This is a genomic window from Paraburkholderia sp. JHI2823 (assembly GCF_038900695.1).
Classification (GTDB): domain Bacteria; phylum Pseudomonadota; class Gammaproteobacteria; order Burkholderiales; family Burkholderiaceae; genus Paraburkholderia; species Paraburkholderia mimosarum.
Genome location: NZ_JAYMRY010000013.1, coordinates 112,878 through 169,927, shown reverse-complemented (window position 1 = coordinate 169,927; position 57,050 = coordinate 112,878). Strand labels below are relative to the sequence as shown.

Annotated in this window: 50 protein-coding genes and 1 tRNA gene (2 of these 51 cut by a window edge); 30 read left to right on the top strand and 21 right to left on the bottom strand. The window is 66.7% G+C overall.

The window, feature by feature from the left end; genetic code table 11:
* A protein-coding gene (locus tag VSR34_RS17010) for an ATP-binding cassette domain-containing protein (RefSeq protein ID WP_342962997.1) crosses the window boundary here: on the bottom strand, positions 1–963 show its 5' end (the start). 966 nt of this gene lie to the left of the window's left edge; 963 of the gene's 1,929 nt are visible here — the first part of the coding sequence; its start codon is at positions 961–963; its stop codon lies off the left edge, out of view.
* Between the two features lie 481 nt (positions 964–1,444).
* Between VSR34_RS17010 and VSR34_RS17005 the strand changes: the two genes are divergently transcribed.
* The 9 genes from VSR34_RS17005 (at position 1,445) to VSR34_RS16965 (ending at position 7,709) form a co-directional block, all read left to right on the top strand.
* Complete coding sequence (locus VSR34_RS17005) at positions 1,445–1,627, top strand: rubredoxin (protein WP_028210499.1); 183 nt, start codon at positions 1,445–1,447, stop codon at positions 1,625–1,627.
* A 236-nt stretch (positions 1,628–1,863) separates the two neighbouring features.
* A tRNA-Arg gene (locus VSR34_RS17000) sits at positions 1,864–1,938 on the top strand.
* Between the two features lie 86 nt (positions 1,939–2,024).
* Positions 2,025–2,297 (top strand): hypothetical protein, encoded by a 273-nt coding sequence (locus VSR34_RS16995; protein ID WP_028210500.1) that lies wholly within the window; start codon positions 2,025–2,027, stop codon positions 2,295–2,297.
* A gap of 90 nt (positions 2,298–2,387) precedes the next feature.
* Positions 2,388–2,687 (top strand): hypothetical protein, encoded by a 300-nt coding sequence (locus tag VSR34_RS16990; protein WP_238327653.1) that lies wholly within the window; start codon positions 2,388–2,390, stop codon positions 2,685–2,687.
* A gap of 118 nt (positions 2,688–2,805) precedes the next feature.
* A complete protein-coding gene (gene dcm, locus VSR34_RS16985; protein WP_342962996.1) occupies positions 2,806–4,185 on the top strand; it encodes a DNA (cytosine-5-)-methyltransferase in 1,380 nt (459 codons plus the stop codon).
* A gap of 53 nt (positions 4,186–4,238) precedes the next feature.
* Positions 4,239–4,688, top strand: coding sequence for a very short patch repair endonuclease (locus tag VSR34_RS16980; RefSeq protein ID WP_028210501.1), 450 nt, complete (start codon positions 4,239–4,241; stop codon positions 4,686–4,688).
* A gap of 261 nt (positions 4,689–4,949) precedes the next feature.
* Positions 4,950–5,453 (top strand): YbhB/YbcL family Raf kinase inhibitor-like protein, encoded by a 504-nt coding sequence (locus tag VSR34_RS16975; RefSeq protein ID WP_028210502.1) that lies wholly within the window; start codon positions 4,950–4,952, stop codon positions 5,451–5,453.
* Positions 5,454–5,570: 117 nt separating this feature from the next.
* Complete coding sequence (locus VSR34_RS16970; RefSeq protein ID WP_342962995.1) at positions 5,571–6,977, top strand: MFS transporter; 1,407 nt, start codon at positions 5,571–5,573, stop codon at positions 6,975–6,977.
* A gap of 147 nt (positions 6,978–7,124) precedes the next feature.
* Complete coding sequence (locus tag VSR34_RS16965) at positions 7,125–7,709, top strand: hypothetical protein (protein ID WP_028210504.1); 585 nt, start codon at positions 7,125–7,127, stop codon at positions 7,707–7,709.
* 154 nt (positions 7,710–7,863) lie between these two features.
* On the opposite strand, the gene otsA is transcribed toward VSR34_RS16965, so the two are convergent.
* From otsA to VSR34_RS16945, 4 genes are all read right to left on the bottom strand, one after another.
* Positions 7,864–9,354, bottom strand: a complete 1,491-nt coding sequence (gene otsA / locus VSR34_RS16960) for an alpha,alpha-trehalose-phosphate synthase (UDP-forming) (RefSeq protein WP_342962994.1) — start codon at positions 9,352–9,354, stop codon at positions 7,864–7,866.
* A 221-nt stretch (positions 9,355–9,575) separates the two neighbouring features.
* Positions 9,576–9,797 (bottom strand): hypothetical protein, encoded by a 222-nt coding sequence (locus tag VSR34_RS16955; RefSeq protein ID WP_028210505.1) that lies wholly within the window; start codon positions 9,795–9,797, stop codon positions 9,576–9,578.
* A gap of 524 nt (positions 9,798–10,321) precedes the next feature.
* Entirely contained in the window at positions 10,322–11,707 is a 1,386-nt protein-coding gene (locus VSR34_RS16950; RefSeq protein ID WP_342962993.1) for a sigma-54 dependent transcriptional regulator, read from the bottom strand.
* A gap of 306 nt (positions 11,708–12,013) precedes the next feature.
* Positions 12,014–12,343, bottom strand: coding sequence for a hypothetical protein (locus tag VSR34_RS16945; RefSeq protein WP_342962992.1), 330 nt, complete (start codon positions 12,341–12,343; stop codon positions 12,014–12,016).
* Positions 12,344–12,827: 484 nt separating this feature from the next.
* On the opposite strand from VSR34_RS16945, the gene VSR34_RS16940 reads away from it, so the two are divergent.
* The 3 genes from VSR34_RS16940 to VSR34_RS16930 all read left to right on the top strand — a co-directional run bounded on the left by VSR34_RS16940 (position 12,828) and on the right by VSR34_RS16930 (position 15,371).
* The gene (locus tag VSR34_RS16940; RefSeq protein ID WP_028210507.1) at positions 12,828–13,925 is read left to right on the top strand and encodes a sigma-54 dependent transcriptional regulator; all 1,098 of its coding nucleotides are present in this window, start codon (positions 12,828–12,830) and stop codon (positions 13,923–13,925) included.
* Between the two features lie 250 nt (positions 13,926–14,175).
* Positions 14,176–14,808: a hypothetical protein gene (locus tag VSR34_RS16935; protein ID WP_342962991.1), complete on the top strand. Its 633-nt coding sequence runs from the start codon at positions 14,176–14,178 to the stop codon at positions 14,806–14,808.
* Positions 14,805–15,371 carry a hypothetical protein gene (locus VSR34_RS16930; protein ID WP_028210509.1) on the top strand — a complete coding sequence of 189 codons (567 nt, stop codon included), beginning with the start codon at positions 14,805–14,807 and terminating at the stop codon, positions 15,369–15,371. The genes VSR34_RS16935 and VSR34_RS16930 overlap by 4 nt, the downstream gene beginning before the upstream one ends.
* 76 nt (positions 15,372–15,447) lie before the next feature.
* Here the strand turns inward: VSR34_RS16930 and VSR34_RS16925 are convergent, their stop codons facing one another.
* Positions 15,448–16,797, bottom strand: coding sequence for a nitrate/sulfonate/bicarbonate ABC transporter ATP-binding protein (locus VSR34_RS16925; RefSeq protein WP_028230595.1), 1,350 nt, complete (start codon positions 16,795–16,797; stop codon positions 15,448–15,450).
* A 29-nt stretch (positions 16,798–16,826) separates the two neighbouring features.
* Positions 16,827–18,590: an ABC transporter permease subunit gene (locus VSR34_RS16920; protein ID WP_342962990.1), complete on the bottom strand. Its 1,764-nt coding sequence runs from the start codon at positions 18,588–18,590 to the stop codon at positions 16,827–16,829.
* Positions 18,591–19,313: 723 nt separating this feature from the next.
* Between VSR34_RS16920 and VSR34_RS16915 the strand changes: the two genes are divergently transcribed.
* Positions 19,314–20,993, top strand: a complete 1,680-nt coding sequence (locus VSR34_RS16915) for a diguanylate cyclase (protein ID WP_342962989.1) — start codon at positions 19,314–19,316, stop codon at positions 20,991–20,993.
* A 196-nt stretch (positions 20,994–21,189) separates the two neighbouring features.
* The gene (locus VSR34_RS16910) at positions 21,190–21,456 is read left to right on the top strand and encodes a hypothetical protein (RefSeq protein ID WP_028210513.1); all 267 of its coding nucleotides are present in this window, start codon (positions 21,190–21,192) and stop codon (positions 21,454–21,456) included.
* A gap of 156 nt (positions 21,457–21,612) precedes the next feature.
* Here VSR34_RS16910 and VSR34_RS16905 read toward each other — a convergent pair whose 3' ends face one another.
* Positions 21,613–22,929 carry an ATP-binding protein gene (locus VSR34_RS16905; RefSeq protein ID WP_342962988.1) on the bottom strand — a complete coding sequence of 439 codons (1,317 nt, stop codon included), beginning with the start codon at positions 22,927–22,929 and terminating at the stop codon, positions 21,613–21,615.
* Entirely contained in the window at positions 22,913–23,644 is a 732-nt protein-coding gene (locus VSR34_RS16900; RefSeq protein WP_028210515.1) for a response regulator, read from the bottom strand. The genes VSR34_RS16905 and VSR34_RS16900 overlap by 17 nt, the downstream gene beginning before the upstream one ends.
* Before the next feature lie 231 nt (positions 23,645–23,875).
* On the opposite strand from VSR34_RS16900, the gene VSR34_RS16895 reads away from it, so the two are divergent.
* Complete coding sequence (locus VSR34_RS16895; protein ID WP_342962987.1) at positions 23,876–24,430, top strand: periplasmic heavy metal sensor; 555 nt, start codon at positions 23,876–23,878, stop codon at positions 24,428–24,430.
* 134 nt (positions 24,431–24,564) lie between these two features.
* Here VSR34_RS16895 and VSR34_RS16890 read toward each other — a convergent pair whose 3' ends face one another.
* On the bottom strand, positions 24,565–25,263 hold the full coding sequence (locus VSR34_RS16890) for a pirin family protein (protein ID WP_028210517.1): 699 nt from the start codon (positions 25,261–25,263) through the stop codon (positions 24,565–24,567).
* Positions 25,264–25,727: 464 nt separating this feature from the next.
* Between VSR34_RS16890 and VSR34_RS16885 the strand changes: the two genes are divergently transcribed.
* The 5 genes from VSR34_RS16885 (at position 25,728) to VSR34_RS16865 (ending at position 30,768) form a co-directional block, all read left to right on the top strand.
* Positions 25,728–26,504 (top strand): ABC transporter substrate-binding protein, encoded by a 777-nt coding sequence (locus VSR34_RS16885; protein ID WP_028230590.1) that lies wholly within the window; start codon positions 25,728–25,730, stop codon positions 26,502–26,504.
* Between the two features lie 258 nt (positions 26,505–26,762).
* Positions 26,763–27,452, top strand: coding sequence for a histidine ABC transporter permease HisQ (gene hisQ / locus VSR34_RS16880; RefSeq protein WP_028210519.1), 690 nt, complete (start codon positions 26,763–26,765; stop codon positions 27,450–27,452).
* A 19-nt stretch (positions 27,453–27,471) separates the two neighbouring features.
* Positions 27,472–28,194: an ABC transporter permease gene (locus VSR34_RS16875; RefSeq protein WP_028210520.1), complete on the top strand. Its 723-nt coding sequence runs from the start codon at positions 27,472–27,474 to the stop codon at positions 28,192–28,194.
* Between the two features lie 29 nt (positions 28,195–28,223).
* Positions 28,224–29,006, top strand: a complete 783-nt coding sequence (locus tag VSR34_RS16870; RefSeq protein ID WP_028210521.1) for an ABC transporter ATP-binding protein — start codon at positions 28,224–28,226, stop codon at positions 29,004–29,006.
* 574 nt (positions 29,007–29,580) lie between these two features.
* Positions 29,581–30,768, top strand: a complete 1,188-nt coding sequence (locus VSR34_RS16865; RefSeq protein ID WP_028210522.1) for a porin — start codon at positions 29,581–29,583, stop codon at positions 30,766–30,768.
* Between the two features lie 212 nt (positions 30,769–30,980).
* Here VSR34_RS16865 and VSR34_RS16860 read toward each other — a convergent pair whose 3' ends face one another.
* Positions 30,981–31,319 carry a P-II family nitrogen regulator gene (locus tag VSR34_RS16860; protein ID WP_028210523.1) on the bottom strand — a complete coding sequence of 113 codons (339 nt, stop codon included), beginning with the start codon at positions 31,317–31,319 and terminating at the stop codon, positions 30,981–30,983.
* A gap of 75 nt (positions 31,320–31,394) precedes the next feature.
* Positions 31,395–33,497, bottom strand: a complete 2,103-nt coding sequence (locus VSR34_RS16855) for an NAD(+) synthase (protein WP_342962986.1) — start codon at positions 33,495–33,497, stop codon at positions 31,395–31,397.
* A 249-nt stretch (positions 33,498–33,746) separates the two neighbouring features.
* Between VSR34_RS16855 and VSR34_RS16850 the strand changes: the two genes are divergently transcribed.
* The 3 genes from VSR34_RS16850 to VSR34_RS16840 all read left to right on the top strand — a co-directional run bounded on the left by VSR34_RS16850 (position 33,747) and on the right by VSR34_RS16840 (position 35,433).
* On the top strand, positions 33,747–34,919 hold the full coding sequence (locus tag VSR34_RS16850; RefSeq protein ID WP_342962985.1) for a GNAT family N-acetyltransferase: 1,173 nt from the start codon (positions 33,747–33,749) through the stop codon (positions 34,917–34,919).
* A 77-nt stretch (positions 34,920–34,996) separates the two neighbouring features.
* On the top strand, positions 34,997–35,305 hold the full coding sequence (locus VSR34_RS16845; protein ID WP_036018170.1) for a GIY-YIG nuclease family protein: 309 nt from the start codon (positions 34,997–34,999) through the stop codon (positions 35,303–35,305).
* On the top strand, positions 35,302–35,433 hold the full coding sequence (locus tag VSR34_RS16840; protein ID WP_342962984.1) for a hypothetical protein: 132 nt from the start codon (positions 35,302–35,304) through the stop codon (positions 35,431–35,433). Before VSR34_RS16845 ends, VSR34_RS16840 begins: the two co-directional genes overlap by 4 nt.
* Before the next feature lie 84 nt (positions 35,434–35,517).
* Here VSR34_RS16840 and ppa read toward each other — a convergent pair whose 3' ends face one another.
* On the bottom strand, positions 35,518–36,045 hold the full coding sequence (ppa, locus tag VSR34_RS16835) for an inorganic diphosphatase (protein WP_028210526.1): 528 nt from the start codon (positions 36,043–36,045) through the stop codon (positions 35,518–35,520).
* Positions 36,046–36,386: 341 nt separating this feature from the next.
* Here ppa and VSR34_RS16830 point away from each other — a divergent pair, with 341 nt between their 5' ends.
* From VSR34_RS16830 to VSR34_RS16820, 3 genes are all read left to right on the top strand, one after another.
* The gene (locus VSR34_RS16830) at positions 36,387–37,826 is read left to right on the top strand and encodes an aldehyde dehydrogenase family protein (protein WP_028210527.1); all 1,440 of its coding nucleotides are present in this window, start codon (positions 36,387–36,389) and stop codon (positions 37,824–37,826) included.
* A gap of 42 nt (positions 37,827–37,868) precedes the next feature.
* A complete protein-coding gene (locus tag VSR34_RS16825) occupies positions 37,869–38,627 on the top strand; it encodes an SDR family oxidoreductase (protein ID WP_028210528.1) in 759 nt (252 codons plus the stop codon).
* A gap of 175 nt (positions 38,628–38,802) precedes the next feature.
* Entirely contained in the window at positions 38,803–40,119 is a 1,317-nt protein-coding gene (locus VSR34_RS16820; RefSeq protein WP_028210529.1) for an MFS transporter, read from the top strand.
* Between the two features lie 88 nt (positions 40,120–40,207).
* Here the strand turns inward: VSR34_RS16820 and VSR34_RS16815 are convergent, their stop codons facing one another.
* The 3 genes from VSR34_RS16815 to hemC all read right to left on the bottom strand — a co-directional run bounded on the left by VSR34_RS16815 (position 40,208) and on the right by hemC (position 44,634).
* Positions 40,208–41,407 (bottom strand): heme biosynthesis protein HemY, encoded by a 1,200-nt coding sequence (locus VSR34_RS16815; RefSeq protein WP_342962983.1) that lies wholly within the window; start codon positions 41,405–41,407, stop codon positions 40,208–40,210.
* A 3-nt stretch (positions 41,408–41,410) separates the two neighbouring features.
* Positions 41,411–43,486: a fused uroporphyrinogen-III synthase HemD/membrane protein HemX gene (gene hemDX / locus VSR34_RS16810; protein ID WP_342963003.1), complete on the bottom strand. Its 2,076-nt coding sequence runs from the start codon at positions 43,484–43,486 to the stop codon at positions 41,411–41,413.
* A 92-nt stretch (positions 43,487–43,578) separates the two neighbouring features.
* Positions 43,579–44,634 (bottom strand): hydroxymethylbilane synthase, encoded by a 1,056-nt coding sequence (gene hemC, locus VSR34_RS16805; RefSeq protein ID WP_051390767.1) that lies wholly within the window; start codon positions 44,632–44,634, stop codon positions 43,579–43,581.
* Positions 44,635–45,172: 538 nt separating this feature from the next.
* On the opposite strand from hemC, the gene ppc reads away from it, so the two are divergent.
* Positions 45,173–48,295, top strand: a complete 3,123-nt coding sequence (ppc, locus tag VSR34_RS16800; protein ID WP_028230584.1) for a phosphoenolpyruvate carboxylase — start codon at positions 45,173–45,175, stop codon at positions 48,293–48,295.
* An 85-nt stretch (positions 48,296–48,380) separates the two neighbouring features.
* Here the strand turns inward: ppc and VSR34_RS16795 are convergent, their stop codons facing one another.
* Positions 48,381–49,145 (bottom strand): class I SAM-dependent methyltransferase, encoded by a 765-nt coding sequence (locus tag VSR34_RS16795; RefSeq protein WP_028210533.1) that lies wholly within the window; start codon positions 49,143–49,145, stop codon positions 48,381–48,383.
* Between the two features lie 211 nt (positions 49,146–49,356).
* Here VSR34_RS16795 and VSR34_RS16790 point away from each other — a divergent pair, with 211 nt between their 5' ends.
* From VSR34_RS16790 to VSR34_RS16780, 3 genes are all read left to right on the top strand, one after another.
* Positions 49,357–50,172, top strand: coding sequence for a helix-turn-helix transcriptional regulator (locus tag VSR34_RS16790; RefSeq protein WP_028230583.1), 816 nt, complete (start codon positions 49,357–49,359; stop codon positions 50,170–50,172).
* Between the two features lie 198 nt (positions 50,173–50,370).
* Positions 50,371–51,777 carry an argininosuccinate lyase gene (gene argH / locus VSR34_RS16785; protein ID WP_028230582.1) on the top strand — a complete coding sequence of 469 codons (1,407 nt, stop codon included), beginning with the start codon at positions 50,371–50,373 and terminating at the stop codon, positions 51,775–51,777.
* A 260-nt stretch (positions 51,778–52,037) separates the two neighbouring features.
* The gene (locus VSR34_RS16780; RefSeq protein WP_028210536.1) at positions 52,038–52,967 is read left to right on the top strand and encodes a bestrophin family ion channel; all 930 of its coding nucleotides are present in this window, start codon (positions 52,038–52,040) and stop codon (positions 52,965–52,967) included.
* Between the two features lie 10 nt (positions 52,968–52,977).
* Here the strand turns inward: VSR34_RS16780 and VSR34_RS16775 are convergent, their stop codons facing one another.
* The 4 genes from VSR34_RS16775 to VSR34_RS16760 form a co-directional block, all read right to left on the bottom strand.
* On the bottom strand, positions 52,978–53,691 hold the full coding sequence (locus tag VSR34_RS16775; RefSeq protein ID WP_342962982.1) for a lysozyme inhibitor LprI family protein: 714 nt from the start codon (positions 53,689–53,691) through the stop codon (positions 52,978–52,980).
* A gap of 17 nt (positions 53,692–53,708) precedes the next feature.
* A complete protein-coding gene (locus VSR34_RS16770; protein WP_342962981.1) occupies positions 53,709–55,988 on the bottom strand; it encodes an arginine/lysine/ornithine decarboxylase in 2,280 nt (759 codons plus the stop codon).
* Positions 55,989–56,075: 87 nt separating this feature from the next.
* A complete protein-coding gene (gene dcd / locus VSR34_RS16765; RefSeq protein ID WP_028210539.1) occupies positions 56,076–56,645 on the bottom strand; it encodes a dCTP deaminase in 570 nt (189 codons plus the stop codon).
* Between the two features lie 295 nt (positions 56,646–56,940).
* Positions 56,941–57,050, bottom strand: partial view of a superoxide dismutase family protein gene (locus VSR34_RS16760; protein ID WP_272945654.1) — the 3' end only. 367 nt of this gene lie beyond the right edge of the window; the window shows 110 of its 477 coding nt (coding positions 368–477); its start codon lies beyond the right edge, outside the window; the stop codon is at positions 56,941–56,943.

The window sequence follows — 57,050 nt, the reverse complement described above, 5'->3', positions numbered from 1 at the left end:
CTTGCCGGACTTCTCGCCCTGCGCGACATCGAGCCGGACGTTGCCCTGCACGTTGCGGCGCTCCTCGCGCTCGTGGCGCATCTGCACGAGCCGTGCGATGCGGCCCACGCTACGCGTGCGGCGCGCCTCGACGCCCTTGCGGATCCACACTTCTTCCTGCGCGAGCAGCTTGTCGAACTTCTCGTTCTCCACGCGCTCGACTTCGAGCTGCTGCGCCTTGCGCTCCTGATACTGCGAGAAGTTGCCCGGATACGAGAGCAGCTTGCCGCGATCGAGCTCGACGATACGCGTGGCCACGCGGTCGAGAAATGCGCGGTCGTGGGTGATGAAGAGCAGGCTCGAGCGCTGCGCGACGAGCAGTTCCTCGAGCCAGCGGATGCCGTCGAAGTCGAGGTGGTTGGTCGGCTCGTCGAGCAACAGGATGTCGGGCTGCACCACGAGCGCGCGCGCGAGTGCGACGCGCTTTTGCATGCCGCCCGAGAGCGAGCCCACGCGCGCGTCGCCTGCCAGGCCGATCTGCGCGAGCGTCGTGGCGACGCGCGTGCGCCAGCTCCACGCGTCGGCGTGGTCGAGCGACGATTGCAGCGTGTTCATGCGCGCGAGCAGCGCGTCGTGCTCCGCGCCTTCGGGCGTGTCCGCGAGCCGGTGCGCGACCGCGTCGTATTCGTCGAGCAGCGCGCGCACGCCGGCGAGGCCGGACGCGACGGTGTCGAACACCGTGGCATCGGCGTCGAAGTCGGGCTCCTGCGGCACGTAGACGGTCGAGAGATTCTGCTGGCGCGTGACGAGGCCGTCGTCGGGCTTGGCGAGTTCGGCGACGATCGTCAGCAGCGACGACTTGCCAGCGCCGTTGCGGCCGATCAGCCCGACGCGCTCGCCGGCTTCGAGCGAAAAGTCCGCGTGATCGAGCAGCGCGACGTGGCCGAACGCCAGTTGCGCGCCGGTGATGGTGTAAAGCGACATGGATGGAATGCGATGCGTGCGATGGACCTGAAAGGGGGATTGTACCGGGGCGCGGAGCTTGGGCCGCGGAGGTCGGGCCGCGGAGGTCGGGCCGCGGAGGTCGGGCCGCGGAGGTCGGGCCGCGTAGGTCGGGCCGCGTAGGTCGGGCCGCGTAGGTCGGGTCGCGTAGGTCGGGTCGCGTAGGTCGGGTCGCGTAGGTCGGGTCGCGTAGGTCGGGGCGCGGAGATCGGGCCGCGTAGATCGGGGCGCGGAGATCGGGCCGCGCAGGTCGGGGCGCGTAGCTCGGGCCGCTCAGGTCGGGGCACGGAGCTCGGGGCGCGCAGACCGGACCGCGAGTCACGAGCGCCCTCGACCGTGACCCATTCACGCACCGGCACGCCAGCCGTTTTCCGGTAACATCGCGGGTCGCCCGGGCCGCCTTGAATCTATAAAGGGCCGTATTTGGGGCCACGCATCGAATCGACTAAACGAAGGACACGCTGTGAGCGAAGTAATCGAGTACAAGAGCTGGGTTTGCCTGATCTGCGGCTGGATCTACAACGAGGAAGAGGGTCTGCCGGACGAGGGCATCGCCGCCGGTACGCGCTTTGCGGATATCCCCGACGACTGGCGCTGCCCCTTGTGTGATGTCGGCAAGGCGGAATTCACCGTCGTCGAGTTTTGATCGCGCCGCGTCGCCCGAATCGCGCGACGGCTCGCCGCCACCGGGTAAAGTCGCGATAACGCAAGGACCCGAACCTGGAGGGAGTCGTCTTCGCGCCCCACACGTTTGCTATACTCTTGGCCCTGCGTCGCGATATGGCTCGGGCCCGCCAGGCCGAACCGCTTCGCGGCCGCTCCGCGCCATGACGGGTCACTTGGGAAACATGGCGATCGAACGGAGCAATGCTCGACCGCGCGCTCCCTGTAGTTCAATGGATAGAACAAGTGCCTCCTAAGCGCTAGATGCAGGTTCGATTCCTGCCAGGGGGACCAGCCGCCCCGGCCGCACAGGCCGGTTCGCGCATCCCCGGTCCCGTCCCTTCTGCGCGTTCGTGCCCCCTCTTTCCCGAAGGCTTTCCATGGACATCAACAAGCAAGTCGCCGCCCTCACCGCCTCCGAGCTGCAAACGGCCGGCGCCAGCCAGGCCACCGCCATCGCCGTGAGCGTGCTGCTGCGCCATCTCAACTCGCCTGAGCTCGCTCGTCAGCTGAGCGCGGCATTCGAGAACCATCAGGCCGTCATGCTGCAAACCCCCTGGCCCGAGCAGATGCTGAACGCCTTCGACGCGACGCGCCGCTTCCTCGAAAGCGCTGCCCAGGCGCCCGGCGTGACGCCCCCCGCCGCCGAATAAGCGGCGGCGCGAGGCGATCTGGCGCGCCCCTTGAGCGGCCAGGGTAAGTACCGAGCAAATTTCCCTAAAGGTACGACAGGAAGTGCCGTTATGGCCTTCATGGACTCCACGCGTCCCCTCCCCGCCGGTTATATGGTGTCGAACCTCATAGACCAGGATATCGCGCACATTCGTCGCGTGATGCCGCTGTCGCTCGCGGGCGACTTCGGGGGACCTATTCTCCCCGCGAGCTACTGGCGCCAGCGCCTGCATCGCCTGCTCGACACCGGCCACGTGAACAAAGGCCAACTGAGCGAAATCGACAGCCTGCTGCTCATCGTCGATTTGCACGAACTCAACGTCGCCTCGACCTCGCCGACCAGGCAGGCAAACGCCGGCTCACACTCCTGATTTCCTCCTGTTTTCGACGCGCCCGGGCGGCGCGGCCCACGCAACACAGCGGGAAGTCCTGGTGTCGCGGGTCGAGCATCGGTCATAATGTCCGCAAAAATACCCTAACGAGGACTCCGTGCTCACGGCCGAACCGAGAGACCTGCTCCAGCAGGCACGCAAGCGTTTCACGCAGCAGCAAATCGCCACGCACGTCGGCCGCGACGTGAAGACCATCCGGCGTTGGGAAAAAGGCGAAACGCCCTGCCCCGCCATGCTCGAAGCCGCGCTGCGCGAATTGCTGCACGGCGGCCCGCGCCAGCACGGCGGCGCGGCGCGCTTTCGCTTCATCGATCTGTTCGCCGGCATCGGCGGCATCCGCAAGGGATTCGAGGCGCATGGCGGCGAGTGCGTCTTCACGAGCGAATGGAATCCGTTCTCGCGCAAGACCTATCTCGAGAACTACGGCGAGGACCATCCGTTCATCGGCGACATCACGGCCGTCGACGCCGCCGACGTGCCGGACCACGACGTCCTGCTCGCGGGCTTTCCTTGCCAGCCGTTCTCGATCGCGGGCGTGAGCAAGAAGAACGCGCTCGGCCGCCCGCACGGCTTTGCGTGCACGACCCAGGGCACGCTGTTCTTCGACGTCGCGCGCATCATCGCCGAGAAGCGGCCCGCCGCGTTCCTGCTCGAGAACGTCAAGAACCTGATGTCGCACGATCGCGGCCGCACCTTCGACGTGATTCTCCAGGTGCTGCGCGACGAACTCGGCTATGACGTGCACTATCGCGTGATCGACGGGCGTCATTTCACACCGCAGCATCGCGAGCGCATCATCATCGTCGGGTTTCGCGAGCCGACCGCATTCTCGTGGGACGCATTGGCGCTGCCTGAAAACGGCCCGCGCCTTGCTTCGATCCTGCACCGCACCGACGGCCGCGAGCCGGTCCTGCCGTGGGACGGAGAGCGCTTCTTCGATCACGGCGAGCGCCGCGTGCAGTCAAAGTACACGCTCACGCCCGGCCTTTGGGCCTATTTACAGCAATACGCCGAAAAACATCGCGCGGCCGGCAACGGCTTCGGCTACGGGCTCGCGTTTCCCGACAGCGTCACGCGCACGCTGTCTGCGCGCTATCACAAGGACGGCTCGGAAATCCTCGTCTACCAGGGCGAAGGCGTGCGCCCGCGGCGCCTCACGCCGCGCGAGTGCGCGCGGCTCATGGGGCTGCCCGACACCTTCCGCATTCCGGTGAGCGACACTCAGGCATACCGCCAGTTCGGCAACAGCGTAGTGATGCCGGTGATGCGCGAAGTCGCGCGCGCGATGATGCCGCATCTGGATGCCCTGCTCGGCGCAAGGCACGACACGGCGCCCCTCGCGGACAATGCGGCGGCGGCAACCCCTGCCGCCGTTGCGAGTGTGGATAAACGCAGGATTGCGCCAAAAGCGGGGCCCAAAGCGGGGCGCAAACCCGCGCGCGCCGCGACGTCGCTGGCCACGGCGGGAGGCCGCTGAGCGGCGCGCGCCGCGGCCGAACGAAGCAAGGCTAAGGAGCGAGACTTCAGGCGATGGTGGACGTCGTCGATACAGCGACCCGCAGCCGGATGATGTCCGGCATACGCGGGCGCAACACCAGGCCCGAAACGCTGATTCGCAGTCTGCTGCATCGGCGCGGCTTTCGCTTTCGCCTGAACGTGCGCGAACTGCCCGGCCGCCCCGACATCGTGTTGCCGCGCCGGCGCGCCGTGATATTCGTGCACGGCTGCTTCTGGCACGGCCACAACTGCGCGCTCTTCAAGTGGCCGCAAACCCGCCCCGAGTTCTGGCGCGAGAAGATCGCGCGCAACCGCGTCAACGACGCCCGGGCGCTCGCCGCACTGGCGGCGCAGGGGTGGCGCGTGGCCGTAATCTGGGAATGCGCGTTGCGTGGCGCGCAGCACGATCCGCAGGCGGTCGTCGAGCGGCTCGCCGCGTGGCTCGAAGACGAGTCGTCCGCGTGGTTCGAGGCGCGCGCGTGAGGCGGCCCGCGCGGCCTGCACCGCTTGTGGCGCTGCGATGCTGCCGCTCGCGCGCAAGCCGCGCGGTGATAAACTCGCTCGACCGGCTGCGCTAGTCGCTTTGCCTGTTCGAACGCAAGTCGCGAACGCAAGTCGCGAACGCCTTTCGTTTGCGATGTCATCTATGCCGGCGCAACCGTCCCGCGAAGTCACGAGCAGTCACGAGCAGTCACGAGCAGTCACAAGCAGTCACAAGCAGTTCCAAAACGGAGGAGGCAACCGATGGCTGATTTCCGACTTTGGTCCGATGACTTTCCCAGCAACGGTTTCATGCCGAAGGCACAGGAGTTCGACGACCGTGCCTTCGGTGTCGACGGCGACAATGTCTCGCCCGCGCTGCAATGGGACGAGCCGCCCGCCGACACGCAAAGCTTCGCGCTCACCGTCTACGACCCGGACGCGCCCACGGGCAGCGGCTTCTGGCATTGGGTCGTGGTCAACATCCCCCCTGACGTACGCTCGCTCGCGCGCAACGCGGGCAGGGCCGACGGCAGCCTGCTGCCGCAGGGCGCGGTGCAGGTGCGCAACGACTATGGCACCGTGGGCTTCGGCGGCGCGGCGCCTCCGCGCGGCGACAAGCCGCATCGCTATATCTTCCGCGTGCATGCGCTCAAGGCCGCGCAATTGCCTGTCACACCGGAGACGACGAACGCCGTCGCGCGCTTCATGACGCACCTGAACGAAGTGGACTCGACCACCTACGTCGGGCTATATGAACTGAAATAATCCACGCCACAAGCAACAGCCAGGCAACGAACTAGCGCGAAACAACGCCAGAAAACCACAGCCAGCCGGCAGCGCCTCGCGACGATCCAGACACGGGGCGCGCCGCCTCTCCAGTCGATGCCCACGCTTTCCGAACTTTCCGCCGATTCCACCGCCGACGCCGAAACCGGCCTGCCCTTCCCACAACGCTATTACGCGATCCTCGTCGTCGCGCTCGGCATCACGCTTGCCGTGCTCGACGGCGCAATCGCCAACGTCGCCCTGCCGACCATCGCGCGCAACCTGCGCGCGAGCGCGGCAAGCTCGATCTGGATCGTCAACGCCTATCAACTTTCGGTGACCATCTCGCTGTTGCCGCTCGCCTCACTCGGCGACCGCATCGGCTACCGGCGCGTCTACCTCGCCGGCATGGCGCTCTTCACGGTCGCGTCGCTGGGCTGCGCGCTCGCCACCACGCTGCCCCAGCTCGCGCTCGCGCGCACGGTGCAGGGTTTCGGCGGCGCCGGGATCATGAGCGTGAACACCGCGCTCGTGCGCATGATCTATCCGCGCGCGCAGCTCGGGCGCGGCGTCGCGATCAACGCCATGGTTGTCGCGATCGCCTCGGCGGTCGGGCCGACGCTTGCTTCGGGCGTGCTCGCCATCGCGTCGTGGCCATGGCTCTTCGCGATCAACGTGCCGATCGGCATCGCCGCGTTCATGCTGGGAATGCGCGCGCTGCCCGTGAACGAACGGCATCCCGCGCCCTACGATTACCTGAGCGCCGTGCTCAACGCCATCGTGTTCGGCCTCCTGATCTTCGCCGTCGACGGCCTCGGCCACGGCGAGAGCAAGCGCCTCGTCGCGCTCGAATTCGTGGTCGCGATCGTGGTCGGCTGGTTCTTCGTGCGGCGGCAGCTCACCCAGCCAGCGCCGCTTTTGCCCGTCGATCTGCTCGCCAATCCCGTGTTCGCGCTGTCGATCAGCACCTCGGTGTGCTCGTTCTGCGCGCAGATGCTCGCGTTCGTCGCGCTGCCCTTCCTGCTGCAGGAGACGTTCGGCTTCTCGCAGGTCGACACGGGTCTGCTGATGACGCCCTGGCCGCTCGTCATCATCGGTGCCGCGCCGCTCGCGGGCGCCCTCTCCGACCGCTATCCGGCAGGCATGCTCGGCGGCATCGGGCTCGCGCTCTTCTCGGCCGGCCTGCTCTCGCTCGCCGCGCTCGGCGCCCATCCGACGGTGCTCGACATCTGCTGGCGCATGGCGCTTTGCGGCGCGGGCTTCGGCGTTTTTCAGTCGCCCAACAACCGGCAGATCCTCTCCTCCGCGCCGCGCGAGCGCAGCGGCGGCGCGAGCGGCATGCTCGGCACCGCGCGCCTCACCGGGCAAACGCTCGGCGCGGCGCTCGTCGCGCTCATCTTCGGCTTTGCGCCACAACAGGGACCGACCGTGGCGCTCTACGTGGCGACTGCCTTCGCCGCCGTCGCGGCCGTGGTGAGCCTGCTGCGGCTGATGCCGGGCACGGTGGCGCAAAGGCCGCGCTGAACGTGCAAGCACGCGCCCCCGCGAGAGCAGCCTAACTCTGCGCGTACGCAGGCACTAACATGGATTCAGGGCACGCCGCATTCGCGGCGTACCCGTTCCTTCCGTTTCCGGCGAGTCGAAATGCCGAACCGGCAAAGGACGATTCCCATGTCACTGATCGTCGCTGGTCGGTTCACGACCTTCCCCGCCGCCGAAGCCGCCGCGGAAAAGCTGTACGCCGGCGGCTTCCTCGAAGAGGACGTCAATCTGTTCTTCGTCAATCCGCGCGGCCAGCACGCGCGCCAGAGCGCGATGGCGGCCGCGCCGCCGCCAACGGCCGCCGCCGCGCGCTCGCATCACGCGCGCAATATCACCGCGGGCGCAGTGGCGGGCGCCGTGGTTGGCGTGGTGCTGTTCAGCGCATTTTCGGCGGCGCTCCCCTCGGTCGTGATCGCGGCCGGCGTGGGGGCCTGGATCGGCGCGCGCATCGGCGCGAGCGTGGGAGCGAAAGCCGCCGCGCAACAAGCTGCGGCACACCACGAGCGCGTGCATCGCGAGATGCGCAATGACGGCGTGCTGCTCACGGTTCACGTCTGCTACGAGAACCAGGATCTCGCCGCGCAATTGCTGCGCGACGCGGGCGCCGCCGACATCGAGCGTGCCTCGGGCCAATGGCATGACGGCCACTGGGCCGACTTCGACCCGACGCGCCCGCCGATGCCGTTTGCCGACCCACTCAGCCAGCGGGCCTGAACGCGCGCCGCGCCCGAAGCGGGCGCAAAAAAACGGCGGCCTGAAGGCCGCCGCGTGGAAACATTTGCGTCGAGGCAACGCTATGCGGTCGATGGCGCCTCGCGCCGCGCCATTGGCCTCACTACGGGCCTCACTACGGGCCTCACTGCGGGCCTCACTGCGCGCGCGCGGCGCGCGGGGCCGGTTCCGGTGCGGACGCGGACGCCACGGGCGATGGCGCGGACGCGGCGCCCGCCGGCGCAGCGGTGCGCGCCTTCGCCGTGACCGACGCCGCCGTTGCGACGCTGCGCAGGTCGGCGAGGAACGTATCGCGCCACACCGAAAGGTTGTTCTCGCGCAGCGACGCCATCATGTCGTTGTATCGCGAGACGCGCTCCGCGTGCGGCATGGAAAGCGCGCGCTCCAGCGCCTCGGCCGTCTGGTTCAGGTCGTAGGGGTTCACGACCAGCGCACCTGGCAACTGCTCGGCTGCGCCCGCGAACTGCGAGAGCACCAGCACGCCGGGGTCCTCGGGGTTCTGCGAAGCCACGTACTCCTTCGCGACGAGATTCATGCCGTCGCGCAGTGGCGCCACATAGCCCACCTGGGCCTCGCGAAACAGCGCCATTAGCAGATTGCGCTCGTACTTGCGGTTCAGGTACTGGATCGGCGTCCAGTCGAGCTGCGCGAACCGGCCGTTGATGCGGCCGGCCTCGCCTTCGAGATTGCGGCGGATCGTCTGGTAGGTCTGCACGTCGGAGCGCGTCGGCGGCGCGATCTGCAGCAGCGAGACGCGGCCGTGCCAGCCGGGCCCGTTCTGCAGCATGCGCTCGAACGCCTGGAACCGCTCGGCCAGGCCCTTCGAGTAATCGAGCCGGTCGACGCTCATGATCAGCTTGCGCCCGCGCATGGCCTCGCGCAGGCTGCGCACGGCCTTGCGGTCGGAGAACTGCGCCGATGCGCGGGCAATAGCGTCCGGATAGATGCCGATCGGGTAGGCGCCCACCTTCAGGAAGCGGTCCCACGCGTGGACCATGCCGTCGTCGCTCGCGGTGCCATGGCCGCCGCGCTCGATATAGTCGAGGAAGGCCTGGCGATCGGCGCCGGTCTGGAAACCGACCACGTCGTAGTGGCACATGAACTTGATGAGTTCCTCATGCGGCGGCACCGAGCGCAAGACCTCGGGCACCGGCAGCGGAATGTGGAGGAAGAAGCCGATCGGGTTCTTCACGCCGAGGTCGCGCAGGCAGCGGGCGAACGGAATCAGGTGATAGTCGTGCACCCAGATGATGTCATCCGGCTCGATGAGCGGCTGCAGCTGGCGCGCGAGCAAAACGTTCACGCGCAGGTAGCCGCCGTACTCCTGGCGCTCGTAGCGCGCGAGGTCGTTGCGGTAGTGGAACGTCGGCCACAGCGTCGTATTCGAGAAGCCCTTGTAATACTGGTCATAGTCACGCCGGGTAAGACTCACGGTCGCGTAGGTGACGCTGCCCTGCTGCTCGATGACGGGCGCGGAAGGTTCCGCGACGGTTTCGCCGCTCCAGCCGAACCATACCCCCCCGGTTTCCTTGAGCGCGTCCAGCACGCCGACTGCGAGACCGCCCGCTGCCGGGCGCCCCTCCTGGGTCGGCGCAACGCGATTCGATACCACGATCAGTCTGCCCATTGCGGCTCTACCTCCTGTTTCATTGGGTCCGAAGACAATGTCTCAAACAGGTACGCAAGACGCGTGCCGAAGTGGCAGGGTCTGGAGCAAAATTCTTTCTCCCAAGCGACAGCGCGAGCGAATTCCGCGCGCCGGCTGCGCGTTGGCGTAAAACCCCGATGATCTGTCAACCGGGAAACCGGGCCGGTTACCGCGCGCCGCGAGCGACGGTTCGCAGGCGATCAGGCGTCCTGTTCCGAACCGAGATCGCGCTGGTATTCGATCCCCTCGGCCCGCGCACCGCCCTGATTGTGCTCGCCGTCGGGCTGCACGCCGGGCGCGGCGCGATTCTGGCCCGCGGGGTCCGGCGCGACCGACGGCGGGGGGCTGTTCGTCTCTTGCGATTCGCGCGGGCTGCGCTTGCCCGTGTGTCGGGCGGAGCGGCGCAAAGCGGGATGTCTCATGTCGATGCCTCCAGCGGAAGGCGGCCACGCGGCCAGGCGTTTTTCTGGAGTCCAGGGTCCGCCGCATGGATTAGCCGGTAAAAATGGCGAAGCATTTGTAACTAGTACATAAAAGCCATTCGCTCTACTGCCTTGTCCCCAAATGCCTGGTGAACACGGTCATTGCAAGCGCGACGACGGTCGAGGCGACATCGCCGGCCGAGTTCATCGGACGTACCGAACGGACTCGCCTGATCGCAAGCACCGAAATCGAGAGGAGATCGAACGGTGGAATCGGGCCGCCGTGTGCGGCGCTTCACCGGGCTGCGCCGGGGGATCGCCGATGGGCGGCACATCGGGCTCGCCGGGCTCATCCGGAGGCTCGTCGGGCTGCGGCGTATGCGCGAGCCAGGGCGTCACACGGACGGCATCACAAGATAGGCAGCTCGGCATCTTTCGCTCCTCGTCGATGGACGCGAAACTCACACTGCAAGCGTCGTACCGCCAGCGCCGATGTGCCGCGCCGGCGCACCCGCGTTTGCCGCTCAGGCGCCGGCTACGCGCGCGGGCGTATCGCCCTTGCCGGCGCTCTCGTTGCCATATTCCACAAGCCGGTTATAGAGCGTTTTCAGACTGATGCCGAGAATTTCTGCCGCGCGCGTCTTCACGCCGCCGCACTGTTCGAGCGTCGCGAGAATGAGTTGGCGATCGGCGTCGGCGAGCGAGGTTCCGAACGGAATCGTGACCGCGGTGCCCGCAATCGGCTTCGAGAGCGAGATCTGCAGCGGCACCGTGGCCGTGTAGTCGCCATCGTTGCCCGACATGATGTGCGCGCGCTGCACGTAGTTCTTCAGTTCGCGCACGTTGCCGGGCCAGGGATAGGTCGCCAGCATCTCGCGCACGGCCGCGGGAAACTGCTTCTTCGTGCCGTGGCGTTCGTTCAGTTCGTCGAGGAACGCCTGGGCGAGCAGTTCCACGTCCTTGCCGCGTTCTCGTAGCGGCGGCAGGCTGATCGGAAACACGTTCAGACGGTGATAGAGATCGAGACGCAGCTTGCCTTCCGCCACGGCGTCCTCGGGGTCGCGATTGGTCGCCGCGATGAGGCGCACGTCGGTCTCGATTTCCTTCGTCGTCCCCACGCGCATGAACATGCCCGTTTCGAGGACACGCAGCAGCTTCACCTGCAGTTCGATCGGCATCTCGGTGATTTCGTCGAGGAATAGCGTGCCGCCGTTCGCGCGCTCGAAATAGCCTTTGTGCTGGCGCTCGGCGCCCGTGAACGACCCACGCTCGTGGCCGAACATCTCGGACTCGATCAGGTTCGGCGAAATCGCCCCGCAGTTCACCGCGAGGAATTCGTGCTTGCGGCGCAGGCTCAACTGATGGATGGTCTGCGCGGCCACTTCCTTGCCGGTGCCCGACTCGCCCACCAGCATGACCGAGGCTGGCGTGGGCGCGACACGGCTGATCTGGTCGTACACCTCCTGCATGGTCGACGAATTGCCGAGCATCAGACCGAAGCGCCCCATGCGGCGCAACTCGCCGCGCAGGGTGCCGATTTCCGCCTTGAGATCGCCCGCGCGCGGCAGGCGGTTCAGAATCGCCTTCACGCGCTGGAGGTTGATCGGTTTGACGAGGTAATCGATGGCGCCGGACTTGAGCGCATCGACCGCGGTCTCGACGCTCGCGTGACCGGTGATGACAACGAGCTCCACGCCCGAACGCGGATCGAGATCCTCGAAGAGGTCGGTACCGCTGCCGTCGGGCAGCTTCAGGTCGGTGAAAACCACGTCCGGCATCTGCCGCACGAGCTGGATGCGCGCCTCGCGCAGGTCGCCTGCCTGCGCGGTGGTGAGCCCATCTTCGCTCACCACGGCCGCCAGCGCCTCGCGGGTTTGTGCATCGTCATCGACAATCAATACATGTGGCATCGCGTCTCGTCAGCCTTGATAGGTGAATGGTTCCAGAGCGCGAGCGCCGCGCCCTTCGCAAGCGCGCCGGACAGGGCTGCCCGGCGCCGCGGAAGTCGCGGCGCAGGAAAGTGCGCTGCAATGGAATACGAAACGGTCGGACGCACGCCCAAGCCGGCAAGAACGTAAGTACGCGCGGTTTTGCTACATGGGAGCAACAATACCGCTAGCCGCTGGCAGCCCGAACCTCGATTGTTGTTGACCTGACCATTATAGACATATTCGAAAGGGGCGCGGACACCGCTCTCGCGCCGCGGTCCTGGCCCCCTAACTATGCGGAAACGGCCACGGCAAACCGGCCGCACCGTTGCCACTGCTGCTCGCATCGCTGCTTGCGCCGCCTGCCAGCCCTCCCTTCATGCCGCTTTTCTGCGCGCCTGCCGCGCCGGCGGCCATGGTCGTTTCGGGATCCAGGTCGCTATCCGTCGTATCGGCGAGCGAGCCCCCCTCGCCTTCCCAGCGGCTCAAGTCGCGATAAAACGATTGCCGTTGCGTGCGGTGGCGTTGCGAGAAGCGCCAGGCCAGCATGCCCGCCATGGCACCCAGCGCGCCCACGGTCATCCAGGTTCCTACGAACCCGCTGCGGTTCTTCGACATTTCGCTCTCTCCCCAGGTACGCCTCGTCAAAGACGGAAGACGCGTATTGAACAGAATCGCATCGCCCGAAGCGTAGCCGATGCGCCGCCCTGTCAACGAAGACGGCGCGAACCTCTGCGAGTTCCGCAGCAGGATGCGTGCCACGCACGCTCGCGCTCGTGCCACCCCCTCTGCCGGCTCGGACAAAACAGCGGATAAATCGGCGCCAGGACCCATTGAAAACGACGTTGAGCCGCTGGGAAAGCCACTGCACGGCGCGCCTTCGGCCGGCGCGCCGTGTGCATGTCCATTGCCCAGTCCTGCACGGCAGTGGTTAAATGCTTACGAGATGCCATCCCGAGGCCGTCGGATCGGCAAGCTTCGCATCTGTCCTGGACGGCCAGCCCCGGATCCCAGGGTCGTTCGCCAATTCGCGCAGCGATGCGCGGCCGCGACAGCGCGCGCAGGCGAACGCCCGCACTACCTTTGCAGGACGACAACCCCTATGGCGTCAATCGAGCCGGGCTCGCCCGCCGCCAAGAGAAACAGCGGAAACAGCGGAATCAGCGGGACCAGTGGTCATAGCGTGCGGGACGCCGAAGAGCGCGTCGCAGGATTGCAGTCGTACGGTCTGCTGTACGGCTCGTCCGCCGTCATGCTGGAACTCTATGCGCAGATCGAACGCGTGGCCGTGACGGAGGCCACGGCGCTCATCGTCGGCGAATCGGGCACGGGCAAGGAACTCATCGCCCGCACGATCCACGCACAGAGCGAGCGCCGCGACGGGCCGTTCATCGCGGTGAACTGCGGCGCGATTCCCGACGAGCTGATCGAAGCCGAGCTCTTCGGCCACGAGAAAGGCAGTTTCACGGGCGCCATCCAGGCGCGCGAAGGACACTTCGAACATGCGCGCGGCGGCACGCTGTTCCTCGACGAGATCACCGAGATGTCGCTGCTGCATCAGGTGAAGCTGCTGCGCGCGCTCGAAACCGGCGAGTACTTTCCGGTGGGCGGCAACGAGGCGATTCTCGGCGACGTGCGCATCATCGCCGCGACCAACCGCGATCCCGTCATGGCCGTGAAGGAAAACTGCCTGCGCGAAGACTTGATGTACCGGCTCGCCGTGTTTCCGCTGCGCGCGCCGCCGCTGCGCGAGCGCGAGCGCGACCGCGAGCTGCTCGCCCAGCACTTTCTCACCGAACTCAACGAGCAGGAAGGCACGCAAAAAGCCTTCAGCAAGCGTGCGCTCGAAACCGTGCGCAACTGGTCGTGGCCCGGCAACGTGCGCGAATTGAAGAACGCCGTGTACCGCGCCTTCATCCTCGCGGAAAAGGTCGTGGAGATCGCGCATCCGCAACTCGTGCCGCGCGTGAAGAAGCCCGTGACCCAGGGCGACGCGATGAGCGTCTGGATCGGCACGCCGCTCGCCGATGCGCAAAAGCAGATCATCCTCGGCACGCTCAAGTATTGCGGCGGCGACAAGCGGCTCGCGGCGCGCACACTGGGCGTGAGCCTCAAGACGCTCTATAACCGGCTGGGCAGTTACGGCGCCGACGAAGGCGACACCGAAGCGCCGGGCGAGCCGGACGCGAACGAAGCCTGACCCCTCCCATGCCTGTGCGCCGGCGGCTTGCGCGGCGCGATCGGTTCGTCGGCGTCCGTCGGCAACAAAAGCGCTACGCGGTGGCGCCAATCAAAGATTGGGCTACCGCGCACGCACTTTTGCAATTCCTTGCACTTCCCCTATCCCCGTTAGCAATCCTATGCTGCACAATCCGCAGCACTCAAACAGGCATAAAAGGTGCTGGACGTCCGCTCGAGCGGTGTCGACCGGCGAGCGGCAGGGAATCATCATGCAAGAACGGAGTGCTCGGGCGCGGATCGCGCCATCGGTGATGGGAGCGGTCGACGAAGTGGTTGCCTGTGCGCGGCCGCAGCAAAGCTCCGCGGCTCCCCCGCGCCGGCGACGGACCCTGTCGCTCACGCTGCTCGCCGCCGCGGCGAGTCTCGCGTGCTCGGCATGCACGTCTCTCTACTCCGAAACCGCGCAAACGGGTGCGGGCATCGCCGGCGCGGCGGTTGCATCGAAGGTGACGAACAACGCCGCCGTGGCGACCGGCATCGGCCTTGGCGCCGTCGCCGCCGCGCGGGCCGGCGTCCAGTACTCCGAGCGCGTCGTCCATCGCAACACCCAGAACAGCATTGCGAGGGCGGCAGGCCCGCTCGAAGTCGGCGCGGTCGCGCCATGGTCGATTACGCACTCGTTCCCGATCGAGGACGACGAGCACGGCCGCGTCACGGTGAGCCGCACGATCAGCAGCGGCGCGCTCGACTGCAAGGAGATCGTGTTCTCCGTCGATCACGAGGCCACGAAAGACAGGCCCGCTTCGAGCGCCTTCTTCGTCGCCTCCGTGTGCCGCGATGGCGACAACTGGAAATGGGCGTCCGCCGAACCCGCCACCGACCGCTGGGGCGCGCTGCAATGACCCGCATCGACGCGTGCGCGAAGCGTGCACGGCGCGCAGCGAGGAATCCGTCGCCGCCGCGCCCTGCCAAGCTCATCGTCCTCGCCGCGCTTTGCGCGGGTGTCGCGCTCGGCGCGAGCGGCTGTTCGTCGATCGGCGCCGCGAGCGGCGCAGCGGCAGCGGCGGCCACCGGCATCGTCACGGCGAATCCCGCCGTGGGCATCGGCGTGGGCATTGCGGTGCAGGCCGCCACGGACGCAGCCGTCGGCCGCTACATGAAGGGAATGCACGCAGATCAGCAGGAACGGATCGCCGAGACGGTCGGCCGCCTGCCTGTGGGAGGCATGGATATCTGGCGCGTCAAACATCAGTTGCCCGTGGAGAACGGTCACGGTCAGGTGCGCGTGACGCGCGCGTTCGCGAACGCGCTCACGCTCTGCAAGGAGTTCGCGTTCTCGGTGCAGGACGGCGATTCGGGCAACGCGCCCGAGCAGTGGTACACCGCCACGGCGTGCCAGGACCAGTCGGGCTGGAAATGGGCCACGGCCGAGCCCGCGGTGGAGCGCTGGGGCACGCTGCAGTAGCGCAGACAAGCAAACGAAAAACGGTCGCCTCGGCGACCGTTTTTCAATGTTGCTCGCGCGGCAAGATGCGCAATGTTCAGGACTCCACGTCTTCGAGACTGAAGATTTCAGACTGGTCGTTGTAGGAGAAGATCTCGCCATAACGGCCCCAGTCGATCACGGTGTCGAGCGTTTCTTCGGCGGCGCCGTCGGAGAGAAAGTCCTCCAGCTCCTGCTCGAAGCGCACGCGCGGCGCGCGGTGGCCCGGACGCTCGTTGAGCACCTTCTTGATCCGCGCCGCGAGCGGCACGTGGCGCAGCAGATGCTCGGCGAACATCATCTTGCGCTCCTGCGTGCCGAATTCCGCGAACACGCGAGCGGGCGGCGTGAGCAGCACGTCGCCTTCGCGCACGTCGGCAAAACCGAGGTTCTGCAGCACTTCGGCGATCGGGAACAGGTCGTCCACCTCCAGATGCAGCGAGCGCGCGATTTCCGGCATGTCGGCGCGGCCGTGATACGGCGCGGCCGCCAGCGTCTCGATCAGACCGGCCATCAGGTTGGTCGACACGCGCGGCAGCCAGCTGCCGAGCTCGAGCCCCTTCTTCTGGGTCTCACCGGTCTGGCGCGCGGTCATCTTCGCGTAGATGTCGTCCACGAGCTTGCGGAACACCGGGTCGAGACGGTTGCGCGGATGCTTGAACGGCACCTTGATCTCGGCGACCACGCGCCCCGGATTCGACGACAAGACGAGAATGCGGTCGCACATGAACACCGCTTCCTCGATGTTGTGCGTGACGATCAGCACCGACTTGATCGGCAGACGGCCTTGCGTCCAGAGGTCCAGCAAATCGGTACGCAGCGTTTCGGCGGTCAGCACGTCCAGCGCCGAGAACGGCTCGTCCATGAGCATCAGCATCGGGTCGACCACGAGCGCGCGCGCAAAGCCCACGCGCTGACGCATGCCGCCCGAAAGCTCGCGCGGGTAGGCGTTTTCGAAGCCGTCCAGACCGATCAGGTCGATGGCCGCCAGCGCGCGTTCGCGCCGCTCGCGCGCGCCCACGCCCTGCGCTTCGAGACCCGCTTCCACGTTCTGCAGTACGGTGAGCCACGGGAACAGCGCGAACGTCTGGAACACCATCGCCACGCCCTCGGCCGGTCCTTCGAGCGGCTTGCCGCGCCAGGTGACGTCGCCGGAGGTCGGCGAGATCAGGCCTGCGATGATGCGCAGCAGCGTGGACTTACCCGAGCCGGAACGGCCCAGCAGCCCGACGATTTCGCCCTCGCGCAGCGAGAGGTTGGCGTCGTCGAGCACGAGCAGTTCGCCCTGGGTCTTGTTGAAGCCCCGGCACACGTCCTTCACGTTGAGGATTTCCTCGCCGAGGCGCGGCGGGTTTGGAGCCGTCAGCACATCGCCGTGGGCGGCGCTCAGCGTCTTTGGGTTTTGCATCGCGTTACCTTCGATCTTTCGTTGTTCGGTCAGTCGAGCCGCAAACGGGACTCGGCGTACGTGTACATCGGGCGCCAGATCAGGCGATTGAACAGTGTGACGAACAGCGACATCACGGCAATGCCGAGAATGATCTTCGGATAGTCGCCGGCTGCGGTCGTCTGTGCGATGTACGCGCCGAGGCCATGCGCGACGACCCTGGTGTCACCCCACTGCACGAACTCGGAGACGATGCTCGCATTCCACGCGCCGCCCGAGGCCGTGATGGCGCCCGTGATGTAGTACGGGAAAATGCCCGGCAGCATCGCCTGCTTCCACCATTGCCATCCGCGGATGCGGAAATTCTTCGCCGCTTCCTTGTAGTCGTTCGGATAGGCGGTGGCCCCTGCGATCACGTTGAACAGGATATACCACTGCGTGCCGAGCACGATCAGCGGCGAGAGCCAGATGTCCGGGTTCAGATGAAAGCGCACGATCACGATCACGAACACCGGAAACAGCAGGTTGGCGGGAAACGCGGCCAGAAATTGCGCGAGCGGCTGGATCTTCTCGGCCAGCGCCGGGCGCAGGCCGATCAGCACGCCGAGCGGCACCCAGATCACCGAGGCGACCGCGATCAACAGCGCCACGCGCAACAGGGTGATGAGGCCGAGCGCGAGCACGTGCCAGACTTCGTCGAGCGTGACGCCGGTGCGCACGTAGGCTACCACTCGCCACACCACGAACACGGTCAGCGCGATCACGAGCACGGCCCACACGGCGTCGCCGATGCGCGCGCGCAAACCGCTGCGGCCGCCGGCAAGCGGCGCCATGCGCGAGACGTTCGGAAACGCCGGCAGCTTCAGCGGAATGCGCGCGGCCTTGGCGAACAGCCAGCCCACCGGCACCAGGAACTGGTTGATCAAATGGGTGCGGCGCACCAGGTCGAGCAGCCACGATTCAGGCGCATTGCCGGAGCTCGTGGTCTCCATGCGGAACTTGTCGGCCCAGGCCACGAGCGGACGGAACAGCAATTGATCGTAGGCGAGGATCACCACGGTCATCGCGAGAATCACCCAGCCCACGGCGTGCAGGTTCTTGTCCGAAATCGCCTGTGCCAGATAAGCGCCAACGCCCGGCAGCGTAATCGTGTTGTTGCCCACCGTGATCGCCTCGGAGGCCACCACGAAGAACCAGCCGCCCGACATCGACATCATCATGTTCCAGATGAGGCCCGGCATCGAGAACGGCACTTCGAGCTTCCAGAAACGCTGCCAGCCCGTCAGGTGGAAGCCGCGCGAAACTTCATCGAGGTCGCGCGGCACCGTGCGCAGCGACTGGTAGAAGCTGAACGTCATGTTCCAGGCCTGGCTCGTCCAGATTGCGAAGATCGCGGCAAGCTCGGCGCCGAGCACGCGCGAGGGAAAGAGCGCGAGGAAAAACGTGACCGTGAACGAGATGTAGCCGAGCACCGGCACCGACTGCAGGATGTCGAGAATCGGCACGAGCACCATGCCCGCCCGGCGGCTCTTCGCGGCGAGCGTGCCGTACGCGAGCGTGAACAGGAGCGAGGCGACCATCGCCGCGAGCATGCGCAGCGTGGTCCGCAGCGCATACTCGGGCAGCCTCGCCGGGTCGAGCGAGATGGCCTCGGTCTTGAGCGTCGAGATCGGCGCCATCGTCTCGTGAAAGCCCACGGCCGCCATCGCGATCAGGCCGATGATGAGCGGGAACGCCACGAAGTCCCAGCGGTTGGGCAGCACGCGCCACGCCGAGGCGTTGGCCGTGCGGTTCAGGTTGAAGCCGAACTCCATTTAGACGCCCTCCGCGCCGGGATTCAGAAAAGCGGACGCCAGGGCGCCGGTGCATCCGGACAGGCGTTGCGCGCGCCGCGCGGATCGCGGATCGAAAAAGGCAAGACGCATGAACACAGAATCTCGTTGGCGTTGATGACACGGCGACGACGCCGCGCAAGCGGGCCCCGCCCCGACTGCCGCATGGCGACCGGGCTTGCCCCGATTGAAACGGCACGACACTACTACAACCTTCATGACACTCACAACCGCGCCCCGCGTCGCACTAAAGCCTGGCGACATGGACTTTCGAAACGCTTTCGCAGGTCTTCCCTGCGCCTTGCGGAACCGCTCGCGCGGCCACTGCACGACATCGTGATGACGCAACGATGACGCCTTGATGACACGGCGGCGCCTGCCTCATCGAGGCCGCCGGCGCCAGAGGGCGTCGCTTGCGCGCCACACGCCGTGCATCGGCGCGAAACTCGCCCTGACCACGCCCGTGTCCACTCCCCGGCGCAGATGCCCGTGTATGGCCGCGTTCACGGCATGCGGCGCGCATGACGGCGGCCTGCGCGCGCCTTTGCGCCTTCGCGCGCCGCCTCGCCACGCCGCCTGGCCGCTTGGAGCGCGAGGTCGCCAGCCCGTTTCGAGGGGTAAAATCGTCTCGCGCCGCAAGCGGCGTCCCGATGCGCGGACCGCCGGCCGCCTACGCCTCAATGCCCACTCACGAACCAGAAGCCAATGAACAGGAGACTCTTGCGCCAGGCAGCCGGACCTCTCGGGGTCGCGGTGGTCACGCTCGTCTGCTGGGCGGCGGCGGGCTGGCTCGCCGACCGCCTCGTGCGCCAGGAGTTCGTGGCGGCGCTCACGGCCCAACGGCAAATCACGCGCTCGGTCGTGGACAACATGGCCGAAGTGATCGCCAGCGATCTCGCCATGTCGCGCGCCATTCCGGCGACGATGGCCGAAACCCGCGTCGTCCAGCAGGCGCTCACCGAGGCCGCGAATTATGCCGCGTCGCGCGATTCGACGGAACTGGCACGGCGCAAGGAACTGCAAGCGGTGCCGGGCCTCGCCTCCGTGGACCGCTTCCTCCACGACGCTCAGGGCTTCTCCGGGCTCGACGCAATCTGGCTCGTCAACGCCCACGGCATCTGCATCGCGTCCAGCAATGCACTCGAAAGAATCTCCTACCTGGGCGCGGACATGCGCCCGCGCGCCTGGCTGAACGACACGCTGCTTGGCGCGTTCTCCGAAGCCTATGGCGTGGGCGCGGCGAGCGGGGAGCCCGGCATCTTCGTCGCGGCGCCCGTGTACGACGACGGCCTGCTGGTCGGCGCCGTGGTCGCGAAGGTCAGCATCGCGCGGCTGCGCCACTGGGTCACCCATCCGGGCACCTTCGTCGCGGACAGCAACGGCGTCATCATCATGGCCCACGACAGCGCGCTCGAAGGACGCGCCTTGCCGGGCTCGCACGTCGCGGAAATGAACGCCGTGGACCGCGTGAACACGTATCTGCGCGAGCGCTTTACGCCGCTCGCGCTGCGCTCGGCCGCGCGAGCCGCGGAGCACGAGGCGCCGTGGATTGCGGCCGCCGACGCCGCGCAAATGGTCGACCTGCCCGGCCGGCGCGCACCTGCCCTCTACGAGCAGCGCGGCGGCCTGAACTCGGGGCTCTCCGCGCATCTCGTCGATCCGGTCAACGCGTGGCCCGATCTGATCGCGAACCACCGCCGCAACCGGCTCCTCGTCTTCCTCACGCTCGCGGGCACGGCGGCGCTGGCGGCGGTGATTTCGGTGTCATGGGTGCGCGAGCGGCGTCTGCATCGGGCGAGCCGCGACCTCGCCGGGCAGTTGCAGGACGCGAACGCATTGCTCGCCGCGGAGGCGCGCCACGACGCACTGACCGGCGCGCTCTCGCGGCGTTATTTCCTCGACCTGCTGCGCCGCGAGATCGACGCGGCCTATGCGGCGGGCAAGCCGCTGTGCATGGCGATCGCCGATCTGGACTACTTCAAGCAGATCAACGACCGCTTCGGCCACGCGGCGGGCGACCGTGCGCTCCAGCACTTCGTGGAGACCTGCCGCGCCGAACTTCGCTCCGACGACGCCGTCGGCCGCTTGGGCGGCGAGGAATTCGGCATCGTGCTGCCCGCTACCTCGCTCGCCAGCGGGCTGGCCGTGCTCGACCGGCTGCGCGAGCAGATCGGCAAGCGCGTTTGCGTTGATCTGCCTCAGGAAGCGGCGGTGAGCGTGAGCATCGGCGTGACCGAACTCGCCGCTTCGCAGGATCAGCCCGAGCGCCTGATGAGCCGCGCCGATCTCGCGCTCTACATGGCAAAGGCGGCCGGCCGCGACCGCTGCGAGGCCATGACGGCCGACGGCGTCGTGCCGCCGCGGGCGGCGGCGCCGACCTGGTGAGCGATGGAACAAGCCGCTGCAAAGCCCGGATGGAAGAACCCGGTCTGTGCGCAACAGGCCCTCGCTGGCCTGCGTGACTCGCCCGGCTCGTTCGGAGCGGCGCGGTATCATGGGCCGATTGTGGCGCGCCGGTCGATGCGGCGCGCATGATCCAAACCGCGCCAACCCGGTGCTCCGCACAAATCTGGAGGCATGCATGAAGGGAAATCTGGTCATTGTCTGCCGCGATCAGGATGCGATCGCGTTCGACCAGCTGATGGTCGAGTACGGCGCGTTCCAGACGCGCCTGTCATCGACCGCGTGGTACCTGAAACTCGACGCCACGCCCGAGTTGATTCAGGAAGAGATCCTTGCCCGTCTCGGCAAGTACACCACGCACTACATCTTCGAGGCCGGCAGCGTCACCTACAACACCGTGGACAACGAGGCCGCCGCCGCGCTCGATACGCTTTTCACGGTCTGATTCCAGGGCCAGCCGTCTCTACCATGCCTCGCCCGGCGTCGCTGCAGCGGCGCCTTCTGCCGCAAATCCACCGAATTCAGCCAGCCCGGTTCACGCCCTTGCGGCCAGACGCCTCTCGATCAGTGCGAGCCCCCGCCCGAACCGAAGCCCGACCGATTAGCCGATCTGCGCCGCCTCGGCCACGGTGCGCGCCACGACGTCGAACGCAAACGTCATGCACACCGCTAGCCCGCCGCTTTCACCATTGCTGATGGCGAGCTCGCCGCCCGCGCGTCGCACGAGCCGCTCGACGATCGCGAGTCCGAGGCCGCTGTGGCCGTTGCCGCCCCGCGCGGGGTCGAGCCGCACGAACGGCCGGCTCGCCTGCGTGAGATCCTGGTCGGAAATGCCCTTGCCGTGGTCGCGTACGGTGAGCGAGAAGCCAGCCGGACCTCGCTCGCTCTCGATCACCACGGGCGGCGCACCATACGCGTAAGCGTTGTCGAGCAGGTTCGAGACCACGCGCTCGAGTGTCGCGGCCGGCAGACGAAAATCCGGGCCCGCGTGCAGATGCGTTTCGATCGTGATCGCCTCGCCGCTCACGGTGCGATGGTTGCGCGCGATGCGCTCGCACTGATCGTCGACTTCGACGGGCTCGCTGCGATCGGCGCCGTCGTGCGCGAACACGAGGAACTGGTCGACGATGTGCGCCATCGATTCCACGTCGCGCACCACACCGTCGCGCACCTTCTGCTCGTCCATCATCTCGGCGCGCAGGCGCAGGCGGGCGAGCGGCGTCTTCAAATCGTGCGCGACGCCCGCCAGCATGACTGCGCGGTCTTTCTCGGTGCGCTCGACTTCCTTGACCATCTGGTTGAAACCGCGTGTGAGCTGACGCAGCTCGCGCGGCCCCCGCTCGGGCACGGGCGGCACCGGCTGCCCGCGGCCGAAGCGACCCACGGCTTGCGCGAGCGCGCGCAGGGGCTTCTGCAGCATCCACGCGGCCACGAGCGCCGCGGTCACCGCTGTCGCGAAGATGGTGATGACCCAGGGCAGAAACTTGTCGAGCGGCCGCATGATGCGCAAGGGCTGGCCAGGCAGGACGATCCAGCGCGGGTCCTGCGGCCCGCGCACCCAGAGCGTGGGCGGCCCGCCGGGCGCCCCGAGGCGCACGTCGGTGCCGGGCGGCATGCGCTCGCGCACGTCGTCGATGAAACGGCTCAGCGCCTCGGGCATGCTTTGGGTGACGGGCGGCACGGCGGGGCTTGCCGGATCGACGAGCTGCACGCGCGAAGGCAGCGGCTGGTCGGGCTCGCGCTGAATGTGCTGGCGCACCGCGTCGACGAGGAAGGTGGCTTCCTCGACGGCATAGCGCGTTTGCATCTGGTTGTGCTCGACGCGCATGAGCGTGAACCAGGCAACATGCGAAACCAGCAGGACGCCGATGAAGATGAGCGCGAGGCGTCCGAACAGCGAATCAACCGGCCGGCGCATGGTTGCCCTGCTCTCCGTCGGGCACGAACACATAGCCGCGCCCGCGCACCGTCTGGATGAAGCGCGGCGTGGACGGGTCGGTTTCGAGAATGCGCCGCAGACGCCACACCTGGACGTCAATGCCGCGGTCGGTGCCGTCGTACTCGGGACCGTGCAGCAGTTCCAGCAGCCGCTCGCGCGTGAGCGTGCGCATCGGGTGGTTCACGAAAATCTTCAGGAGCGCGAACTCACTGCCGGAAAGCAGGATGGGCTTGCCCTCCTGCTGCAGCGTGCGCGACTGGAAGTCGAGCGTGAAGCGGCCGAACGAGTATGGCTCGCGCTGCTCGGGCGCGGCGGCCGAGGGCAGCGTGCGGCGGCGGCGCAGCACCGCCTGCACGCGCGCGAGCAACTCGCGCGGGTTGAACGGCTTGCCGAGATAGTCGTCCGCGCCCAGTTCGAGGCCGACGATGCGGTCCACGTCGTCCGCGCGCGCCGTGAGCATGATGACGGGGATATCGTCGCCGGCCGCGCGCAGCTTGCGCAGCGCGGTGAGCCCGTCCACGCCCGGCATCATCAGGTCCAGCACGATCAGGTCCGGGCGCTCGCGCTCGAGCCGCCGCTCGAGCGAACTGGCGTCGTGCAGCACCGAGACTTCCATGCCCTGGCGCGCCAGATAGTCGCGCAGGAGGTCGCGTAATTCGAGGTCGTCGTCGACGACGAGGATTTGAGTAGCCATGGAGCGAAGTGTAACGCGCGCACAGGGGCCGTTTGCTTACAGGTCTTCCAGCCGGGTTACGAGGTGTTACCGCGAAAGCCGCGCGTAATGTCGCGTAATGTCCGTGCCCGGCGCCGTAACACGCCCCCACCAGCCGCTGGATACGCTAGGGACACCGGTTGCGAACGCCGCCCCTTATCGGCGCCGCCCCACACCGGATAAAACCCTCATGGATTTGTCAGGAGCATCACCATGTACAAGACGACTTCGCGCCTTCTCGCCATCGCCGCTGCCTCGCTCGCCCTCACCGTAGGCGCCACCGCGGCCAACGCCCAAACCCCGCCGCCAGGCCCGGGCGGCCCGGGCATGATGCACGGCGGCCCGGGCATGCACGGCGACTTCATGTTCGGCTTCAAGAAACTGCACGACAAGCTGAATCTGAACGCCGCCCAGGAAAAGCAGTGGCAAGCGGCGCTCGACACGATGAAGCAGAACGGCGAAGCGATGCGCAAGAATCATGAACAGATGAAACAGCAGTTCGACTCGATGAAGAACCAGCCGATCCTCGACCTGAACGCGATGCACACCGCGCATGAGCAGAACGAGCAGCGGAACCAGCAACTGCGCGAGCAGACGGCGCAGGCGTGGCTCGCCTTCTATAACGGCCTGAACGATCAGCAGAAGACGACGGTGAGTTCGGCGATCAAGGAACGCTTCGCGAAGATGGAGCAGCGCCACGAGCAGATGCGCGAGCGCTGGGAGCAGCACCACAAGGACGGCGCATCGGCCCCGGCCGGGCAGGGGTAAAGCAGTAAGCGCGAGGCAGACGCGCCATCTGCGTGCGGCACGCCACTGCGACGAAGCGCCGCGGGATTCGCCCCCGCGGCGCTTCTTCCATGGCTCATGCCCGATGACAGCCGTGTGGCCTGGCGCTCGAACCCTCAGGCCAGATCGAACAACAGCACTTCGGCGGCAGTGCCGTTCGCGAGCGCGACGCTCGCCTCGGCGTCGATCATCGCGGCATCGCCCGTTTCGAGACGCTGGCCGTTCACCTCCAGCGCGCCGCGCGCGACATGCAGATAGACGCGCCGCCCCGCGGGCACGGCATACTCGATTCGCTCTTGCCCATCCACGAGCCCCGCGTAGATCGAAGCATCCGACCGTACCGTCACCGAGCCGTCACGCCCGTCGGGCGAGGCCACGAGCCGCAGCCGCCCGCGCTTGTCCGCGTCGTCGAAGCGCTTCTCCTCGTAACCGGGCGCACCGCCACGCTCTCGCGGCAGCAGCCAGATCTGCAGCAGGTGCGCCTCTTCGTCCTGCGAGCCGTTGAACTCGCTGTGCATCACGCCCGTGCCCGCGCTCATGCGCTGCACGTCGCCGGGGCGGATCGTCGAGCCGTTGCCCATGCTGTCGCGGTGCGCGAGCGCGCCGGAAAGCACGTACGTCACGATCTCCATGTCGCGGTGGCCGTGCGCGCCGAAGCCGCGGCCGCCCGCGATGCGGTCGTCGTTGAGCACGCGCAGCGCCCCGTAGTGCACGTGCGCCTCGTCGAAGTAGTCGGCAAACGAAAAGCTGTGATACGTGTCGAGCCAGCCGTGGTTGGCGTGGCCGCGTTCGCCGGCGCGTCGGATGGTCAGCATGGCATTCTCCGGTCAATCATGTCGATGTCCGAATGTGAGGGCGGCGGGCCGCTTGCACAATCCGCGGCGGCGCACCGCACCGTTTCGCGAGCAACATCAATGAGCTGCATGATGCGCTCGCTTGCGGACGTCGAGCGCCGCCGCACTGGCACGGCCTCCCGCTTCGGGTAAAATACCGCGCTTTTCGGCTGGCGCGAGCCTGTTGGCCGGCGGCTAGCCCCCCGTGGCGGCCCCCTGCCTCGCCAACCCGCGCAGCCGCCGAGGTGGACAGCCGCGCGCAAAGCACCGAAATCCGCGGGCGACGCGCGAGGCGCGGCCCGCGAGCCGGGAGGAACTGCTGCGCATCGCGCCCTCCGACCCGCATTTTTGATCGCCTAGAATGTCGGCCGATGGCCACCAGCCAGACCGCTCGGCGCTGGCTGCGCGGCCCTTGGCGCGTCGCTCCGCCCGTACCCAGGAGAATGATGAAGAAGTTTGCAGTGTGCGTGGCACTCGCCCTGATCGCGGGCAGCGCCTTCGCCAAAGAGTGGAAGACCGTGCGCATCGGCGTGGACGCCAGCTATCCGCCTTTCGAGTCCAAAGCGCCGAACGGGCAGATCGTCGGCTTCGATGTCGACCTCGCGAAGGCACTGTGCGCGCGCATGGACGTGAAGTGCGTCTGGGTCGAGAACGACCTCGACGGCATCATCCCGGCGCTGAAGGCCCGCAAGTTCGACGCGATCGTCTCCTCGCTGACCATCACGCCGCAGCGCGCCCAGCAGATCGACTATTCCGCGAAGATGTTCGATGCGCCCGCACGCATGATCGCGCGCAAGGGCTCGCCGCTCTTGCCGACGCCGGCCGCGCTCAAGGGCAGGAACGTGGGGGTCGAACAGGGCTCGACCCAGGAGGCGTACGCGAAGGCGCACTGGGCGCCCAAGGGCGTGAACGTGATCTCGTACCAGAATCAGGATCAGGTCTACCAGGATCTGATCGCCGGCCGACTCGACGCCACGCTGCAAGACGAGGTCCAGGCGGACTTCGGCTTTCTGAAGACGCCGCGCGGCAAGGGCTTTGCGTGGGCGGGTCCGGAAGTGGAAGACCCCGCAACGATCGGCGACGGCACCGCCATCGGCCTGCGCAAGGACGACGCCGACCTGAAGGCGAAGTTCAACGCAGCGCTGGCCGCGATTCATGCCGACGGTACGTTCGACAGGATCGCGAAGCAATATTTCGACTTCGATATCTACAAAGGCAAGTGAACCGGAACGCACACGAAGGTAAATAAACAACGAGACATCACCGCTCGTCTCACGCGCCACGACGCGCATCGGCCCGGGGCCAGCACGGATGGACCACAGCCGGGCTTCGTCGATACAGTCACTGGCGCGCTCACGAGCGCACTCGCATCGGCCGCGCGCACAGGCAAAACACCGCGCGGCCATGAACGGATTTGAACCGCGGCAGACAAGCGCCGCGCCTTTCGCGGGGTGCCTGCGCGCCCCGTCAAGGACTCGCCCATGTTTCTTCAAGGCTACGGCCCGCTGATCCTCGCCGGCACCTGGCAGACCGTCAAGCTCGCCGTGCTGTCGCTCGCGCTCTCGTTCGTGCTCGGGCTGATCGGCGCGGCGGCGAAGCTCTCCAAAAACCGCATCGCTCACGGCGCGGGCACGCTCTACACCACGCTCATTCGCGGCGTGCCCGATCTCGTGCTGATGCTGCTGCTCTTCTACAGCATCCAGATCTGGCTGAACAACCTCACCGACCTGCTCGGCTGGGATCAGATCGACATCAATCCGTTTCTGGCCGGTGTCGTGGTGCTCGGCTTCATCTACGGCGCGTATTTCACGGAGACGTTCCGCGGCGCGTTTCTCGCCGTGCCGCGCGGCCAGCTCGAAGCGGGCCACGCCTATGGCATGACGAACTGGCAGGTGTTCGCGCGCATCATGTTCCCGCAGATGATGCGCTTCGCCCTGCCGGGTATCGGCAACAACTGGCAGGTGCTCGTGAAGTCCACGGCGCTCGTCTCGATCATCGGTCTCGCCGATGTCGTGAAGGCGAGCCAGGACGCCGGCAAGGGCACGCTGCGGTTCTTCTTTTTCACGCTGCTCGCCGGCGCGATCTATCTCGTCATCACCACGGTCTCCAACTTCGTGCTGATGTATCTCGACAAGCGCTACTCCACCGGTGTGCGCAAGGCGGATCTCTGAATCGCGCGAGGCCAAGACCATGCAAGACTTCGTCCAACTGATCCAGCAATACTGGCGCAACTATCTCTTCTCCGACGGCTACCACTTCAGCGGCGTGGCCATCACGCTGTGGCTGCTCGTCATCTCGATCGGGCTCGGCTTCTGCCTGTCTGTGCCGCTCGCCGTGGCGCGCGTGTCGAAGAAGAAGTGGCTCGCCGGGCTCGTGTGGCTCTACACGTACATCTTCCGCGGCACGCCGCTCTACGTGCAGCTGCTGCTCTGCTACACGGGCCTCTATAGCCTCGAGATCGTGCGCAATCACGAACTCACGAGCGCGTTCTTCCGCAGCGGGATGAACTGCACGCTGCTCGCGTTCACGCTCAACACCTGTGCGTATACAACCGAAATCTTCGCAGGCGCGATCAAGGCGACGCCCTACGGCGAGATCGAGGCCGCGCGCGCGTACGGCATGTCGCAATTCACGCTGTATCGCCGCGTGATCCTTCCTTCGGCGTTGCGCCGCGCACTGCCCTACTACAGCAACGAAGTCATCCTGATGCTGCACGCGACGACCGTGGCGTTCACGGCCACCGTGCCGGACATCCTGAAGATCGCGCGCGACGTGAACTCGGCGACCTACCAGTCGTTCGGCGCGTTCGGCATCGCCGCGCTGCTGTACCTGATCATTTCTTTCACGCTCGTGTGGCTGTTCCGCCGCGCCGAGCGCCGCTGGCTCGCATACCTGCGACCGCAAGGCAAGTGAGCCCGCTAGAGGTCGCAAGAGGTCAATCAATGAATTCCCGGAAGCAGAAGCTGTTCGTCGACTCCATCCACAAGAAGTACGGCGACAATGAAGTCCTGAAAGGCGTTTCGCTCCAGGCGAACGCCGGCGACGTGATCAGCGTGATCGGCTCGTCCGGCTCCGGCAAGAGCACGATGCTGCGCTGCATTAACTTTCTCGAGCAGCCCAACGCCGGGCGCATCGTGGTGGACGGCGAGGAAGTCGCCACGCGCGCCGACAAACGCTCCGGCGCACTGCACCCCGCCGACGCGAAGCAGCTGCAGCGCGTGCGCACCAAGCTCGCGATGGTGTTCCAGCACTTCAATCTGTGGTCGCACATGTCGGTGCTGGAGAACGTGATCGAGGCGCCCGTGCACGTGCTGGGCCTGCCGCGCAAGGAAGCCGAAGATCGCGCGCGCACCTATCTTGAGAAGGTCGGCCTCGCGCCACGCGTGGAAAAGCAATATCCCTCGCATCTCTCGGGCGGCCAGCAGCAGCGCGTGGCGATTGCGCGAGCGCTCGCCATGCACCCCGATGTCATGCTGTTCGACGAGCCGACCTCGGCGCTCGACCCCGAACTCGTGGGCGAAGTGCTCAAGGTCATGCAGAAGCTCGCCGAGGAGGGCCGCACGATGATCGTGGTCACGCATGAAATGGGTTTCGCGCGCAACGTCTCCAACCACGTGATGTTCCTGCACCAGGGTCTCGTGGAAGAGGAAGGCCGCCCGGCCGAGGTCTTCGCCACGCCAAAGAGCGAACGCCTGCGCCAGTTCCTTTCGGGTAGCCTCAAGTAAGACGACCCGCGGGTTGTCGTCATCAGACCGTGTAGTAAAAGTAGTCTTACAAGGCGCCTACGGCGCCTTTTCTTTTTTATTCTTCTGCCCTCGTAAAAGCGTCCATTGGCCCGAAACAGTCATATTTTTCCGCTACTCCTTGCGCAAGGTCTCGTCAATAGTGGGAATCCTGAATCCTGCCATTCAAGCGGCCTGAATCCCTTATTCCGTAAGGCTTTCGACCCACTTGTAGTACCTCTCTGATCACCATCCAGGAAGGCCTTATTGCAATTTGACGACACCGGTTCATCCGAGCACGAATTAATTCGCCAGCGCCGACCTTTTTTGCTAAATTGGTAACCAAAGTAGCAAAACAAAGTTCATTAAAAGTAGTTTCACTTCAAAAAGAACGGGAGATGCCAGTCAACCAGGGGATTGCAGACGACCCAGTGCGGGTCGTGCAACGGCACCAGCCCGTACGCCGATCCTCGGGGTAACTCTCCCTCGCGACGATTTCTGTTCGCAGCGCCGCCAAGCGCACGGACGTCTTTCGCAGTACTTAGGGTTGACTCTTTGACAGGGTATGGAGGAGAAGATGAAGAAAGCTTTGCTCGCCGCAGCATTGATGTCGGCTGGCGTGATCGCACATGCGCAAAGCAGCGTGACGCTCTACGGCCGCCTCGACATGGGTGTGGCCTATATGAACGGCATCGGTGCTGGCGTCAATACCACGCCGGGCCCCAATTTTGGCAATGCAACCCACGGCACGCACCAGGTTCTGCTCGAAAGCGGCTACTGGGGCACGAGCCTCTGGGGCATGAAGGGCGTTGAAGACATCGGTGGCGGCAACAAGGTTCTGTTCCACCTGGAAGGCAGCTTCAGCACCGCCAACGGCTCGCTCGGCTCGGCCGGCTCGATCTGGAATCGCTGGGCGACCATCGGCGTAGCCAACGACCAGTTCGGTACGCTGCTTGCAGGCCGCATGCTGTTCATCTCCAACGGCATTTGGGACTTCGACCCGTTCGGTCAGTCGAACTGGTCGTCGGCTTCGATGGTCCGTGGTCGCAACTGGCCGCAATCGAGCAACAACATTTCGTATCAGTCGCCGAACTGGTACGGCTTTGACGTGTACGGCCAGTACGCGTTCTCGAACGCGACGAACTGGAACGGCAACGGCTCGACGAGCCAGGGCCGCGAAGCCGGTCTGCAACTTACCTACACGAGCTCGTTGTTCCAGATCCGCGGCCTGTATGACGAAATCCGCAATCCGAACAGCGGTCAACTGGGCGGCGTCTATAACCGGCTCGACGGCAGCACTGCGACGCCGCTCGGCAGCCCTGGAAATGGCAACGGCGTGTTCGCGTACTCGCGCGACTACATGGCCATGTTCAACCTGTTCCTCGGCTCCTTCAAGGTGCAGGGCGGCTACGAAGCCATCCGTTCTTCGGGCATGAACCCGGGGATCGTCGGCCAGCCGACCACGCTCGACCACGAATGGGGCGGTGTGACGTGGCAAATGACGCCGGCGGCAGCCCTGATCGCCGCGGTCTATCACGTCAACGCGAACAACGGCGGCGGCAACGCCACGCTGTACACGATCGGCGGTACGTACAACCTGTCCAAGCGCACGCTGCTCGACATCCAGGCAGGCACGGTGCAGAACAGCAAGGCGGCCAACTTCGGTCTGAACGCCAACAACTTCGGTACGGCGGCGAGCACGGGCAACCCGCTTCCGGGCCACAGCCAGACCGGCGTGTACGCAGGTATCCAGCACTCGTTCTAATTCGAAGCGAGTGTAGACAGAACAGCTACATCGAAGTTTTCACGCTGCTGCGAGAGGCGCGTATCGGTGCGATGTCCGAAAGGGTATCGCACCGTTTTTTATGCCGGGGACGGGCCGCGCAAGCGGCTACGTCCCCTTTTTCTATTGGCTTCGGGTGCTTCCGGTATTTTGCTTCGGGTACTTCCAGGCCCGGGAGTGCCAGGCCGACACCGTCAAACCGCCGCTTCGTTCTCCTCGCCCGTGCGGATGCGGATCACGCGCTCCACGTCGGTCACGAAGATCTTGCCGTCGCCGATCTTGCCGGTGCGCGCCGCGCCGATGATCGCGTCGATCACCTGATCGGCCTGCGCGTTGGCGACCACCACTTCGATCTTCACCTTGGGCAGGAAGTCGACCACATATTCGGCGCCGCGGTACAGCTCCGTGTGGCCCTTCTGACGGCCGAAGCCCTTGACCTCGGTGACGGTCAGGCCCGTGAGGCCCACTTCGGCGAGCGCCTCGCGCACTTCGTCGAGCTTGAACGGTTTGATCACGGCAGTAATGCGTTTCATGGCGAACCTCGTCTCGTTATCGGATCAGTCGGAAATTTTGGAACCTGATGGGATTCTACGCTGCGCGGCCGGCGCTCACGCCGAGGGCTTGCCCGCAGGCGCCCCGGCCGCCTCATCCGGGACACGCTCCAGATCGGCGAGCCATACCACCGATTCCGAATCGCTGGGCGCACGCCAGTCGCCGCGCGGCGAGAGCGAGCCGCCCGAGCCGACCTTCGGCGCGTTCGGAATACAGCTGCGTTTGAACTGGCTCTGGCGGAAGAAGCGGTCGACGAAGATGCGCAGATTGCGCTTGATCGCCGCGAGATCGTACTGATTGCGCGCGACCCTGGCGTTCTCGGGCCACGCGCCCGCCTCCCGGTCGCCCCACGCGTGGCGCGCGAGGAACGCGACCTTCGAAGGCGCGAAGCCAAAGCGCAGCGTGTAATAGAGGTTGAAGTCCTGTAGCTCGTACGGCCCGATCGTGCTCTCGGTCTTCTGCTCCGGCGCGCCGTCGGACTTGCCTGGAATCAGCTCGGGGCTGATGTCGGTGGCGAGAATCGCTTCTAGCACGTCGCGCCCGCTCTCGCCATTGCGGCCAATCTGGCCCGTCTCGGCCACCCAGCGCACGAGATGCGTGATGAGCGTTTTCGGCACGCTCGCGTTCACGTTGTAGTGCGACATGTGATCGCCCACGCCGTAGGTGCACCAGCCGAGCGCGAGCTCCGAGAGATCGCCCGTGCCGATCACGATCGCGTGATTGAAGTTGGCGAGGCGGAACAGGTGATTCGTGCGCTCGCCCGCTTGCACGTTCTCGAAGGTGATGTCGTAGGTCTCCTTGCCTACCGAGTACGGATGGCCGAGGTCCTCGAGCATCTGCATGCAGCTCTGGCGAATGTCGATCTCGCGCGCCGTGCAGCCCACGAGCGCCATCAGCTCGCGCGCCTGGCGCAGCGTGCGCTCGCTCGTGGCGAAGCCGGGCATGGTGTACGCGAGGATGTTCGCGCGCGGCAGGTTCAGGCGGTCCATCGCCTTCGCACACACGAGCAGCGCGTGCGTGGAGTCGAGCCCGCCCGACACGCCGATCACCACCTTCTTGATGCCCGCCTGCGAAAGCCGCTGCACGAGCGCCTGCACCTGGATGTTGTAGACCTCGTTGCAGCGCTCGTCGCGGCGCTTCGGATCGGCCGGCACGTAGGGGAAGCGCTCCACGCGGCGCGACAGCGCGAGCGTCTCGCGCTTCCACGCGCCCTCGCCTGCAAGCTCGCACGCGATCACGCGAAACTTCGCGACTTCATCGGCGTGACGGCGAATCGAATCGCCGAACGTGGTCTGGCGGATGCGCTCCTGTTGCAGACGGGCGAGATCGACATCGGCGAAGATGAGATGCGAGTCGTCGGAGAACCGCTCCGATTGCGCGAGCAGTTCGCCGTTTTCGCAGACGAGCGCCTGCCCGTCCCAGGCCATGTCGGTCGTCGATTCGCCCTTGCCGGCCGAGGTGTACAGATACGCGGCGAGGCAGCGCGCCGACTGCTGCGAAACCAGCTGCTGCCGGTAGCCCGCCTTGCCCACCACGACGTTGGACGCCGAAAGATTCACCAGCACCGATGCGCCCGCGAGCGCCGCGAACGACGACGGCGGAACCGGCACCCAGACGTCCTCGCAAATCTCCACGTGAAAGCGCAGCCCCGCGACCTGCGGCACCTCGAACAACAGCGACGCACCGAACGGCACGTCGGCGCCGGCCAGGCGCACCGTATCGACACTCGCGCTATCGGCGGGGCTGAACTGGCGCGGCTCGTAGAATTCGCCGTAGTTCGGCAGGAAGCTCTTCGGCACGACGCCCGCCACGCGGCCGCCCGCCACCACGGCGGCGCAATTGAAGAGCGAATGGCCTGCTCGCACCGGCAGGCCCACGATCATCACGAGCGGCAGCGCCGCCGAGGCTTCCACGACCTGCGCGAGCGCGCGCTCGCAGGCGTCGAGCAGGGCTTGCTGATGGAACAGGTCGTCGCAAGTGTAGGCCGACAGGCCAAGCTCAGGGAACGCGACGAGCGCCGCGCCCTTCGCGGCGGCGTCGCGCGCGAGCGCGAGCGTCTCGCTCGCGTTGTATGCCGGATCAGCCACGCGGCAGCGGGGTACGCCTACGGCCACGCGCGCAAAGCCGTGCGTATAGAGATTGAAGAAGCGCTCTTTCATTTTCGATAACCTCGAGGCGGGCGCGCTGCGCGCAGAGCGCGCTCTGAACGTTCGGGCCTGGCTTTCTGGCCCAAGGTTAGGGCCTGGCTTGCGGGCGGGCTTGCGCCTTCATGGCAGCCGCCGATGCACGAGGCGCGGCGGTCCTCACCCGCACGGGATGTTTGCTTTACCATGACCGTTTGCCGCGGCAGGCGCTTCGAACCACGCCGTGTGCACCCTCACCGCTTCCCACGCCAACGGGCACGCAAGTTGAACAAGGAACATTTCGATTATCGCACGGGCATCCTCGGGTCACCGTCCGAGGTCGACGCCGCCGAATGGAACGCGCTGCTCGCGCGCCAGGCGCAGCCGACGCCCTTTTTGCGCCACGAATTCCTCACGGCCCTCGATGCCACGCGCTGCGCGGCGCCGAACGAGGGCTGGGCCGCGCAGTTCGTCACGCTCACCGATACGCGCACGAGCCGTCTCGCCGCCGCCGCGCCGGTGTATCTCAAGGGCCACTCGTACGGCGAGTACGTGTTCGACTGGGCATGGGCCGACGCCTACAAGCGCAACGGCATCGAGTACTACCCGAAGCTGCTGTGCGCGGTGCCGTTCACGCCCGTGCAGGGCACGCGCCTGATGGCCGCCGACGAAGCCGCGCGCCGCCATCTGGCCGCGACGCTGCTCGCGTTCGCCGAGCAGGCCGACGTGTCGTCGCTGCACGTACTCTTTCCGACCGCGGAAGACGCCGAGGCGCTGACCGACCTCGGCATGATGCTGCGTGAGGGCGTGCAGTTTCATTGGCTCAACGACGGCTACCGCGACTTCGAGGACTTCCTCTCCACGCTCGAACAAAAGAAACGCAAGAACATCCGCGCCGAGCGCCGCAAGGTGCGCGACGCGGGCGTGACGATGCGGCGCGTGCGCGGCGAGGACATCAGCGACGCCGAATGGCGTTTCTTCAACCGCTGCTACCGGCAGACGTACCGCGAGCATTTCTCGTCGCCGTATCTGAATCTCGACTTCTTCCGCATGATCGGCGAAACGATGCCGGAGAATCTGCTGCTCGTGATCGCGGAGCGCGAAGGCAAGCCGATCGCGAGTTCGCTCGTGGTTTGGCAACGCGGCGAGAATGGCCTGGGCGGCACGCTCTATGGCCGCTACTGGGGCGCGCTCGAGCATGTCCCCTGTCTGCACTTCGAGACCGCGTATTATCAGCCGCTCGAATTCTGCATCGAAGAAAAGCTCGACGTGTTCGAGGGCGGCGCGCAAGGCGAGCACAAGATGGCGCGTGGATTCCTGCCTACGGTCACGCGCTCGGCGCACTGGCTCGCGCATCCTGCGTTCTCCGACGCTATCGCGCGCTTTCTCGAAAGCGAGACGAACCATATTCACGCCTATATGCACGAGCTCAACGAGCGCAATCCGTTTCGCGCGTGAATGCAATGTGTGAACGCTCGTGCGTGATGCTCCCTGAAACGCCTCTGCCCAAATCGATCATCATCGCTTCCCGCACCATGCCGTGGTACCTCTATCTGCTCGAATGCGCCGACGGCAGCGTCTACACGGGCATTGCCATCGACGTTGCCGCGCGCTTCGCCCAGCACGCCGCCGGCACAGGCGCGCGCTACACGCGCTCGCGCAAGCCGGTCCAGGTACTCGCGCAGTTCGAGTTTGCCGATCGTGCGAGCGCTTCGAGCGCCGAGTATTGGGTCAAGCGCCTGCGCCCCCAGGAGAAGCGCGCGCTCGCGACCGGCGCACTGACGATCGAATCGGTGCTGCCACCTCCCCCGAGCACCGAGCCGGAAGCCCAGGCGCCAGCATGAGCAAACGTAGCGGCGCGAGAGCGATCGCCGTAGGCCTGAACTACGCGCACGGCTGCGGCGTGGACATGCCCGCGCGGCTCGGCATTCCGCGCAGGCCAGAGCGGTTCGACGTGGCCAAGGTCGGCTGAACCCGGCGGGGAAGATTAGCCCATGAAAAAACCGCACGGCCTCGCGGCACGTGCGGTTTCTTTGCAGCAGGAAAAACGCGCGATTTACTTCTTGAAGTTCGCGACGCCTTCGCTGATTTCCTTGTGGGCGGCTTCGATGCCGACCCAGCCGTCGACCTTGACCCACTTGCCCTTTTCGAGCGCCTTGTAGTTCTCGAAGAAGTGCTTGATCTGGTCCTTCAGGTACTCGGGCACGTCGTCGAGCGTCTTGAGGTTGGCCGTCATCGGGCAGACCTTGTCGTGCGGGACCGCGATCAGCTTCGCGTCGACGCCCGACTCGTCGGTCATCTGCAGCATGCCGAGCGCGCGCGAACGCACGACGGAGCCGGCCAGCAGCGGGAACGGCGTGATCACGAGCACGTCGACCGGGTCGCCGTCGCCGGAGAGCGTCTGCGGAATGAAGCCGTAGTTCACGGGATAGCGCATGCCCGTGCCGACGAAACGGTCGACGACGAGCAGGCCCAGGTCCTTGTCGGCTTCGTATTTCACCGGATCGCTTTGCGCGGGAATCTCGATGATCACGTTGAAGTCTTGCGGCAGATCCTTGCCGGCGGGGACATTTGCGAAGCTCATGAGCGCTCTCTGTTGAGAAGGGAAAAAAGCGACGGCGCACGCGTGGGGCGCGGCGTGGGCGCATTGGGAAGCACACCGCGCACGACGCTCCGGCGCGTAACCGGACGTAAGAAGTTGGCGTCCATTATAGCCAATCGGCCAGGGCGGCCGGCAGTCTGGCCCAGGGCTTTCCCGCACGCGGATGAAGCGCCCGCTGAATTCCTGCGCGGCGCGGCTGGGATGGCGCGATAATGAGACAGTCAGCGCGAGCCTCCATCGAAGCATGCCAGGCACGCCTGCGCGGCATTTCCCGTTGTGCGTTTTCTTTCCCTCGTTTGACTCCACATTTGCGAGGCGCATGCATGGAAGAAGCGAAGCACTTCATCGGCGGCGAGTGGCAATCGCCCGCCAGCGGCGAGACGCTCGCCGCGATCGATCCCTCCACGGGCCAGCCCTTCGCGCGACTCGCGCGCGGCAATGCAGCCGACATCGACGCAGCCGTGAGCGCGGCGCGCAAAGCCTTCGACGGCGCCTGGGGCGCACTGAGCGCCGCCGAACGCGGGCGGCTGCTGTTCGCGCTCTCGGGCCTGGTCGGCCAGCACAAGGAAGCCCTCGCGCAGCTCGAAGCGCGCGACACCGGCAAGCCGCTCAAACAAGCGCGTGCCGACGCCGCCGCGCTCGCGCGCTACTTCGAGTTCTACGCGGGCGCCGCCGACAAGCTGCACGGCGAAACGCTACCCTATCAGGCCGGCTACACGGTGCTCACGGTGCGCGAGCCGCACGGGGTGACGGCTCACATCGTGCCCTGGAACTACCCGATGCAGATCTTCGGCCGCAGCGTGGGCGCGGCGCTCGCCGCCGGCAACGCCTGCGTGGTAAAGCCCGCCGAGGACGCCTGCGTGTCGCTCTTGCGCGTGGCCGAACTGGCGCGCGAAGCCGGGCTGCCCGCCGGCGCGCTCAATATCGTGACGGGGCTCGGGCACGAGGCCGGCGCGGCGCTTTGCGTGCATCCCGGCATCGACCACATCTCGTTCACGGGTTCGCCGCAAACGGGCAAGCTCGTCGCGCAGATGGCCGCCGAGCATCACGTGCCCGTGACGCTGGAGCTGGGCGGCAAGTCGCCGCAAATCGTCTTCGCCGATGCCGATTTCGACGCCGCGCTGCCCGTGCTCGTTGCCGCGATCGTGCAGAACGCGGGGCAGACGTGCTCGGCGGGCAGCCGCGTGCTGATCGAGCGCGGCGCCTACGAGCCGCTGCTTGACCGGCTTGCCGCGGCGTTCGGCAATCTGCGCGTGGGACCGGCCAGCGCCGATCTCGACTGCGGCCCGCTCATCAACGACAAGCAGCGCCAGCGCGTGCGCGCTTTCCTCGACGAGGCCACCGCGAGCCGCATCGCGACGGCGGCAAGCGGCACGCTCGAAGCCGACGCGCCCAGCGGCGGCTTCTACCAGGTCCCGACGCTGTTGCGCGACGTGCCGCCGCAAAGCCGCCTCGCGCAGGAAGAGGTGTTCGGCCCGGTGCTCGCGGCCATGCCCTTCGAGGGCGAGGAAGAAGCGCTCGCGCTCGCCAACGGCACGCCCTACGGCCTCGTGGCAGGGATATGGACGCGCGACGGCGCGCGCCAGTTGCGCCTCGCGCGGCGCGTGCGCGCGGGGCAGGTCTTCATCAACAACTATGGCGCGGGCGGCGGCGTGGAATTGCCGTTCGGCGGCACGCGGCATTCGGGGCACGGGCGCGAGAAAGGCTTCGAGGCGCTCTACGGCTTCACGGTGCTGAAGACCATTGCGATCCGGCACGGCTGAACCCACGCGCAGTCAGAAAACCGATAAACAAACGGAGACACCATGCGACTCAAAGGCAAGACGGCCGTCGTGACGGGCGCCGGTTCGGGCTTCGGCGAAGGCATTGCAAAGACCTACGCGCGCGAAGGCGCGAACGTCGTCATCAACGATCTGAACGGCGAGGCGGCCGAACGCGTCGCGAGCGAGATCGCGCTGGCGGGCGGCAAGGCGATTGCCGTGCAGGGCGACATCACGCGCGAGGCCGACTGGCACGCGCTGCGCGAAGCGGCCATCGATGACTTCGGCAGCGTGCAGGTCGTCGTCAACAACGCGGGCACCACGCATCGCAACAAGCCCGTGCTCGAAGTGAGCGAAGCCGAATTCGACCGCGTCTACGCCGTCAACGTGAAGGGGCTCTACTGGAGCGTGCGCGCGTTCGTGCCGCACTTCCGGGAGCGCGGCGGCGGCGCGTTCGTCAACATCGCCTCGACTGCCGGTATCCGGCCACGGCCCGGACTCGTCTGGTACAACGGCAGCAAGGGCGCGATGATCGTCGCGAGCAAGGCGCTGGCCGCCGAACTCGGCCCCGACCAGATCCGCGTGAACTGCGTGAATCCCGTAATCGGCGACACGGGCCTCACGGCGGAGTTCATGGGCGTGCCCGATACGCCGGAGAACCGCCAGCGCTTCATCGCGACGATTCCGCTCGGGCGCTTTTCCACGCCGCAGGATGTGGCCAACGCCTGCCTCTATCTCGCCTCGGATGAGGCCGCGTTCATCACCGGCACCTGCATCGAAGTGGACGGCGGGCGCTGCGTGTAGGCGCCCGGCCACGCGCCAGAAGTGGGTGGTTGGATGATCGGTATTTTCCCCGACCTTTACGCGCCGTCGCGCCACGGCGGCGCGTATAGAATGGTCGTGCTTTCGCGTCGCATACCCGCCACAACGAGGCGGCAATAAAACAAGTACTACGAACCACAACATTCTTGGAGACACCATGGCCAGTCCAGCGAATCACCTGAAAGCGGGAGCGGGCGCCCCGCCGTCCGCGTTCGAAGAAGCCACCTATCGCAAGGTCGCGTGGCGCCTCACTCCGCTCCTCATGCTCTGCTACGTGGTCGCGTATCTGGACCGCGTGAACGTCGGCTTCGCCAAGCTGCAGATGAGCAGTGCGCTCAACCTCTCCGACGCCGTCTACGGCTTCGGCGCCGGCATCTTCTTCGTCGGCTATTTTCTGTTCGAAGTGCCAAGCAATATCATCCTGCATCGCGTGGGCGCGCGCGTGTGGATCGCTCGCATCATGGTCACATGGGGTCTCGTCTCCATACTGACGATGTTCGTGACCACGCCCACCATGTTCTACGTGATGCGCTTTCTGCTCGGCCTGTGCGAGGCGGGCTTCTTCCCCGGCATCATCCTCTACCTCACCTACTGGTATCCCGCGCACCGGCGCGGGCGCATGACCACATGGTTCATGACGGCCATCGCGCTCTCCGGCGTGATCGGCGGCCCGGTGTCGGGCTGGATTCTCAAGGCCTTCGACGGCGCGAACGGCTGGCAGGGCTGGCAGTGGCTGTTCCTGCTCGAAGGGCTGCCTTCGGTGCTCGTCGGGGTGCTGGTGTTCTTCGTGCTCGATGACCGCATCGGCAACGCGAAGTGGCTCACCGAGGAAGAGCGCGCGCTGCTCGAGCGCAACATCGCCGCCGAGGACGCCACCAAGGAAGATCCGCCGCTCATGACCGTGCTCACGAGCGCGCGCGTGCTGGTGATGAGCTTCACTTACTTCTCGTTCGTGATGGGGCTCTACGGCGTGAGCTTCTGGCTGCCCACCATCATCAAGGCGACGGGCGTGAAGGACGCATTGACGATCGGCCTGCTTTCGGCCATTCCGTTCGCCGCGGCCGTGATCGGCATGGTGCTCGTGGCGAAGAGCGCCGACCGCACGCGCGAGCGCCGCTGGCACATCGCCGTGCCGGCCGCCATCGGCGCACTAGGCCTCGTGCTCTCGGTCACGTGGGCGCACGACACCACGCTCGCGATGACGGCGCTCACCGTCGCGACCATGGGCATCCTCACCACCCTGCCGCTGTTCTGGAGCCTGCCCACGGCGTGGCTCGCGGGCACGGGCGCCGCGGCCGGCATCGCGCTCATCAACTCGATCGGCAATCTCGCGGGCTTCCTGAGCCCTTATGCGGTGGGCTGGCTCAAAGAGGCCACGTCGGCCAACGACTCGGGCATGTACATGCTCGCGGCGTTCATGATCCTGGGCGGTTTGCTCGCGCTTTCCGCGCCGGCAAAGCTCGTGAATCGCTGAAGCCTCATTCGGCTTCCCCAATGGCAAACGGCCGCCTGTTTCAGGCGGCCGTTTTCGTTGCGGCTTACGGGGTGCAACGGCGACTGCGTCAAACCACGTTCATCGACAGCGCGCTCTCGCGATAGTGCGTGGCCGCCTTCTCGCCGTCGCCGAGCTGCTCGTGCAGACGCGCGAGCGCGCGATGCGAGCGGATCTTGAGCGGTTCGTTCTGGCTCGCGTCGGCGGACTTGATCGCCGCTTCGAGGAACGACTGCGCCTTGCCCCACAACTGCTGCTTCAGGCACAGGCGGCCCAGCGCGAACAGCAGGTCGCCGTCGTCGGGGTGGTCCTTGCGCCACGCCTCGGCCTTCTGGATGAGCGGAAGGGCGTCGTTGCTCACCGTGTCCGGGTAACGGCGCAAGAGGCGCGCGTCCCAGTTCTGTGCGAGCGCTTCCTCGACGATCTTGCGCGCGTCCGCCTGGCGCTCGAGCGCGATCAGCAGCTCGGCAGCGCAGTCCGCCAGACGCGGCGAGTGGCGCTCGACCGGCGAGAGCGATTGCCACAGCTCCAGCAGCGCATCGGCATTATGGCGGCGGTCGCGCAGCAGGTTCTCCGCCGCGAGCTGGCGCAGGCGCACGGCCACGGCCGGATGCAGCGCCTCGCGCTTTTCGAGCGTCTTCACGAGCTTGAGCACTTCGCTCCAGTTCTTGAGCTGCTGCTGCGCGCGCAGCGCGATCTGCTGCGCATGGATGCGGCGGCCGCCCTGCGTGCGCATTTCGGTGAGCGCGGCGAGCGCGCCATCGGCGTCGCGGCCATCGGCGCGCATGTCGGCGGTGGCCATGAGGCGCGCTTCCTGGAGGTCGGGGTCGTCGACCTGGGTGAGCCATTCGTCGCGGCGCGCATATTCGTGCAGACGATGCGCGGCCGTCGCAGCGATGAGGCCCGCGGCGCTCGTGTTCTTTTGATCGGCGAGCGAGTCGCGCGCGGCCTTCTCGGCGCGCGAGAAGCGGCCCGCGTAGAGATTGCCGACGGCGTCGCGCAGCGCCGAGTTGGCCTTCTCCGTGCGCATGCGCGCGCGGTAGGCCGCGACGCGGCGCGGCATCGTCACGACGTTGCGCACGAAACGCAGGATCGCGTAGAACAGCACGAACGCCACCACGATGCCGACCACGAACAGGTTGAGCGAGATGTCCACGCGATACGGCGGGTAGACGAGCAGCACCTGCCCGGCGTCGAAGCGGCCGAAGGTCGCGAGCGCGACGGCGATCGCGAAGAGGAGCGCGAGCCAGAGGAGTCCACGGATGGCCATGTCTTACCCCCGGCTCCGGTATTGCTGGATCGCCTTCAGGCTCGTATCGAGCGTGGGCAGCGCGACGGCGGCCGAGCCCGCGCCCACTGCCTTCAGCAGGTCGCGCACGGTCTGCGTGTCTTTGGAGGCGCCGTCGAAGTAGCGCGCGAGCGTGGCGTCGGCGGCCGCGAGGTCGGACTTGAGCGTGTCCTGATTGCGCGAGAGCAGCGACAGGCGCGCCGAGAGCAGGCGCAGCTTCAGGTTCTCGCGCACGAAGTAGCCCTGATCGGGCGAGACGAGCATGGCGTCCGCGTTGTCGATGCGGCGCACCTGCACGAGGCTCGCGACCTGCTTGCCCACCCCGTCGACGAACGTGTCGATCCACACCTTCCATTTCGGCTGGTTGGTCGCGGCGGCGACCCTGGCGATATCGGCGGGTTGAGCGGCTTCGGGCTTCGTGTGCGCGACGATCGCCTCGCCCGAAAGCGGCAGCGAGTCGATCTGGCCGAGCGCGGTGTCGAGCTTGATGGCGAGCCCTGTCAGATCGGTCGACGGCGCGGCCTTTAGCTTGTCGATGTCCTGCGCGATCGCCTTGCGCACGGTGATGGCCTGTGCGTTGTCCGAGGCGGCGAGGCGCGTGTCGGCGCTTTGCAGCGCGAAGAGCGCGAGCTGCGTGTTGCCGGTGAGCTGGAGCTGTTCGCTCGCGCTCGAGAGCATCTGGCCGACTTCGGCGAGCGTCCAGTCGTCGCGGCTCTTCGAGAGATCGGCGTATTGCTGCGCGAGCGCCTGCTGCGCGGTTTGCTCGTCGGCGATCTTGCTTTCGAGCAGGGCGATCTGTTTGTCGAGTTGCTGCGTGCCCGCAACCGCCTGGTCGGCGCGCGCGCGCAGCGCCGCGGCCTGCTGCTCGCTGGCCTGCTGGCGTTGTATGGCCTGCATGCCGAGGTGGTCGACCTTGCGATTGAGCCAATAGCCGCCCGCGCCCGAACCCGCAGCGACCAGCACCACGACGAGCCACAGCAGCGCCGTGGCTGCCCCGCGCCGCGCCGTGCCCGGTGGCTGGCTCTGCGGTGCGGAAGAACCGGCGCCCGACGACGCATAGGTCGGCCGTGCCGACGCGCTGCCCGAAGCCTGCGCGCTGCCGGAAGCCGACGCCCCCGTGGCGACGGCACCCTGGTTTGACGTGCTGCTGGAGTTGTTCGAATCTGTCATGCGTGGGTTGGCCGGCGCCTGGGCCGGAGTGTTCTGAACCGGTTGAACAACGGAAGAAGCGAGGCCTAGCAGCGTCTCGACGATGCGTTCGTCGCCCGCGCCGGACACCGTAATCCTATCAAAACCCATCGAGCGCGCCGTCTCGGCGATCCGCGCGTGCGGCGCGACGAGCGGCGCGTGGCGCAGCTCGACGATTTCGCCCGCCGTGAGATGTTCGCGCGCGAGCTCGTCGAGGTTGCGCACGCCTTCCGAACTGGTCACGAGCCATGCGTGCGGCGCACCTTCGAGAAGCGCGTGGACCCGCGTCCAGGCGGCGATGGGCGGCTCGGGCACGATGCGGCGGTAGGCCGCGACGGTCTCCACTTCGGCGCCCGCTTCGCGCAGACGTTCGGCGAGCCACTCGCGGCCGCCGTCACCGCGCACGATCAGCACACGCTTGCCAGCGAAAGCCTCCGCACCGAACGTATTCTCGAGCGCCGCATAGAGCGACTCCGAATCGAAGCGCGCGGGCTCCTCGTCGGCAGCGCCCGACGGGCTCACCACGCGATGATCGGGCTCGGCCACGCCATGACGCTCGAGCGCGGCCACGCTCGCCGGGCCGACCACGGCCACCGGCAGCGCGGGCGGCCAGATCGAGGAGACCGAGGCGTAGCATGCAAACGCGCGGTCCACGGCGTTGGGGGAAACGAACACGACGAGCGCATACCGTTCGAGCGAGCCGAGCGCGGCGCGCAGCGGGGCGTCGTCGGTCACGGGCGCAATGGCGATGAGCGGGAAGTCGAACGTGCGGATGCCATGCCGCGCCAGTTGCCCGGCGAGCCCGTCCGATTGACCGGCCGGCCGGGTAATGACAACGGTAAACGGCGCACTGCCGCCATTGCCGCTTGCCAGCGGCGCGCGCTTCGTGCCTGTCGAGGCGTCGCCTGGGCCGCCCCACTCGTCGGGCTGACCGGCATTGCCGGGCGGTTGCCAGGGGCCGGCCATCATGCGCGGGCCGGGCCTTCGCCCGGGCCGGTGGGGTCGTTCGTGGCGCCACCGTCGTGTTGAGGCGCCGTGTTCGGGCCGTCGGCGCCCTGGGCCGCATCGGCGAGCGTGCGCACGATGTCGAGCGCCCCCTGAGCAACGAGGTCGTCGGCGACGCGGCGGCCGAGCGCCACGGCTTCGTCGACCGTCGACACCGCCTTGGCTTCCTGCGCGGCCAGCACGCGGCGCGCGTCCGGCGTGGCGATCGTGGCGCGCAGCGCGAGCTTGCCGCCCTGCCACTGCGCGTAGGCAGCGAGCGGCACCGTGCAGCTGCCGCCCAGCGCGCGCGAAACCATGCGCTCGGCTTCGACGGCCTTTGCCGTGGCATCGTCGTGCAGCGGCGCGAGCCACGCGGCAAGCTCGGGGCGACCAGTGCGGATCTCGATGCCGAGTGCGCCCTGACCCGCCGCCGGCAGGCTGTCGTCGGGCTCGATGAGCGCGCGGATGCGCGCGCCGAGGCCAAGGCGCTTCAGGCCCGCGGCCGCGAGAATGATGGCGGCGTAGTCGCCGCGGTCGAGCTTGGCCAGACGCGTGTCGAGATTGCCGCGTAGCGGCTTAACATCGAGATGCGGATGGCGTGCGCGGATCATCGACTCGCGGCGCAGGCTCGAGGTGCCCACCACGCTGCCCGGCGGCAGCGCCGCGAGCGAGTCGTAGTCGTTCGAGACGAACGCATCGCGCGGGTCTTCGCGCTCCATGATGGCTGCGAGCGTGAAACCCTCGGGCAACTCCATCGGCACGTCCTTGAGCGAGTGCACGGCGAGGTCGGCGCGGCCTTCGGCCAGTGCCTGCTCCAGCTCCTTGACGAAAAGTCCCTTACCGCCGACTTTCGAGAGCGTGCGGTCGAGAATTTGATCGCCGCGTGTCGTCATTCCAACAATTTTCACGTCGCAGGCTGGATATAATTTGTGCAGCGCAGCTTGCACATGCTCTGCCTGCCACATCGCGAGGCGGCTCTCGCGCGAAGCGATCACAAGCGTGCGGGGCATGGGCGCGGATAACGTCTCGGAGTTCATGGCAACAGCATCGAATGACGGGATGAAAAGCAGGATCGGATAACAGGCAATGTTAGCACGCGCCCTTTTTATGGCCTTCCGGCAGGAACAGGCTGACAAGAAGCGTGCGGCGGCAAGGAAGAGACTCAAACGCTGCATCGGCGCTTACCGTGTGTGATTGATTCGGTAGAGCACGGTCCGCCTCGCCACTGGCAACACGCCACGCGCGTGGCGGCCCGAAGACGCCGCACGCCGCTCGCGTGCGGACCTGGCGCCTATGCGGCACAAGCCGGCACAAGCGGCCCGGCAATGGCCGTGCGAGCTTCGGGCTTGCGCTCGCCGTCGCAGCGGCGCAGTCTCCCCAGCAGGGCCTGCCCCCGGCGCACCGCCACTGGCGGCCCGCGCCGTCTCTGCAACATCCGCATGGCTCGCGCAGGGTGGCACCTTCCGCCCGTCCCAGGTTGCACCCGAAGTACCCGGCCCGGCACGCGCCGCGGCCATGCAGTTGGCAGTCTCCGATCAACCTGTCCAAATCCTGGCAAGCCTCAAGGAAAACATCGTGAAGTCTTCAGGCTCGGCGCGCGCAGAGCGCCGCAACACCGCATCGCAGAACGCTACTTCCAAGGCCGCAGTGGCCGCGCCGTCCACGAAACCGGCGAAAACAGCGAAGACCACGAAGACCACGAAATCCACCGGCACCAAACCTGCGGGCCGGACCACGCAGGCCGCCGAGGCGCTCGAAGCAGCGAAGACCGCAAAGACCGCAAAGACAGTGAAGGCGCCGAAAGGCGTGAAAGCCACCAAAGCGACGAAAGCGGCCTCTGCCGCGGGGAAAGCCGCCGGCACCTCGCGCAACGGCCGCGCGCGCGACGACAAGGACCAGCCGCTCTTCGAGGACATCCGCTATCTCGGCCGCGTGCTTGGCGAGGTGCTGCGCGAGCAGGAAGGCGATGCCGTGTTCGACGTCGTCGAAAGCATTCGCAAGACCGCCGTGCGCTTTCGCCGCGAGGACGACATCGCCGACGCCCAGGCGCTCGACCGGCAGCTTCGCGCGCTCTCGCCCGAAGAGACCGTAACGGTCGTGCGCGCGTTCAGCTACTTTTCGCATCTCGCGAATATCGCCGAAGACCGCCACCGCAACCGCCGTCGACGCATTCACGACCTCGCGGGCTCGGCGCCGCAGGCCGGCACCATTGCGCACTCGCTCGAACGCCTCGCACAAGCCGGTGCGGCAGCCACGCCCGTGCTACAGCAGTTCTTCAACGACGCGCTGATCGTGCCCGTGCTCACCGCGCACCCGACCGAAGTGCAGCGCAAGAGCACACTCGACTCGCAGCACGACATCGCGCGGCTGCTCGCCGAACGCGATCAGCCGCTCACGCATCGCGAGCTGGAGCACAACGAGTCCCTCTTGCGCGCGCGCGTGACCTCGCTGTGGCAAACCCGCATGCTGCGCGACTCGCGGCTGACCGTGGGCGATGAGATCGAGAACGCACTTTCGTACTACCACACGACCTTCCTGACCGAGATTCCCGCGCTCTACGGCGAGATCGAAACACAGTTGAAGGAGCACGGCATTTCGGCACGCCTACCCGCGTTCTTCCAGATGGGCAGCTGGATCGGCGGCGACCGCGACGGCAATCCGAACGTCACGGCCGCCACGCTCGAAGAGGCCAGCGAGCGCCAGGCGCAGGTGATCCTGCAGCATTACCTGGACGAAGTGCACCGGCTGGGCGCCGAGCTTTCGGTGTCGGACCTGCTCGCCGGGGCGAGCGACGAACTCAAGGCGCTGGCCGCAGCCTCGCCCGACAAGTCGCCGCACCGCGTGGACGAGCCGTATCGCCGCGCGCTGATCGGCGTCTACACGCGCCTTGCCGCGAGCGCGCGCGTGCGCCTCGGCGAAGGCGTGGTGGCGGTGCGCAGCGCCGGCCGCAACGCCGCGCCCGTGCGCGCCACGCCCTATGCCGACGCTGGCGAGTTCTCGCGCGACCTGCATATCCTCATGGACTCGCTCGCCGAGCACCACGGCGCTTCGCTCGCCACGCCGCGCCTCGCGCCGCTCATGCGCGCCGTCGACGTGTTCGGCTTCCATCTCGCGTCCATCGACCTGCGCCAGAGCTCGGACATCCACGAGGCCGTGATCACGGAGCTGCTCGCGCGCGCGGGCGTGGAAGCCGACTATGCTTCGCTCTCCGAAGAAGACAAGCAGATCGTGCTGCTCGCGCAGCTCGCCGAGCCGCGCACGTTGCGCTCGCCCTGGCTCGACTATTCGGATCTCGTGAAGAGCGAGCTGGGCGTGCTGGAGATGGCGCGCGTGACGCGCGAGAAGTTCGGCGCGCGCGCGGTGCGCAACTACATCATCTCGCACACCGAAACGGTTTCCGACCTGCTCGAAGTGATGCTGCTGCAAAAGGAAACCGGCCTCTTGAGCGGACGCCTCGGCCACGTGGAAGATCCCGCGAAGGCCGCGCTGATGGTGATTCCGCTCTTCGAAACGATCCCCGACTTGCGCCACGCCCCGCACATCATGCGCGACCTGCTCGCGCTGCCGGGCATGGACGGCATCGTCGAGCACCAGGGCAACGAGCAGGAAATCATGCTCGGGTATTCGGACAGCAACAAGGACGGCGGCTTCCTCACCTCGAACTGGGAGCTTTACCGCGCGGAACTCGCGCTCGTCGCGCTGTTCAAGGATCGCGGCATCACGCTGCGTCTGTTCCACGGCCGCGGCGGCACGGTGGGACGCGGCGGCGGCCCGACCTACAACGCCATCCTCTCGCAGCCGCCGGGCACGGTGGAAGGCCAGATCCGTCTGACCGAGCAGGGCGAAGTCATCGCGAGCAAGTTCGGCAATCCGGAAATCGGCCGCCGCAACCTCGAAACGGTGATCGCGGCGACGCTCGAAGCCACGCTGTTGCCGATGGGCGGCAACGTCGACAACGCGCCGGACGAATTGCCCGCGTTCGAAGAGACGATGCAAACGCTCTCCGACGCGGCGATGGCCGCTTATCGCTCGCTCGTCTACGAGACGCCGGGTTTCACCGACTACTTCTTCGCCTCGACGCCGATCACCGAGATCGCGGAGCTGAACATCGGCAGCCGCCCCGCCTCGCGCAAGCTGCAGGACCCGAAGAACCGCAAGATCGACGACCTCCGTGCGATTCCGTGGGGCTTCTCGTGGGGCCAATGCCGTTTGCTGATCACCGGCTGGTACGGCTTCGGCAGCGCGGTGTCGTCATATCTCGACGACGCGGGCAGCGACGCCGAGCGCGCGCGACGTCTTGCGATGTTCAAGAAGATGTACAAGAGCTGGCCGTTCTTCTCGAACCTGCTCTCGAACATGGACATGACGCTCGCGAAGACCGACCTCGCGGTGGCGTCGCGTTACGCGCAACTGGTGACGGACAAGAAGCTGCGCAAGCACGTGTTCGAGCGCATCGTGGCCGAGTGGGAACGCACGACGAAGGTGCTCGGCGAGATCACGGGCGCGAGCGAGCGGCTCGCCGACAACCCGCTGCTCGCGCGTTCGATCAAGAACCGCTTCCCTTATCTCGATCCTTTGAATCACATGCAGGTCGAGCTGATCAAGCGGTATCGCGCCGGTGACCCGAGCCCGCGCGTGCGGCGCGGCATTCACCTGACGATCAACGGGATTGCGGCGGGGCTGCGCAATACGGGTTGACACTCGCGCTGCGCTGACTCGTTGTTCAAAAACGGCGTCGTGCCCTGGCGGGCACGACGCCGTTTTTCCTTTCGCCTCGCGCGTCTCAATCCCTCCGCGTCGCCTCGATCATGAGCGCGTCGAGCTTGAAGGAATAATCGCTCTGCACATCGAAGTATTGACGCACTTCATCGGGCGCACGCTCCCACATCGAGCGAATCGCCGTCACCCGTTCGGCAGGCGTTCGCATGCGCGCCACCCACGAATCGAAGTCGAGCGCGATGCGCCAGCGCTCGCTCACGTTCGCATCGAATCCGGCGGCGTCGAGCATCGCGATCCATTCGTCGGCGCGGTAGTCGCGAATGTGCGAGGCGTCGCGCAACAACTCGATCGCCTGGATATGCGTGTCGTAAAGCGGATCGTCGATGCCCGCGATGTCGATGAACTTCAGCCGGCCGCCCGGCTTGAGCACGCGGTGCACCTCGGCCAGCGCGCGCGGCACGTCGCGCCAATGATGCGCGCTCATGCGGCTCACGGCCCAGTTGAACGACGCATCGGCAAACGGCAGCGTCTCCGCCGCGCCCTGCTGCGTACGCACCGTCGTCAAGCCGCGCGCTTTCGCGGCGGCCTCGACCGTGGCGAGCATCTGCGGGGCGATGTCGTAGGCCACGACTTCGCGCACGTGCGGCGCCACCGCGAAGCTCGCGTGGCCGGCGCCGCAACCCATGTCCAGCACCGTCGCATTGCCGCAGGTGGCCGCGAAGGTCGCAGAGAGGTTCTCCAGGTCCGCGCCGCTCGCGTGGACCTGGCTCGTGAGGTAAGCGGCAGCAGTCGAGCCGAATGCGTCGGCGACCTGATCGTGATGCTTCATCGCATGCTCCTTTTGCGGGTTGTTTTGCGGGTTCTCGTGCGGCTCGTTATGCGGGGCGCGAAGCGTCGAGCGCTGCGTGCCGGGGCTTCGGCCATCTTCGGGCGGGCTGACGCGGCGGCCCGTCGCCTCGTCAGACGCTACAATAGGGCCCGTTCTGTACCAGTACAAGTTAAGCGATTATTCTGGTATCACCGCCACCTGCCCTACGCCAATGAGCCTCGACACGCCCGCCGCCGCCGGCAAAACTCTCGACGCGACACCCGCGCGCGCCCTCGGTGAATTCATCCGCGCCCATCGCGAGCGGCTTTCGCCGCAGGAGGTCGGCTTGCCGCCGGGCCCGCGCCGCCGCACGCCCGGCCTGCGCCGCGAAGAGGTGGCGCAACTGTGTGGCGTGAGTCCGACCTGGTACACGTGGATCGAGCAAGGTCGCCCCGTCTCCGCCTCGGCGGATGCGCTCGCGCGCATCGCCGTCGCGCTGCGGCTCTCGCGCGCCGAGCGCGCATATCTGTTCGAACTGGCCGCGCAGCGCGACCCCGCCGAGCCCGATCCGGCCACCGCCGCCGACGCGCCCGCCACGCTGCTGCAGACGGTGAAGCTCGTGGACGCCCCCGCCTACGTGCTCGACCGCCAGTGGACCGCACTCGCCTGGAACGCGCACGCGGCGGACCTCTTCACCGGTTGGCTCGACGGCGAGCACGACCGCAACCTGCTGCGCTTCACGTTCACCGAACCGCTCGGGCGCGAGTTGATCGTCGACTGGGAAACGCGTGCGCGGCGTCTGGCCGCCGAGTTCCGCGCCGATTCGATCCGGCATCTGAACGACGCACCCACGCGCGCGCTGGTCGATTCGCTGATCGCCGCGAGCGACGAGTTCGCGCGCTTCTGGGCCTCGCAGGACGTGTTCGAGCGCGAAGGCGGCCGGCGCGAGTTCAATCATCCACGCCACGGCCGCATCGCTTACGACCAGATCACCCTCAAGCCCGCGCACCGCGAGGACCTCAAGCTGGTGGTGCTGGTGCGGCTGTAAAACCGGCGCTCGCTCGCGGGCCTGCCGCTCGTCAACCGGCCCGGCGCGCGCCCTCGCCGCGCCCGCACGCCCCTCGCCCGGCTCCCAGCGCCGGCCGCCGCCCGCGCCGATGGTAAAATTGACGCCTTTCCCGCCGTGCGCCGTGTTTTGCGCGAGGCTGCGCGGCCCGCTTTCCCATCGCTCACCGCTCTCATCACCATGACCTCCCAACTGCACAAAAAAGGCGAAGCCTGGTCGGCTCGCTTCTCCGAACCCATGTCGGAGCTGGTCAAGCGCTACACGTCGTCGGTCTTCTTCGACAAGCGTCTCGCGCTCGTCGATATCGAGGGGTCGCTGGCGCACGCGTCGATGCTGGCCGCGCAGAAGATCATCTCCGCCGACGACCTCGCCGCCATCCAGGGCGGCATGGCGAAAATCAAGGGTGAAATCGAGCGCGGCGAGTTCGAATGGCAACTCGATCTCGAAGACGTGCACCTGAACATCGAAGCGCGCCTCACGGCCCTGATCGGCGACGCGGGCAAGCGCCTGCACACGGGCCGCTCGCGCAACGACCAGGTCGCGACCGACATCCGCTTGTGGCTGCGCGGCGAGATCGACCGCATCGGCGGCCTGCTCGGCGACCTGCGCGGCGCGCTGCTCGACCTCGCCGAGCAGCACGCGGGCACGATCATGCCCGGCTTCACGCACTTGCAGGTGGCGCAGCCGGTCACGTTCGGCCATCACCTGCTCGCCTACGTGGAGATGTTCACCCGCGACGCCGAGCGCATGGTCGATTGCCGCAAGCGCGTGAACCGTCTGCCGCTGGGCGCCGCGGCGCTCGCGGGCACGAGCTACCCAATCGACCGTTTCGCCGTGGCGAAGACGCTCGGCTTCGACGGCATCTGCGCGAACTCGCTCGACGCCGTCTCCGACCGCGACTTCGCGATCGAATTCACGGCGGCCGCCGCACTCGTGATGACGCACGTCTCGCGCTTCTCGGAAGAGCTGGTGCTGTGGATGAGCCCGCGCGTGGGCTTCATCGATCTCGCCGATCGCTTCTGCACCGGCTCCTCGATCATGCCGCAGAAGAAGAACCCCGACGTTCCGGAACTCGCGCGTGGCAAGACCGGCCGCGTGAACGGCCATCTCATGGCGCTCCTCACGCTGATGAAGGGCCAGCCGCTCGCGTACAACAAGGACAACCAGGAAGACAAGGAGCCGCTGTTCGACACGGTCGACACCGTTGCCGACACGCTGCGCATCTTCGCCGAGATGGTCGCGGGCATCACCGTGAAGGCCGAAGCGATGCGCGCGGCGGCGCTGCAAGGTTTCTCGACGGCCACCGACCTTGCCGACTACCTCGTGAAGAAGGGCCTGCCGTTCCGCGACGCGCACGAAGCCGTGGCACACGCGGTGCGCATCTGCGTGGACCGCAACTGCGATCTCGCCGACCTCACGCTCGACGAAATGCGCCGCGAATTGCCGGCTGTTTCGCATCTGCTCGGCGAGGACGTGTTCGAAGTGCTGACGCTCGAGGGCTCGGTCTCGGCGCGCAACCACCCGGGCGGCACCGCGCCCGAGCAGGTGCGTGCGGCCATCGCCGCGGCGCGCGCGGCGCTCAAGTAAGCGCAACGCAGCGGGCCTGACCGGGGCCCGCACGAGCGCCAACCGGGCGCGTGACTGACAACGTCGCGCGCCCGGTTTGTTTTTGGGGCGCCGCAACATACGAGCACGCGCTGTACCCCCGGGAAAGCTCGGCAGGTGTGCGCCAGGCACGTACGCGCCATGGCCTATGATCCCGCGCCATACTGACGCTTTGCCCCGTCGGTCGCCACCGCCGCGGCTCGACGCTGGCCCCGTTCGCCCTTGCCCCAACTACCACCCCGATGATCGTCCGCCCGCATCTCCACTGGTTCCGCATGCTGCTCGCCTGGCGCGGCTCCGTGCTGCCGCAGCTTCTGCCGCGCCTGTTCATCGTGCTGTGCATCTCGATCGTCGCAGTGGCCGTGCACGATCACATCCTCAAGGTCACGGTGAACCTGAGCACCGTGCCGTTCTCGCTGATCGGGATCGCGCTCGCGGTGTTTCTCGGCTTTCGCAACAGCGCGAGCTACGACCGCTACTGGGAAGGGCGCAAGCTCTGGGGGCAAATGCTCAACGAGACGCGCTCGCTCACGCGCGAGGCGCTCACGCTCCCGCGCAGCGGCGATGCAGCCGCGACGCGCGAACGCGCCCGCGAGCTTGTCGGGCTGCTCGCCGCGCTGCCGCACGCGCTGCGCCATCAGCTGCGCAGCACCGATCCGCGCGCCGACCTCGAAGCGCGCCTGCCACCGGCGCTGTTCGCGCGCGTGATGGCCTCGCGCTTTCGCCCGGCCACGCTCATGCTGTGCGCGTCCGAATGGGTCCAGCGCGAGGCGAGCGAAGGCCGCCTCGACGGCTACGCGGTGCTAGCGTTCGAGCACAATCTCAATGGCATTTCAGATGTAATCGGCGGTTGCGAGCGCATCGTCTCCACGCCGCTGCCGTTCGCCTATACGGTGATGATTCATCGCACGGTGTACTTCTTCTGCGCGCTGCTGCCGTTCGGCCTCGTCGATAGCATCGGCGCGCTCACGCCGGTCTTCGCCGTGTTCGTGGCCTATGCGTTCATGGCTCACGAAGCCATCGCCTCGCAGATCGAAGACCCGTTCGGCACCGAGGACAACGACCTCGCGCTCAACATGATGTCGGCGGGCATCGAGGTCGCGTTGCACGACCTCATGGGCGAGCCCACCTCGCTACCGGCGCGCGCGCCGGAGCAGTTCATCATCGACTGACGACGCGGCTTCAGTGGTTGTTCACCATCTCCGCCAGGCGCTTCAAGGTCGCGAGGCGCCCGCCTAGCAGGTCGAGCCGCGCACGCTCGTCGATGAGCGGCGTGGTCGCGTCGCGATAGGCGCGCCAGTCGCGCTGCGCGCGCGCGAGCGTCGGCCGTGCGTGCTTCGGCATGCGGGCATAGAGCTGACGGTAATAGCGGTTCAGGCCGTAGCTCGCGTGCTCACAGCGCGCGTCGGCGCTGCAGGCGCGTACACGGGGCGGGTCGCCGTCGGCCGCCGCCGCCTTGCGCAGCGCGAGCGCACGCTCGCGCACCGGCTGCAGCCGCATGTCGGCCTCGTAAAGCTGATACGTGCTCCCGCTCGTCGTCGCGAACACGGCGCCGAGCATGGTGTCCTCGGCGTCGCGCCAGGCCACCCACTTCTGCTGGCTCGACCGCCAGCGCTTTTGCCGCGCGGGCGGCAGATTCACGACGAGTTGCGCAAGCGCCGTATCGGCGGCCGCGCGCCATGCGCTGCGCGCGTCGTCCATGCACTGGATCTGCCCGGCCGTCGAGGAACGGTCGGCGCGCGCAAGGCACGCGCGCATGCCCGTGTCGATCGGATCGGCCGCCGCGACTTCCGCGCGCGCGCCCGGCGCCACGGCCAGCAAAGCCGTGGCAACCGAAAGCGCGAACACGATCGCGGTGAAGGAGCGCGCAAACCGCGCCGATGAACCGCCTGACATTCCTCTCCCTCGGGCGCTCAGTCGCGCACGCAATCCACGAAGTACTCGATGCGGCCGTTGATGGTCTCGCCCACGAGCCCGTGGATGTCGGTGTGGAAGCCCGGGAAGCGCTCGTTGAACTCGCGCGCGAACTTCAGGTAATTCACGATCGTCTTGTTGAAGCGCTCGCCCGGAATCAGCAGCGGAATGCCCGGGGGATACGGGGTGAGCAGGATCGACGTGACGCGGCCTTCCAGTTCGTCGACCGGCACGCGGTCGATCTCGCGGTGGGCGAGCTTCGCGAAGGCGTCGGAAGGCTTCATCGCGGGCTCCATGCTCGAGAGGTACATCTCGGTCGTGAGGCGCGCGATGTCGTTGGCGCGGTAGACGCTGTGGATCTGCTGGCACAGGTCGCGCAGGCCGACGCGCTCGTACATCGGATGCTGCGCGACGAACTCGGGCAGCACGCGCCAGAGCGGCTGGTTGTTGTCGTAGTCGTCCTTGAACTGCTGGAGTTCGGTGACCATCGAATTCCAGCGGCCCTTCGTGATACCGATCGTGAACATGATGAAGAACGAGTACAGACCCGTCTTCTCGACGATGATGCCGTGCTCGGCCAGGTACTTCGTGACGATCGCGGCCGGAATGCCCGTCTCGCCGAATTCGCCGTCCACGTCCAGACCCGGCGTGACGATGGTCGCCTTGATCGGATCGAGCATGTTGAAGTTCTCGGCCAGCGCGCCGAAGCCGTGCCAGTGGTCGTTCGGGCGCAGCATCCAGTCTTCGCGCGAGCCGATGCCTTCCTCGGCCAGGTCGTCCGGGCCCCAGACCTGGAAGAACCAGTCGGCGCCGTATTCGGCGTCTACCTTGCGCATCGCGCGGCGGAAGTCGAGCGCCTCGGCGATCGACTCTTCCACCAGCGCGGGGCCGCCGGGCGCTTCCATCATCGCGGCGGCCACGTCGCACGACGCGATGATCGCGTACTGCGGGCTCGTGGACGTGTGCATGAGGTACGCCTCGTTGAAGCGGTGACGGTCGAACGTGCTGTCCTCCGAGTCCTGCACCACGATCTGCGAGGCCTGCGAGATGCCGGCGAGCAGCTTGTGCGTCGAGTGCGTCGCGAACACCAGCGCCTTCGTGCGCGGACGGCCCGCGCCGATCGCATGCATGTCCTGATAGAACTCGTGGAATTCGGCGTGCGGCAGCCACGCTTCGTCGAAGTGCAGCGTGTCGAGCATGTCGCCGAGCAGGTCCTTGATCATCTCGACGTTGTAGATCACGCCGTCATAGGTGCTTTGCGTGATCGTGAGGATGCGCGGCTTGAGGTTCGGGTTCTTCTCGAGCGCTTCACGGGCGAACGGGTTCGCCTCGATCTTCTTGCGGATGTTTTCCGGCTTGAACTCGTCGCGCGGAATCGGGCCGATGATGCCGAAGTTGTTGCGCGTAGGCGTGAGGAACACGGGGATCGCGCCCGTCATCGTGATCGCGTGCAGGATCGACTTGTGGCAGTTGCGGTCCACGAGCACGATGTCGCCCGGCGCCACGGTGGCGTGCCAGACGATCTTGTTCGACGTGGAGGTGCCGTTGGTCACGAAGAACACGTGGTCCGCGCTGAAGATGCGCGCCGCGTTGCGCTCCGAGGCCGCGACCGGGCCCGTGTGGTCGAGCAGCTGGCCGAGTTCCTCGACCGCGTTGCAGACGTCCGCGCGCAGCATGTTCTCGCCGAAGAACTGGTGGAACATTTGCCCGAGCGGATTCTTCAGGAACGCCACGCCGCCCGAGTGGCCCGGGCAGTGCCACGAGTACGAGCCTTCGTCGGCGTACTTGACCAGCTCCTTGAAGAACGGCGGCGCCAGCGCGTCGAGATACACCCGCGCTTCGCGAATGACGTGGCGCGCCACGAACTCCGGCGTGTCCTCGAACATGTGGATGAAGCCGTGCAGCTCGCGCAGGATGTCGTTGGGCAGATGGCGCGAGGTGCGGGTTTCGCCGTACAGGAAGATGGGGATGTCCGAGTTGCGCTTGCGCACCGCTTCCATGAACGCGCGCAGCGCGACGATGGCGGGCGCGTGCTCGGGCGCTTCCTCGTCGGAGCCTTCGACGTAGGGCAACAGCTCGTCGTCGTCGATCGAGAGGATGAAGCACGCCGCGCGGCTCGACTGCTGCGCGAACGACGTGAGGTCGCCGTAGCTCGTCAGCCCGAGGACTTCCGCGCCCTCTTTCTCGATGGCTTCGGCGAGTGCCCGGATGCCGGAACCCGAGATGTTCTCGGAGCGGAAATCTTCGTCGATGATGACGACGGGAAAACGAAACTTCATGGGCGATTCTCCAAAAGAAACGACCGCTGCATATGACGCGCAGCGGTCCCCGTATGTCGTTGTGTCCGGTGGCAGGGCCTGTGTGCGTCAGGTCTTCGGCAGGGTGACGCCGTGCTGGCCTTGATACTTGCCGCCGCGATCCGCGTAAGAGACCTCGCAGACCTCGTCGCTTTCGAAGAACAGCACCTGGGCAACACCCTCGTTCGCGTAGATTTTGGCAGGCAATGGTGTCGTATTCGAGAATTCGAGCGTCACATAGCCCTCCCACTCGGGCTCGAACGGCGTGACGTTCACGATGATCCCGCAGCGCGCGTAGGTGGACTTGCCCAGACACACGGTCAGGACGTTGCGCGGAATGCGGAAATACTCGACCGTGCGCGCGAGCGCGAACGAATTGGGCGGAATGATGCAGACATCGCCCTTGAAGTCGACGAACGACTTTTCGTCGAAGTTCTTCGGATCGACGATCGTGGAGTTGATGTTCGTGAAGATCTTGAATTCGTCGGCGCAGCGGATGTCGTAGCCGTAGCTCGACGTTCCGTAGCTCACGATCTTGCGGCCGTCCTCCGACATACGGACCTGATCGCGCACGAACGGCTCGATCATCTTCTGCTCTTCGGCCATGCGCCGGATCCACTTGTCGGACTTGATTGCCATGTTCGCTACGTACGAGGAAAAATCGGGTCGGGAAGGCATGCGGATGGCCCCATCGGGCACTCGCCGCGTGCGAAAGGCGCCTATTTTACGCGATGTGGATCGGCGTGCCGGGAACTGCGTTTGACGCTGCCGGGATGGATGCAGCCGGTGGCGCGGCCGTAGCGCGCAAACCCGCATGATTGCTGGCGCTCACGCGGCCTCGGTTGGTCTTCCGGTGGATTTCGGGTCGCCTGCTGGTCGCCTGGCGGTCGCCTTCCGGTGGCCCGGCGCGAGCCGATGTGGCATGGCGCCACGCTCACTGGGCGCGGATCAGCCCGCACGCGAGCGCCGGACCCGTACCGCGCTGCGGATACGCATAGGGGTCGATCGGATCGCGATGCACGATCACGGCGCGCTGCAGCACGG

Bases quoted from the DNA above. Each gene is read 5' to 3' on its own strand.
- VSR34_RS16825 (WP_028210528.1), top strand. From the start codon at position 37,869: ATGCGACTCAAAGGCAAGACGGCCGTCGTGACGGGCGCCGGTTCGGGC.
- VSR34_RS16865 (WP_028210522.1), top strand. From the start codon at position 29,581: ATGAAGAAAGCTTTGCTCGCCGCAGCATTGATGTCGGCTGGCGTGATC.
- VSR34_RS16905 (WP_342962988.1), bottom strand. From the start codon at position 22,929: ATGCGCCGGCCGGTTGATTCGCTGTTCGGACGCCTCGCGCTCATCTTC.
- VSR34_RS16775 (WP_342962982.1), bottom strand. From the start codon at position 53,691: ATGTCAGGCGGTTCATCGGCGCGGTTTGCGCGCTCCTTCACCGCGATC.
- VSR34_RS16945 (WP_342962992.1), bottom strand. From the start codon at position 12,343: ATGTCGAAGAACCGCAGCGGGTTCGTAGGAACCTGGATGACCGTGGGC.
- VSR34_RS16935 (WP_342962991.1), top strand. From the start codon at position 14,176: ATGCAAGAACGGAGTGCTCGGGCGCGGATCGCGCCATCGGTGATGGGA.
- VSR34_RS16790 (WP_028230583.1), top strand. From the start codon at position 49,357: ATGAGCCTCGACACGCCCGCCGCCGCCGGCAAAACTCTCGACGCGACA.
- VSR34_RS16830 (WP_028210527.1), top strand. From the start codon at position 36,387: ATGGAAGAAGCGAAGCACTTCATCGGCGGCGAGTGGCAATCGCCCGCC.
- VSR34_RS16845 (WP_036018170.1), top strand. From the start codon at position 34,997: ATGCCGTGGTACCTCTATCTGCTCGAATGCGCCGACGGCAGCGTCTAC.
- VSR34_RS16920 (WP_342962990.1), bottom strand. From the start codon at position 18,590: ATGGAGTTCGGCTTCAACCTGAACCGCACGGCCAACGCCTCGGCGTGG.
- VSR34_RS16875 (WP_028210520.1), top strand. From the start codon at position 27,472: ATGCAAGACTTCGTCCAACTGATCCAGCAATACTGGCGCAACTATCTC.
- VSR34_RS16890 (WP_028210517.1), bottom strand. From the start codon at position 25,263: ATGCTGACCATCCGACGCGCCGGCGAACGCGGCCACGCCAACCACGGC.
- VSR34_RS16930 (WP_028210509.1), top strand. From the start codon at position 14,805: ATGACCCGCATCGACGCGTGCGCGAAGCGTGCACGGCGCGCAGCGAGG.
- VSR34_RS16795 (WP_028210533.1), bottom strand. From the start codon at position 49,145: ATGAAGCATCACGATCAGGTCGCCGACGCATTCGGCTCGACTGCTGCC.
- VSR34_RS16925 (WP_028230595.1), bottom strand. From the start codon at position 16,797: ATGCAAAACCCAAAGACGCTGAGCGCCGCCCACGGCGATGTGCTGACG.
- argH (WP_028230582.1), top strand. From the start codon at position 50,371: ATGACCTCCCAACTGCACAAAAAAGGCGAAGCCTGGTCGGCTCGCTTC.
- VSR34_RS16995 (WP_028210500.1), top strand. From the start codon at position 2,025: ATGGACATCAACAAGCAAGTCGCCGCCCTCACCGCCTCCGAGCTGCAA.
- otsA (WP_342962994.1), bottom strand. From the start codon at position 9,354: ATGGGCAGACTGATCGTGGTATCGAATCGCGTTGCGCCGACCCAGGAG.
- VSR34_RS16975 (WP_028210502.1), top strand. From the start codon at position 4,950: ATGGCTGATTTCCGACTTTGGTCCGATGACTTTCCCAGCAACGGTTTC.
- VSR34_RS16940 (WP_028210507.1), top strand. From the start codon at position 12,828: ATGGCGTCAATCGAGCCGGGCTCGCCCGCCGCCAAGAGAAACAGCGGA.
- VSR34_RS16900 (WP_028210515.1), bottom strand. From the start codon at position 23,644: ATGGCTACTCAAATCCTCGTCGTCGACGACGACCTCGAATTACGCGAC.
- VSR34_RS16855 (WP_342962986.1), bottom strand. From the start codon at position 33,497: ATGAAAGAGCGCTTCTTCAATCTCTATACGCACGGCTTTGCGCGCGTG.
- VSR34_RS16840 (WP_342962984.1), top strand. From the start codon at position 35,302: ATGAGCAAACGTAGCGGCGCGAGAGCGATCGCCGTAGGCCTGAACTAC.
- VSR34_RS16870 (WP_028210521.1), top strand. From the start codon at position 28,224: ATGAATTCCCGGAAGCAGAAGCTGTTCGTCGACTCCATCCACAAGAAG.
- VSR34_RS16980 (WP_028210501.1), top strand. From the start codon at position 4,239: ATGGTGGACGTCGTCGATACAGCGACCCGCAGCCGGATGATGTCCGGC.
- hemC (WP_051390767.1), bottom strand. From the start codon at position 44,634: ATGAACTCCGAGACGTTATCCGCGCCCATGCCCCGCACGCTTGTGATC.
- VSR34_RS16780 (WP_028210536.1), top strand. From the start codon at position 52,038: ATGATCGTCCGCCCGCATCTCCACTGGTTCCGCATGCTGCTCGCCTGG.
- hisQ (WP_028210519.1), top strand. From the start codon at position 26,763: ATGTTTCTTCAAGGCTACGGCCCGCTGATCCTCGCCGGCACCTGGCAG.
- VSR34_RS16970 (WP_342962995.1), top strand. From the start codon at position 5,571: ATGCCCACGCTTTCCGAACTTTCCGCCGATTCCACCGCCGACGCCGAA.
- VSR34_RS16895 (WP_342962987.1), top strand. From the start codon at position 23,876: ATGTACAAGACGACTTCGCGCCTTCTCGCCATCGCCGCTGCCTCGCTC.
- ppa (WP_028210526.1), bottom strand. From the start codon at position 36,045: ATGAGCTTCGCAAATGTCCCCGCCGGCAAGGATCTGCCGCAAGACTTC.
- VSR34_RS16950 (WP_342962993.1), bottom strand. From the start codon at position 11,707: ATGCCACATGTATTGATTGTCGATGACGATGCACAAACCCGCGAGGCG.
- VSR34_RS16915 (WP_342962989.1), top strand. From the start codon at position 19,314: ATGAACAGGAGACTCTTGCGCCAGGCAGCCGGACCTCTCGGGGTCGCG.
- dcd (WP_028210539.1), bottom strand. From the start codon at position 56,645: ATGGCAATCAAGTCCGACAAGTGGATCCGGCGCATGGCCGAAGAGCAG.
- VSR34_RS16860 (WP_028210523.1), bottom strand. From the start codon at position 31,319: ATGAAACGCATTACTGCCGTGATCAAACCGTTCAAGCTCGACGAAGTG.
- VSR34_RS16955 (WP_028210505.1), bottom strand. From the start codon at position 9,797: ATGAGACATCCCGCTTTGCGCCGCTCCGCCCGACACACGGGCAAGCGC.
- VSR34_RS16820 (WP_028210529.1), top strand. From the start codon at position 38,803: ATGGCCAGTCCAGCGAATCACCTGAAAGCGGGAGCGGGCGCCCCGCCG.
- VSR34_RS16770 (WP_342962981.1), bottom strand. From the start codon at position 55,988: ATGAAGTTTCGTTTTCCCGTCGTCATCATCGACGAAGATTTCCGCTCC.
- VSR34_RS16815 (WP_342962983.1), bottom strand. From the start codon at position 41,407: ATGGCCATCCGTGGACTCCTCTGGCTCGCGCTCCTCTTCGCGATCGCC.
- VSR34_RS16910 (WP_028210513.1), top strand. From the start codon at position 21,190: ATGAAGGGAAATCTGGTCATTGTCTGCCGCGATCAGGATGCGATCGCG.
- VSR34_RS16965 (WP_028210504.1), top strand. From the start codon at position 7,125: ATGTCACTGATCGTCGCTGGTCGGTTCACGACCTTCCCCGCCGCCGAA.
- VSR34_RS16885 (WP_028230590.1), top strand. From the start codon at position 25,728: ATGAAGAAGTTTGCAGTGTGCGTGGCACTCGCCCTGATCGCGGGCAGC.
- VSR34_RS16990 (WP_238327653.1), top strand. From the start codon at position 2,388: ATGGCCTTCATGGACTCCACGCGTCCCCTCCCCGCCGGTTATATGGTG.